Origin of the sequence: Pseudomonas yamanorum (genome assembly GCF_900105735.1) — a bacterium.
Lineage (GTDB): Bacteria > Pseudomonadota > Gammaproteobacteria > Pseudomonadales > Pseudomonadaceae > Aquipseudomonas > Aquipseudomonas yamanorum.
This window is the reverse complement of the sequence record NZ_LT629793.1, coordinates 6,202,020-6,259,690: the sequence shown is the minus strand read 5'-3', so window position 1 is coordinate 6,259,690 and position 57,671 is coordinate 6,202,020. Positions and strand designations below refer to the sequence as shown.

Annotated in this window: 41 protein-coding genes (2 of these 41 cut by a window edge); 17 read left to right on the top strand and 24 right to left on the bottom strand. The window is 63.2% G+C overall.

From position 1 onward, the window contains the following. The 6 genes from BLU46_RS29170 to BLU46_RS29130 form a co-directional block, all read right to left on the bottom strand. Nucleotides 1-474, bottom strand: the 5' portion of a protein-coding gene (locus BLU46_RS29170) for an energy transducer TonB family protein (RefSeq protein ID WP_063029169.1). It extends 234 nt beyond the left edge of the window; the window shows 474 of its 708 coding nt (coding positions 1-474); the start codon lies at nucleotides 472-474; the stop codon falls past the left edge of the window. A 3-nt stretch (nucleotides 475-477) separates the two neighbouring features. Continuing rightward, nucleotides 478-903 (bottom strand): ExbD/TolR family protein, encoded by a 426-nt coding sequence (locus tag BLU46_RS29165; protein WP_003211540.1) that lies wholly within the window; start codon nucleotides 901-903, stop codon nucleotides 478-480. A gap of 11 nt (nucleotides 904-914) precedes the next feature. Then, nucleotides 915-2,714, bottom strand: a complete 1,800-nt coding sequence (locus tag BLU46_RS29160; RefSeq protein ID WP_093208729.1) for a DUF2341 domain-containing protein — start codon at nucleotides 2,712-2,714, stop codon at nucleotides 915-917. Nucleotides 2,715-2,738: 24 nt separating this feature from the next. After that, nucleotides 2,739-4,322, bottom strand: coding sequence for a ShlB/FhaC/HecB family hemolysin secretion/activation protein (locus tag BLU46_RS29155; protein ID WP_093208724.1), 1,584 nt, complete (start codon nucleotides 4,320-4,322; stop codon nucleotides 2,739-2,741). A 59-nt stretch (nucleotides 4,323-4,381) separates the two neighbouring features. Next, nucleotides 4,382-4,975 (bottom strand): transposase, encoded by a 594-nt coding sequence (locus BLU46_RS29150; RefSeq protein WP_063029163.1) that lies wholly within the window; start codon nucleotides 4,973-4,975, stop codon nucleotides 4,382-4,384. Between the two features lie 986 nt (nucleotides 4,976-5,961). Further along, nucleotides 5,962-6,426, bottom strand: a complete 465-nt coding sequence (locus BLU46_RS29130; RefSeq protein WP_063033945.1) for an Lrp/AsnC family transcriptional regulator — start codon at nucleotides 6,424-6,426, stop codon at nucleotides 5,962-5,964. Nucleotides 6,427-6,585: 159 nt separating this feature from the next. Here BLU46_RS29130 and BLU46_RS29125 point away from each other — a divergent pair, with 159 nt between their 5' ends. From BLU46_RS29125 to BLU46_RS29115, 3 genes are all read left to right on the top strand, one after another. Further along, nucleotides 6,586-8,412, top strand: a complete 1,827-nt coding sequence (locus BLU46_RS29125) for a tyrosinase family protein (protein ID WP_093208712.1) — start codon at nucleotides 6,586-6,588, stop codon at nucleotides 8,410-8,412. After that, complete coding sequence (locus BLU46_RS29120) at nucleotides 8,409-10,145, top strand: hypothetical protein (protein ID WP_093208708.1); 1,737 nt, start codon at nucleotides 8,409-8,411, stop codon at nucleotides 10,143-10,145. The genes BLU46_RS29125 and BLU46_RS29120 overlap by 4 nt, the downstream gene beginning before the upstream one ends. 65 nt (nucleotides 10,146-10,210) lie before the next feature. Beyond that, nucleotides 10,211-11,818: a hypothetical protein gene (locus tag BLU46_RS29115; protein ID WP_093208705.1), complete on the top strand. Its 1,608-nt coding sequence runs from the start codon at nucleotides 10,211-10,213 to the stop codon at nucleotides 11,816-11,818. A 64-nt stretch (nucleotides 11,819-11,882) separates the two neighbouring features. On the opposite strand, the gene BLU46_RS29110 is transcribed toward BLU46_RS29115, so the two are convergent. The 9 genes from BLU46_RS29110 to gspG all read right to left on the bottom strand — a co-directional run bounded on the left by BLU46_RS29110 (nucleotide 11,883) and on the right by gspG (nucleotide 35,106). Continuing rightward, on the bottom strand, nucleotides 11,883-24,446 hold the full coding sequence (locus BLU46_RS29110; protein ID WP_093208701.1) for a filamentous hemagglutinin family protein: 12,564 nt from the start codon (nucleotides 24,444-24,446) through the stop codon (nucleotides 11,883-11,885). Between the two features lie 202 nt (nucleotides 24,447-24,648). Continuing rightward, complete coding sequence (locus tag BLU46_RS29105; RefSeq protein WP_093208698.1) at nucleotides 24,649-25,812, bottom strand: substrate-binding domain-containing protein; 1,164 nt, start codon at nucleotides 25,810-25,812, stop codon at nucleotides 24,649-24,651. 483 nt (nucleotides 25,813-26,295) lie between these two features. Further along, on the bottom strand, nucleotides 26,296-27,507 hold the full coding sequence (gene gspF, locus BLU46_RS29100; protein WP_093208694.1) for a type II secretion system inner membrane protein GspF: 1,212 nt from the start codon (nucleotides 27,505-27,507) through the stop codon (nucleotides 26,296-26,298). Then, nucleotides 27,507-28,925 carry a type II secretion system ATPase GspE gene (gspE, locus tag BLU46_RS29095; RefSeq protein ID WP_093208691.1) on the bottom strand — a complete coding sequence of 473 codons (1,419 nt, stop codon included), beginning with the start codon at nucleotides 28,923-28,925 and terminating at the stop codon, nucleotides 27,507-27,509. Before gspE ends, gspF begins: the two co-directional genes overlap by 1 nt. Before the next feature lie 855 nt (nucleotides 28,926-29,780). Next, nucleotides 29,781-32,090, bottom strand: a complete 2,310-nt coding sequence (gene gspD, locus BLU46_RS29085; protein ID WP_093208688.1) for a type II secretion system secretin GspD — start codon at nucleotides 32,088-32,090, stop codon at nucleotides 29,781-29,783. Beyond that, nucleotides 32,087-32,611, bottom strand: a complete 525-nt coding sequence (gspM, locus tag BLU46_RS29080; RefSeq protein ID WP_093208685.1) for a type II secretion system protein GspM — start codon at nucleotides 32,609-32,611, stop codon at nucleotides 32,087-32,089. The genes gspD and gspM overlap by 4 nt, the downstream gene beginning before the upstream one ends. Next, nucleotides 32,604-33,716 carry a type II secretion system protein GspL gene (gspL, locus tag BLU46_RS29075; RefSeq protein WP_093208682.1) on the bottom strand — a complete coding sequence of 371 codons (1,113 nt, stop codon included), beginning with the start codon at nucleotides 33,714-33,716 and terminating at the stop codon, nucleotides 32,604-32,606. Before gspL ends, gspM begins: the two co-directional genes overlap by 8 nt. Next, entirely contained in the window at nucleotides 33,713-34,660 is a 948-nt protein-coding gene (gene gspK / locus BLU46_RS29070; protein ID WP_157721319.1) for a type II secretion system minor pseudopilin GspK, read from the bottom strand. The genes gspL and gspK overlap by 4 nt, the downstream gene beginning before the upstream one ends. A gap of 8 nt (nucleotides 34,661-34,668) precedes the next feature. After that, nucleotides 34,669-35,106, bottom strand: a complete 438-nt coding sequence (gene gspG / locus BLU46_RS29065; RefSeq protein WP_017475328.1) for a type II secretion system major pseudopilin GspG — start codon at nucleotides 35,104-35,106, stop codon at nucleotides 34,669-34,671. Nucleotides 35,107-35,254: 148 nt separating this feature from the next. Here gspG and gspI point away from each other — a divergent pair, with 148 nt between their 5' ends. Then, on the top strand, nucleotides 35,255-35,653 hold the full coding sequence (gene gspI, locus BLU46_RS29060; RefSeq protein WP_063029140.1) for a type II secretion system minor pseudopilin GspI: 399 nt from the start codon (nucleotides 35,255-35,257) through the stop codon (nucleotides 35,651-35,653). On the opposite strand, the gene BLU46_RS29055 is transcribed toward gspI, so the two are convergent. Beyond that, complete coding sequence (locus BLU46_RS29055) at nucleotides 35,640-36,071, bottom strand: type II secretion system protein N (RefSeq protein ID WP_063029138.1); 432 nt, start codon at nucleotides 36,069-36,071, stop codon at nucleotides 35,640-35,642. The genes gspI and BLU46_RS29055 overlap by 14 nt on opposite strands. Nucleotides 36,072-36,156: 85 nt before the next feature. Here BLU46_RS29055 and BLU46_RS29050 point away from each other — a divergent pair, with 85 nt between their 5' ends. Both BLU46_RS29050 and BLU46_RS29045 read left to right on the top strand, forming a co-directional pair. After that, on the top strand, nucleotides 36,157-36,609 hold the full coding sequence (locus tag BLU46_RS29050) for a GspH/FimT family pseudopilin (RefSeq protein WP_093208680.1): 453 nt from the start codon (nucleotides 36,157-36,159) through the stop codon (nucleotides 36,607-36,609). Next, the gene (locus BLU46_RS29045; protein WP_093208677.1) at nucleotides 36,602-37,198 is read left to right on the top strand and encodes a type II secretion system protein GspJ; all 597 of its coding nucleotides are present in this window, start codon (nucleotides 36,602-36,604) and stop codon (nucleotides 37,196-37,198) included. The genes BLU46_RS29050 and BLU46_RS29045 overlap by 8 nt, the downstream gene beginning before the upstream one ends. A gap of 843 nt (nucleotides 37,199-38,041) precedes the next feature. On the opposite strand, the gene BLU46_RS29035 is transcribed toward BLU46_RS29045, so the two are convergent. The 4 genes from BLU46_RS29035 to BLU46_RS29020 form a co-directional block, all read right to left on the bottom strand. After that, nucleotides 38,042-39,349, bottom strand: coding sequence for an IS4 family transposase (locus BLU46_RS29035; protein ID WP_081253266.1), 1,308 nt, complete (start codon nucleotides 39,347-39,349; stop codon nucleotides 38,042-38,044). 170 nt (nucleotides 39,350-39,519) lie between these two features. Further along, nucleotides 39,520-40,446, bottom strand: coding sequence for a FecR family protein (locus tag BLU46_RS29030; protein ID WP_093208674.1), 927 nt, complete (start codon nucleotides 40,444-40,446; stop codon nucleotides 39,520-39,522). A gap of 38 nt (nucleotides 40,447-40,484) precedes the next feature. Then, entirely contained in the window at nucleotides 40,485-41,030 is a 546-nt protein-coding gene (locus BLU46_RS29025) for an RNA polymerase sigma factor (protein ID WP_017475334.1), read from the bottom strand. Then, a complete protein-coding gene (locus BLU46_RS29020) occupies nucleotides 41,027-41,701 on the bottom strand; it encodes a secretin and TonB N-terminal domain-containing protein (RefSeq protein ID WP_063029130.1) in 675 nt (224 codons plus the stop codon). Before BLU46_RS29020 ends, BLU46_RS29025 begins: the two co-directional genes overlap by 4 nt. Nucleotides 41,702-41,863: 162 nt before the next feature. On the opposite strand from BLU46_RS29020, the gene BLU46_RS29015 reads away from it, so the two are divergent. The 8 genes from BLU46_RS29015 (at nucleotide 41,864) to BLU46_RS28980 (ending at nucleotide 49,427) form a co-directional block, all read left to right on the top strand. Continuing rightward, nucleotides 41,864-42,175: a hypothetical protein gene (locus BLU46_RS29015; RefSeq protein ID WP_063029128.1), complete on the top strand. Its 312-nt coding sequence runs from the start codon at nucleotides 41,864-41,866 to the stop codon at nucleotides 42,173-42,175. Between the two features lie 137 nt (nucleotides 42,176-42,312). After that, complete coding sequence (locus tag BLU46_RS29010) at nucleotides 42,313-43,167, top strand: MurR/RpiR family transcriptional regulator (RefSeq protein WP_063033943.1); 855 nt, start codon at nucleotides 42,313-42,315, stop codon at nucleotides 43,165-43,167. A 21-nt stretch (nucleotides 43,168-43,188) separates the two neighbouring features. Next, on the top strand, nucleotides 43,189-43,731 hold the full coding sequence (gene ddpX, locus BLU46_RS29005; RefSeq protein ID WP_063029126.1) for a D-alanyl-D-alanine dipeptidase: 543 nt from the start codon (nucleotides 43,189-43,191) through the stop codon (nucleotides 43,729-43,731). Nucleotides 43,732-43,849: 118 nt separating this feature from the next. Further along, nucleotides 43,850-45,400 carry an ABC transporter substrate-binding protein gene (locus tag BLU46_RS29000; protein WP_093208671.1) on the top strand — a complete coding sequence of 517 codons (1,551 nt, stop codon included), beginning with the start codon at nucleotides 43,850-43,852 and terminating at the stop codon, nucleotides 45,398-45,400. Nucleotides 45,401-45,570: 170 nt separating this feature from the next. Beyond that, nucleotides 45,571-46,587 (top strand): ABC transporter permease, encoded by a 1,017-nt coding sequence (locus BLU46_RS28995; protein WP_017475340.1) that lies wholly within the window; start codon nucleotides 45,571-45,573, stop codon nucleotides 46,585-46,587. 19 nt (nucleotides 46,588-46,606) lie between these two features. Then, nucleotides 46,607-47,488, top strand: a complete 882-nt coding sequence (gene ddpC / locus BLU46_RS28990; RefSeq protein WP_032868129.1) for a D,D-dipeptide ABC transporter permease — start codon at nucleotides 46,607-46,609, stop codon at nucleotides 47,486-47,488. Beyond that, nucleotides 47,485-48,477, top strand: coding sequence for an ABC transporter ATP-binding protein (locus BLU46_RS28985; RefSeq protein ID WP_093208668.1), 993 nt, complete (start codon nucleotides 47,485-47,487; stop codon nucleotides 48,475-48,477). Before ddpC ends, BLU46_RS28985 begins: the two co-directional genes overlap by 4 nt. After that, nucleotides 48,477-49,427 (top strand): oligopeptide/dipeptide ABC transporter ATP-binding protein, encoded by a 951-nt coding sequence (locus tag BLU46_RS28980; protein WP_093208665.1) that lies wholly within the window; start codon nucleotides 48,477-48,479, stop codon nucleotides 49,425-49,427. The genes BLU46_RS28985 and BLU46_RS28980 overlap by 1 nt, the downstream gene beginning before the upstream one ends. A gap of 18 nt (nucleotides 49,428-49,445) precedes the next feature. On the opposite strand, the gene BLU46_RS28975 is transcribed toward BLU46_RS28980, so the two are convergent. The 3 genes from BLU46_RS28975 to BLU46_RS28965 are packed head-to-tail and all read right to left on the bottom strand — an operon-like array spanning nucleotide 49,446 to nucleotide 53,541. Beyond that, the gene (locus tag BLU46_RS28975) at nucleotides 49,446-50,786 is read right to left on the bottom strand and encodes an MFS transporter (RefSeq protein ID WP_093208662.1); all 1,341 of its coding nucleotides are present in this window, start codon (nucleotides 50,784-50,786) and stop codon (nucleotides 49,446-49,448) included. Between the two features lie 42 nt (nucleotides 50,787-50,828). After that, entirely contained in the window at nucleotides 50,829-52,361 is a 1,533-nt protein-coding gene (locus BLU46_RS28970) for a class I adenylate-forming enzyme family protein (protein WP_093208658.1), read from the bottom strand. Between the two features lies 1 nt (nucleotide 52,362). Continuing rightward, nucleotides 52,363-53,541, bottom strand: coding sequence for an acetyl-CoA acetyltransferase (locus BLU46_RS28965; RefSeq protein ID WP_093208655.1), 1,179 nt, complete (start codon nucleotides 53,539-53,541; stop codon nucleotides 52,363-52,365). 130 nt (nucleotides 53,542-53,671) lie between these two features. On the opposite strand from BLU46_RS28965, the gene BLU46_RS28960 reads away from it, so the two are divergent. Further along, on the top strand, nucleotides 53,672-54,244 hold the full coding sequence (locus BLU46_RS28960; protein ID WP_063029114.1) for a LuxR C-terminal-related transcriptional regulator: 573 nt from the start codon (nucleotides 53,672-53,674) through the stop codon (nucleotides 54,242-54,244). A 25-nt stretch (nucleotides 54,245-54,269) separates the two neighbouring features. On the opposite strand, the gene BLU46_RS28955 is transcribed toward BLU46_RS28960, so the two are convergent. Next, entirely contained in the window at nucleotides 54,270-55,184 is a 915-nt protein-coding gene (locus BLU46_RS28955) for a LysR substrate-binding domain-containing protein (RefSeq protein WP_017475348.1), read from the bottom strand. Between the two features lie 159 nt (nucleotides 55,185-55,343). On the opposite strand from BLU46_RS28955, the gene BLU46_RS28950 reads away from it, so the two are divergent. Both BLU46_RS28950 and BLU46_RS28945 read left to right on the top strand, forming a co-directional pair. Further along, the gene (locus BLU46_RS28950; protein ID WP_093208652.1) at nucleotides 55,344-56,645 is read left to right on the top strand and encodes an MFS transporter; all 1,302 of its coding nucleotides are present in this window, start codon (nucleotides 55,344-55,346) and stop codon (nucleotides 56,643-56,645) included. An 18-nt stretch (nucleotides 56,646-56,663) separates the two neighbouring features. Then, nucleotides 56,664-57,671 carry the 5' portion of a CaiB/BaiF CoA transferase family protein gene (locus BLU46_RS28945; RefSeq protein WP_093208649.1) on the top strand. 216 nt of this gene lie beyond the right edge of the window, so 1,008 of the gene's 1,224 nt are visible here — the first part of the coding sequence; the start codon lies at nucleotides 56,664-56,666; its stop codon lies off the right edge, out of view.

The following is a 57,671-nucleotide window of genomic DNA, read 5'->3' as shown; positions in this document are numbered from 1 at the left end:
GCGCTGGAACACCCCAGCCAGGTACTGCTTGAACGTCCCGGTCCCCAGGCCGCCACCGCCAGAACCGGCCATGCCGCCGCCCTTGCCGGCACCGATGTTGAAACCGTCATTGCCGGACTGCGCGTCGCCGTCGATCTGCATCGGGTTGGCCAGGTCGTCCGCCGGTGAAGGCGGTGCTTCTTCCTCGGGCTTGACCTCATCCGGGGTTGGCGTGGGCTCCGGCTCGGGGACTTTCTCCTGCACCTCGGGCTCCGGTTCCTTGGGTTTTTCCGGCGGCGGTGGTGGCGGTGGCGGCAGCGGAATAATCGTCGGCACCTTGGGCGCTTCACGGCGCACGCCACTCATGTCATTGGCCCATTGCCAGAGAAACCAGGCAGCCACGGCCCCCAGCAGCAGGCCAATGCCCCACTTCAGCGGGCGTAACGGCGGCTTGTTCTTCAGCGGCGTCGGCGTGATCGGCATCTGTGCGGTCATGGCTCAGCCCTGGCTCGGTTTGCCGGTGACCAGCCCGACCTGGGACAGCTCCAGGCGACGCAGCAAGTCGAGCACTTCGATGACCTTCTGGTACTGCACCATGGCGTCGCCGCGCACGATTACCGGGAAGTCCGGGTTCAGCGCTTTCTCGATGCGCAGGCGTTCCTCCAGCTCCGGCAAGGTCACCGGGTAAGCGTCGAGAAACACCTGGCCGCCATCGTTCACCGAGATCGCCTTGGTCTTGGCCTCGGACAGCGACACCGAAGCACTGGCCTTGGGCAGGTGGATCTGGATCCCCGAGACCTGGGCGGTGGCAGTGAGGATAAACATCACCAACACCACCATCAGCACGTCCACCAGGGGCGTGATGTTGATGCTGTCGACGGGTGCGTCATCGTCATCGTCGTGGGAGGCATTCACGGAAGCCATGCTGATTCTCCTCAGGCCGGGACGTGGGCGTGGTGGTCGCGACGGTGCGCCGCTTCACTGTGCTGGCTCTCGCCGTGCATCTCCGCCAGGCGGGTGATGAACTCGTCGACGAACACACGCATGTCGGCGCTGACTTCCTTGTTGCGGGTAATCAGGCGGTTGTAGCCAAACAGCGCCGGGATCGCGACAAACAGGCCCATGGCCGTGGCCAGCAGGGCCGCCGCCATGCCCGGAGCGATGGCGTTAATGTTCACGTCACCGGCCATCGCCGTGCCGAGGAACACCACCATGATCCCCAGCACGGTGCCGAGCAGGCCGATATACGGGCCACCGGCGATGGCGTTGGACAGGGTCGACAACTTGGCGCCGAGTTGCTGGTTTTCCCGGGTGCGCACGCCGTCCATGGAGCAGCGGATGGCTTCGATGGTGGCTGCCGAGACCGACGAGGTGTCGGCGCCCTGGGCCCGGCGGGTGCGAATTTCCTTGACCGCGACCCGGTACAGGCGCCACAGCGAGGAATGGGTCAGGCGCTCAGCCAGCAACGCGTCGTCGTAGTACATCTCCAGGCGCGTACCGATCTGCGCGAACTCCTCGCGGAAGAGATCGTTGGCGGCACTCACGCGGCTGACCTGGCGGTTCTTGCGAATCATGATGAACCACGACTGGAACATCATCCCCACCAGCACCAGGATGATCACCCAGGCGTCCACCGGCACCGCCTTGAGCAGGAAACCCAGGCTGCCGAAACCGAAGCCCGACTGTTCTTCATCCACGCCATAAGTCACCAGTTTCGACTCGGCGCCCTGGGCGGTGGCATCGGCCAGCAACAGCGCTGCCGGGCGCGCGACCTTGGACAGGCGCAGCTCGTCCATGGCTCCGGTAAACGGCAGGTGACCGCCGGTGGCTTCCGGCAAATCGGCACCGATCACCAGTTGCGAATTGAACGCCGGCATCGCCACTGCGAGGGTCGCCGTCTCACGGCCGTTGACGTACAGCGAGACCTTGTCGCCCTCGGCGGTGAACGCCAGGTGCTGCCATTGGCCCGGGTTCAGCGGCTGGGTCGAGACGGCGCGCTGGCCGTCGATTTCAATAAACGGCATGCCCTGGTTCAAGCCCAGCAACAGGCTGTGAGCGCCCTCGCGACGGGCCATGATCAGTTGCTCGCCGCCGGCCTGGTCCAGGCGCAGCCAGGCACTGAAGGTAAACGCACCGCCCGCGACGTGTTGCAGCGACGGGCTGGCCGGCAACAGCAACGGCTGGCCACTGAACTGCAACGCACGACCGATCACCCCGTCGATGCTCGCACCGGTGGCGTTCACGGCGGTGTTGCCATAGGCCGTGGTGTCCCGGGGCGGCGTGCCGTTGGCGCCGTCGAAGTGATAGAGCGCGGTGTAATTCGGGTCGAAAGTCAGTTGGCCGTTGGCAGTGGCCGAAGCCTTCTGGTTGCCGTAGTACATCCACAGGTCCTGGCGCTGGCCGCCTTCGACCTTGGGCACATCGACCCAGATCAGCGCCATGCCCATCAGCGGGTCGAAACTTTCGATCTGGTGGTTGAACACGGTCTTGTCATCGGCGCTGACAAAGCGCAGGTCGGCGCCGTCGTCCTTGACCCCGTCAAAGGTGAAGTTGCCGGTGTGCAGGCGCACCAGCAACGCGGTACGGCCCAGGGCCTGGCTGATGGCTGCGCCCTGGGAGGTGGTGTCCACTGTGATCTGTTTACGGTAGTGCCAATCGTCCTGCCACCAGGCGTGGGCGGTGGCCGGGAGCGCGAAGCCCAGGCAGATCAACAGGCTCAGAAATAGGCGTTGCATGTCAGGAGTCTCCGAAAAAAGGGGTCAGAAAGTCGCCTGCACACTGAAGTGCAGTCGCGAGTCCTGTTTCTGGGTGTTTGGGCCGTCGAGCAGCGGGTAGCCCCAATCCAGGCTGCCGGACAACCACTTGCTCAAACTGGCGCGGGTGCCGAGGCCGACACTGGCCAGGCTGTATTCGTCTTCCTGCTCGGGCAGCGGGTCATGCAGGCGCAGGCGCGCGCCTTCGGCAAACGCGTAGAAGCGCCACTCCTGCACGTAACTGCCGAGGAACTTGGCCAGCGAAGGCGTACGCAGCTCCTGGGAGAGCAGGTAGCCTTCATCGCCGGTGCGCTCGGCGGCGAGATAACCGCGTACCGACGTGGCGCCACCGGCGGAATATTGCTCGTTGGACACCAGCGGCCCCGAGGCCAGCTGGAAGCCGGCCTTGGACGCCGATTGCCAGTCGTTGCCGAAGGTGTAGGTGTAATTCAGGTCGCCCTTGAGCACCGCAAAACTCGGGCTGGCCTTGTCGCGCTTGTACTGGAACTCCTCGGCGTCGCTGCCGTAGCCGAAGAACGCGCGTGTACCCACCACCAGGCTCAAGCCCAGCCCCAATTGCGACTGCTCGGTGTAGCGGTAGCCGTTGTAGCCGAAGGTCAGCGGTGCGTACTTCAGCGGGATATCGTCCGTGCTGCCGCCAAACTTCATCTGCTCCTTGAAGTCCTTGAAGTCGACCCCGACGGAGAACGAATTGGCCCAATTGCCACTGGCCGGCAGGCTGTAGATCGCCGACACGCCGTAGGAATGGCCCTTGCCCAACACGTTGCTGCCGCCGATGGTGGCGATGTTGCTGTCGGACTGATAACCGGAGAACTGCAGGCTCCAGCGATCAGTCAGCGGCGCGGTGTAGGCGCCCGACCAGACCTTGGCGTTGTCGCTGTCCTGGGGCGCGGTGAAGTAAGTCAGGGAAATGCTGTGGCCCAGTTGCCAGAGGTTGTCGTAACCCAGGGTGGCAACGCTGCGCAGTTCCTTGGTGTCGGCGCTGTAGTCGTTGTTCAGACCGAGGCTGGCGTGCCAGGGGTTCTGGTCTTCCACCTGCAGGTCGACGTCCATGGTGCCGGGGCGCTGGCCTTCGCGGACCAGCGGCGTGACCTGGCGCCCGGCGCTGCGATTGAGGCCGGCCAGTTGGGTTTGCACGCGGGTGAAATCCGGGACGGCGCCCTCCTTCAGGCCCGGCACTTCGTCGCGGATTTCTACCGGCGAATAGTGCTTGGCGCCGACCACGCGGACGCGGCCGACCTTGGTTTCGCTGACTTGCAGGTAGACGATACCGTCATCGACCTTCTGCTCCGGCAGTTCGACGAACACCGACTGGTAGCCGCGTTCCTGATAGATCTTCTGCAAGGCGTCCCGGGCGCCTTCGATGTCGGCGAGGGTTTTTTGCGGGCCGAGGAACGGGTACACCGCCTCTTCGATGGCGCGGGCATCGAGCACGGTGTTGCCGCGCACGAAGTACTCGTTGACGTCCACCAGCCGTGCCGGAGGCTCGCCTTCGGCCTGCGCCGGTTGCGCCAGTGCACCCAGCGTCAGCCAGCACAGCGCCAGCGTTGATTTGAACAGATGCTCCACACCGCCCCCTGGTCTACTAAGAATGATTGCCGTCGCCGTTTGCCCGGCGTTTGGCCTGTTCAATTGCTGGATATCGAGGTGTTGCCGTGCCGGGCGAGCCAGGTGTGCAGCAGGGCGAAGTTCAGGGAGAACTCCGGCATGTGCAGCAAGGCGCCACAGAACACTTCACCGATGATTTTCTGGATCAACTGCACCGCCTGCGGGTTATTCAGGAACGTGGCGATGTCGCGTTGCAGGAGGTTGATGCTCCAGACTTTCTGATTGAGGTCGAGGCCGACGAACCAGCGGAACAGCAGGTTGTAGTTGAGTTGTTCATGCAGTTGCTGTTCGTTGGGGACCGCGTACAGGAGTTGCAGCAGCAGGATCTGCAAGATGGTTTGCGGGGCGATCTGGGTGCCGGGTTCGGGCTGGAGCAGGTCGCGGTGGTGGTCGAGGATTTCGTCGATCTGCGGGCGTAGCAGGACCAGTGAATGGCCTGCGGGGATGTAGCTGGAGACTTCCTTGAGGGCGCCTTGCCAGTCGTCCTGGGAGACGATCCATACCCACGGTGCGCCATAGCGGTAGACCGAGACCGGTTTTTTGCGCGCGGCTTCGACGATCTTTGACAGGCGCTGGTCGAGCTCCTGCATGCCGACTTTCGAGTAACGTTCCATAGTTCCCATTCGCCCCACTCCTGGCATCCTGCTTGCGCTTCTGGCATCGCCTGTTTGGCGGTGTCGAGCGCGTTACATAGCCAAGACTGGGGGCACCGGGGGCTACCGAACTTTTGTCATAAAAGCTTCTTTTTTTGGCGGGGGTGGGGTGTGTATATCCATTATTTAGGTAACGGCTGATATGGGTTCCGCTCTTACAGCGGCTCACTTTTGAACAGCGCAAAAGTAAGCAAAACGCTCTTGCCCCACCACTCGGCACCTCGCCTAGGCTCGGTGTGCCCTCACTCCGGCTTTGGACCGTGGGCCGCCGCGATGGGCCATCCTTGGCCCAGCGCGGCTAACCCGGCGTCCTGCCGGGTTACCCACGCTCCAAAGCCTGCGTTCGGCCAGCGTGGTTTAACGGGGCGCCTAAGATCAAGATCAAAAGCAGATCAAGGGCACAGCGGCCTACCGGCCGGCTTGAGTGTTGAAGAGCAAAAGCAAAAGCCAAATCAAAAGCGGGCACGGTCAAATGTGGGAGCTGGCTTGCCTGCGATGGCATCACCTCGGTGTATCTGATGTACCGAGTTGCCTGCATCGCAGGCAAGCCAGCTCCCACAGAAAAGCAGAGCTGCATCAGCTTCAGATTTGGCTTTCGCTCTGGATCTTGCCTCTGCTTTTAACACTCAAGCCGGCCGGTAGGCCGCTGTGCCCTTGCTTTTGATCTGGCTTTTGATTTTGATCTGCGGGCCCCGTTAACCACGATGGCCGCAAGTAGGCACGGTGGAGCGGGTAAACCGGCAGGACGCCGGTTTAGCCGCGCTGGGCCAGGGATGGCCCATCGCGGCGACCCGCGGAGCCGGGCCGGAGTGCGGGCATGCCGAGCCTGGGCGAGGCACCGAGTGGTGGGGCAAAGACCTTTTGGTTACTTTTGGGGCGTTTGCCAAAAGTGACCCGCTGTAAGAGCGGAACCATAAGCGGCCGTTACCGAAGAAACGGATATGTACTCAAACCAAAGACCCCGGCAACGGCAACTCATAAGACTTCTTAACCGTCCTGACCACCAAAGTAGACGAATAAGTACGAATCGGAATATCCCGATAAATGTCTAAAAACCGATAGATATAATCAGTGTACTCAGTGGCATCCCGAAACTTCGCCACCATCACAAAATCAAACTCCCCGGTCAGCAAATAACAGTCCTGGATCTCCGGATGACTCGCCAGGATATGCTGCATCTTGCGGTCGATATCATTACTGTCCCTATCAAGCTTAATCAGGAAGAACGCCGTGACCTGAATCCCAAGCTTGCGCTCATCCAGCACCGCCACCTTCGCCTTGATAATCCCGACACTCTCCAATCGCCTGATACGCCGGTAACAACTGGTCGAAGACAGCCCGACACTGTCACTCAACAACTCCAGACTCTGACTGCAATCCCTTTGCAACTTCCCCAGAATCTTCAAATCCATGGCATCTGTCATTTTTTCCATATCTTCCTTGAAAAAACTGCAATGAATCCACCGTAAACACCCACCAATTTGCAGAAATCCTGCGCGGTGGCGCACTAACATCAATCCAGCTTAGCAGCCCAGCCAAATCAGGCACTGGGGCGGCATGAGAGGGATCTTATGATAGTCGCGAAACCGACATGGGCCACCGACATCCACGGCCTCTTCAGCGCCCCCTACTGGATACCGCCCGCCCAACGCGCCGCCGTCGCCGCCTCCTGGGTGGGCTGCATGAACGCCTACTTCGTGTTCCTCGAAGACCCCGCCTCGGTCAAGACCTGGTCCGAAACCATCTACCAGCACCTGGCCTCCCGCAGCATGCCGCTGACCCTCGACCAGCAACAATTCTGGCCCATCGATGCCCTGGAAACCTTCAGGCTGTGGGTCAACCAGGGCTGGCGCCTGACCCCCAGTTCACCGTTCGACATCGCCGAGCGCATTCCCCCGCCCGACCTGCCCCACCCGGTCAAACGGGTGCGTCAGGACATTCGCGCCCTGACACAGGAACAACTGAACCTGTACCGCTCACGTCTGGATGACGTGATGCAGGTAAGCGACCCCGACAGCGGTTCGCCCTGGCAGCGCTACGCGTATATCCATACCAACTGGTGCCTGCATTACCAGGAAGCGTTTGCCCTGTGGCACCGGGCCTATCTGCTGTACCTCGAAGCACTGATCGACTGCCCGATTCCCTATTGGGACTGGATGGCCGCAGACGCCAGTGTCGACGGCAGCCCCCAGGCCGGTTTGCCCCAGGCGTTTCTCGATGAAACCTACGTGCACCCGCACACCGGTGAGGTCCGGCCGAACCCGCTGCGCTATGCGGCGGCCAAGGACGGTAGCTCGAAGGTGTGTGCCAGGGGTGATGTCAACGGCGTGGACTGCCGCTTCGTGCAACGCAACCCGCTGTTTTATACCCACGGCGAGCCGTTCCGGCGGGAACGCACCGAGTTGTATGCCATGAGCCGGATTTTCCAGCAGCAGGTGGTCGATGCACTGAAGTTCACCTCGTTCAGCCAACCCCAAGGCGTACCGGGTTATCCATGGGCGAATATTCCGGTATTTGACCCGCCGCAAAAAGATGACCTGTACCCCAATCGTGCCCTGAATTTCGACGGGCTCTACGAGCAACCCCACGACAACTATCACGGCTGGATCGGCGGTGACATGGCCGACAACGCCTACACCGCATTCGACCCGGTGTTCAGCTCCTACCACGCCAATATCGACCGGATGCTGGAGGTCTGGATCCGTGCCAACCCGGCGGCGCAGTACACCACCCAATGCCTGCTCCAGCCGTTCGCCGGGAGTGAGGCCAGCACCGTGACCTTCACCAGCGCCGATGCCTGGCGCTACACCACCCTCGGTGACATGGCCCAGGACAGCCGCCATATCGGCTACGACTACGGCACGCCCGTCGCCCCACAGTTTGGCGCGACCAAAGCGGCTGCAAAGGCGTGCTGCCAACACAGTTCGGCACCCGCCTCGGCCACCGGCAACGCGGCCGGGCTCGGGCCGTGGGTGGTGTTCGACCATGTGCGCTGCACCCACGACACCTACCTGATCGACGTATTCCTCAACCAGCCCGACGCCACGCCGCAGCAGGTGAGTGCCGACAATCCGCACTATGTCGGGCGTTTCAGTCGCATCGGCATGGGCCTGGTGGATGACAAGGGCCGCTGCATCACCCACGGCGTGTCCCGCGCGCTGAACGCCGCGCGTAATGCCAGCGCGCTGAACCTTCGCCCCACTGACGCCACGCAGTTATCCGTGGTGGTGACCCATCTCGATAGTGCCCGGGTGTTGACGCCGCAAGAGTACGCGCCGCTGCCAGGCTTTATCGCCCAACTGGTGTGGGACGACCCGCGCCAGGCCATCACCGGTCCTGCCCCCAGTGCCGGTTGCTGCTCTGCTTCCACCCACACGACACCTGGAGAATCGCCATGAGCACACCCTTCAAACAATTCACCTCCCCCGCCGGGCAAGCCCCCAAGGACTACAACAAGCTGGGCCTGGAAAACCAGCTGCCGCAGTTTGAAACCGACTGGAACAATGACCTCACCGGCTGGACCCAGTCCGCGATCATCGGCAACCCGTGGTCGGGCCTCAATGACGCGCCGCGCTCGGGCTATTACAACCCGCTGGTGGAAGGCTACGGCCCCACCACGCCGCCGGCGATTACCTGGGCGCCCTTCCCCAATCGGCTGTGGACGTTCTTCTACAACAACGGCACGGCGGTGATTCCGCAATTGGGCGGCAAGGCCATGTCCATGCAACAGGTGATGGAGCTGACCGACAACGGCCAGATTACGATCAACAACACCCTGTACATGCTCTACGACCCGAACAAGCAAGGCACCCTGCTGCAACTGCCCGTCACCCGCTGCCCGACCATCGACTGGCAAGGCAAGTACAAGGATTTCTCGCCCTCGGGGCCCCGTGGCTGGCTTGACGAATACTGCGAGTGGTCCATCGTGCGCGATGCCGACGGCAACATGCGCAAGATCACCTTCACCTGCGAAAACCCGGCGTATTTCCTGGCCATGTGGCGCATTGATCCAAATGCAGTGCTGGGCCTGTACCGCGACTACATCGACCCGCAGGTGCAGCTCGAAGACCTGTACTTGCGCTACACCGCCGACTGTCCGACCGGCAAAGCGGGCGATCCGGTCATCGACCCTACCACCGGCCAACCGGCCTACGACACGGTCAACAAATGGAACGCCGGCACCGCCTGCGTACCCGGCCAATACGGCGGGGCGATGCACCTGACCTCCGGCCCCAACACCCTGAGCGCCGAGGTGTACCTGGCCGCCGCGGCGACCATCCTGCGTCCACTGGCCAGCAGCCAGAATTCCCAGGCATTGATCTGCTGCGCGCAATACGGGCAGAACTACCGCAACTCCGACCCGCATATCGGTTTCTCGGCCAACAGCGTGGCGGTGAATAACCGGCTGTCCCTGACCAATCCCATCGGCCTTTACCTGCAACAACCCACCGACTTCTCGGCGTGGAAAGGCCCTCAAGGCCAGGACGTCAGCCAGTACTGGAAAATCACCCGTGGCACCGCCAAGTCCGCCGCCAACGGCTCCGACCAGATCCTGCAAGCGGTGTTTGAAGTGCCGGTCAGCGCCGGGTTTTCGATCAACGACATCACCATCAGTGGCCAGCCGATCGACTATGTGTGGGTGATTGCCCAGCAGTTGCTGGTGGGCCTGAGTGTGACAACCACGCCCATCAGCCCGACGCCGGACTCCTGCCCCTGCGTGAAGGATCGGGTCAACGGCGTACAACCCTGGCCGGTGCAACTGCTGCCCCTGGATCTGTTCTACGGGCAGTCGCCTACCGACCTGCCGGCCTGGCTGGCACCCGGCACCAGCGGGCAGTTCGCCCTGGTGGTGCAAGGCGCCGATCTCAAGACCACCGCCGAGACGGCGCGGGTGCAATTTTCCAATCCCGGCGTGACGGCGCAGGTCACCCAGTTCCTGCCGGATGCCTCCGCCATCCCCGGGCAAACCAACTCCGGCGGCACCCAGGGCTACTTGCTGACCATCACCGTAAGCCCCACTGCCGCTCCGGGGCTGGTGACGGTGCGCGCGCTCAACCCGGGCGAAGCCGATAACCCCAGCGCGACGGAACACCCATGGGAATCCGGATTGGCGCTGGTGCCTGGCGCCTGACTGATACGGCCCATCAGCCGCATCCACCCAGGGTGCGGCTTTACCTGCTTGCAAGGAGCGCGATGATGTCCAGGTTACGCTTAAGTGTTTTATCGCTGCTGACCAGTGTGGTGCTGAGCCTGTTCGCCATGCAGGCCGCCTACGCATCCCCCACGTCCGACGCCGACGCTTGCGTGCAGCAACAGTTGGTGTTCAATCCGAAAAGCGGCGGTTTCCTGCCGATTAACAACTTCAACGCCACCGGCCAGAGCTTTATGAATTGCTTTGGCTGGCAGTTGTTCATTGCCCTGAACTGGCCGGTGAATCCCGGTTGGCCAGCCACGCCCGCCCTCGCGGGTGAGCCGGACATGAACAGTACATTGGCGCAATTCGGTGTACCGACTGCCTCCGGGCAGCCGATGAGCGTGGCGCCCGTGTGGGCCAGCTACAAGGATGCCAACGATATCTTCCTGCCCGGCGCGCCCGCGCCCACCGGCTGGGGCGTGCAAACCCTGGTGCCGTCCAATTGCAGCACCCAGGGTAGCCTCAGGGCGATGTCGGTGGGGGCGCGCAAGTTCATGACCGCCACCTCCGAAAGCGCGATCAACGCGCGGCATGGGTTTCACCTGTCCAGCGGCACCCTCGCCTCGATTCCAGACCCGATCATGGAAGCCTCCGGCGGCTGGCTGACGGACCAGTCGCAGAACCTGGTGTTTTTTGAACGCAAGGTGGGCAAGGCCGAGTTCGACTACATCGTCAGCAAAGGGCTGTACGACGCAGCCAACCAGCTGACAGTCGCGCAGAACCTCGACAACCAGAACCCGGGCGGGCTGTCTCTGCCCATCGGTGAACCCATGCGCTCGCTGCCGCCCAACCCGGTGCCGCAGGAGCAACTGGGAGCCCTGGAGGTCAAGGCGGCGTGGCGGATCCTTACCGGCAAACCCGAACTCTACGGGCGTTACCTGACCACCGTCGCCTGGCTCAAAAACCCGGCCACCTTGCAGTGCACCCAACAAGTGGTGGGCCTGGTGGGCCTGCATATCATCAACAAGACCCAAGCCTCGCCCAACTTCATCTGGACCACCTTCGAGCAGGTGGACAACGTGCCGGAACCCAACCAGGTGCCGCCACAACAGACGCCGCCCGACAGCTTTGCCTTCAACAACCCGAACTGCGGCACCGGCCCCGAATGCACGCCGAACGTGGCGCGTATCCAGTGCAAACAGCACCATCCCGACCGCGACTGCACCGAGCCGTTTCCACGGGACCAACCCGTGCAGACCACCCGGGAACATCCGCTGCCCACTGAACTGCAGGCGCTTAACGGCGCGGTGCAGGCCAACTTCGCCCAGCAGAGCCAGGGCAAGTCGGTGTTCCAGTACTACAAATTGATCAACGTACTCTGGACCCTCACCCCCAACCCGCCCACCCAGCCGGAACCGGGTGTCAGTGCGCAAGTGCCACTGTCCTACGGGCCGTTTATCAGCCAGGGCAACGTACCGGTGGCCAACACCACCCTGGAGACCTACGTCCAGGGCGATAACTGCAATGCCTGTCATCAGTACGCAACCATCGCCGGCAGCTCCACCCTGGCTTCGGACTTTTCGTTTCTGTTCAACAGCGCCGACTCGGCCAGCAAGAAAAGCCTGGTCAAGCGCGTGAAAGCCTTCCAGACCCTCAAGGATCAACCGTGATCCAGACGAAAAAAAGGGGCGATCAATGATCGCCCCAAATACAACGAGAGGTCCTTTTCTAACACTACAAACTGATCTGCTGACGCTCCTCATCCGTCAACCGCGCCCGTGCCTGGTCACTCAACGGCCCGGCGCCGAGCACCTGCACCGGGCTGTTGGGGTTGTAGCCCGAGGTCTTCTGGCCGTCCTCCGATTTGCGCTGCACCGGCTCGCTGCCAAAGCTCAACACCTCCACCGTGACAATCGACGCCCGGCCCTGTTTGGCCGCCGCCTGCTGGCTGCGGGCGGCATCTTCCGCCGCCTGGGACGCCGCCGCACCGGCCGCGCTCGCCGAGGTCATGGCCCCGGTGTTCACCGCTGCCGACACCGGCACCCCGGACGACTTGCCCTGGGTCTGGATGTTCGCCGCGTTCACCACCCGCAACGCGGCGATGTTGATGTTGCCGGAGACCCGAATCCCCGCCTCGCCCGCGTCGATGGTACCCAGCGGGGCGATCAGGTCGATGTCGCCGGCCGGCACTTCAGGAATCGGATTCAACGTCGCAATCCCCGCCCCGGTGCTCGGCACCGCCGGCGACAGCGTGACGTTGCCCCAGTTGTCATAGACACGCTTGGGCGGCGTGTACACCACGGTGGTCTTGGAACCGCGACCGGCGTTGATGTCGCCCTCGCCGGACCAGCCCATGATCGAGCCGCCGAAGGTGGTCATGATGCGGCTTTGGCCCAGCAGGATGCTGCCCATGGAATACAACTGGATATCGCCGGCGCCCTGGGTGATCACACCTGCCGTGAACGGCGGTGCCGCGCCTTCGATGCCGAAGGTCTGCCCGCCGCCCGGGGTCAGCATCTGGATCGAGCCGCCGAAATTGGTGTGCACGCCGGAGCCGCCGAACAGCGTGATATCGCCCTTGTAGGTGATCGGGTTGCCGGCCACGTCCTTGTCCGGGAACAGCGCGGCAATCGCCGCCCGCCCCCGTACATAACTGCCCTGGCGCACACCGCCCACCGCGTTGTACTCACGGCCGGCAGCCTTGAGTTCGGCGAAGTACACATCACGGGCGAACACCCGTTGCTGCTCGGCGGGCAGTGCTGCGTAAACCGCACGGGCCTGCTCGCTGCTGCCGACAAAACCGAAGCGCTCGGCGAGCCAGGTGACCAGTTCGTTTTCGTAGGTCTTGGCAACCTTGCCACCCTGGATCGACAGGGGTTCGCCTGGCTGGACGAGATTGACCGGGTCCAGGTAGGCCTCGACAAAGCGCCGGTAATCCGGGCCGTTGGGGCCGACGCCAGCTTGCATGACGATGCCTGCGCCAGGGCGGTTGTCGCCCGCGACCACCGGGCCAAGGCTGGTGATGCTGACTTCGCCACCCTTCGCCGGATCACGCCCGGACATCAGGATATTGCCGCCCGCCGTCACTTCCAGCAGGCCGGGACCGGCAACCTGGAAGTTGCTGTACAGAATGTCGCGCCCGGCGGAGACGATGGAGATGTCAGCGGGGTTGTTGTGGATAAACAGGTTGCCGGTCGACTGCTCGCTGACCGCACCAGGGGCCGTATTAAAACGGCTGCCACTGCTGACAATGTCTCGCCCCGCCATCATCCAAACCGGCCCGTTACCCTCGTACCAGGTCTGCCCCGAATGCAAAAACGAGGGGGAAGAATTAAACGTCAGAGTCCGGCCGCTGCTGACCCCCACCAGATCGCCGGTCAAGGCATAGAACCGCGCCGGTTCCGTTGGCGCGTAAGCGGCTGCCGACGCCGTGGCGGAGCCAAAGGCAAACAGAGGCCGCGGAATGGAACCCGGCGAACTACCGTTTTCCGACAGATTGTTGCCATCGACAACCACCTGGCCATCAACGGTCCCGACAAACGCCGGCCGCCAAGGTGTGGCCATGATGCTGGGGTCGGCCCCGGAAGGCGTGATAAACATACCGCCCGCATAAATCGAGTCATGGGCCAGGAATTGCAACTGGCTGCTGGCACCTGGGGCGAGCACCAAGGCATTTATCGGACTCGTATCGGCTTGGGACCCCAGGACGGCGTTTCCGTAATAAATACTGCCGCCAGCCGCCGTCGCTCGAACGATCGATGGGTAGACAGTTGCCAGGTCGGACGCTGCGGCGGAGACAGCTGGCGTCAAATTGCCCCCCGCCGAAAACAGGTCGATTGCCGTGTGCCCGGTCCACAATGAGAACCAACTTTCGCCGGTCCCACTCGTCCCGCCACGGGTAAACGATGAGTTGTTCAGCAGGACGACACGGCCCGGGTCAATCACTTGCTGCAGCACCAGGTCACCCAATGTGGTCAGGTTGAATGTGGCATCACCCGGTACCAGGGTGATGCCCCCCACTGCCCGGCCACGGGTCGCCTGGAACGGATCGAATGCGCGGGTTTCGCCCGGGCTCTGCTCAGAGCTGTTGCTGCCGTAGGTCAGGTCGATCCGGCCCGTGGTTGCACTTTGCAGTTGGGCATTGCCCCGGATATTCACCAACTGGCCGTTCTGATCGTTTACGTCAACCACGCTGCCAGGGTTCAGGGCGCCACCGATACGCACCCGTAAATCACCACCGCCCGTCAACTGCAGGCTGCCATCACCGGCAACCCGCCCGGTACTGCCAACCGCCAGCACCAGCCCTTGGCTGCGCGGGTTGGCAGAGGCCGACATTTGCTTGCCGTCCATGCGCCGAAGCACACCGGCATCACCGCCTACCTGTACGTCCACGTCACCGCCGCCGAGGGTGCCGAAACCGGTAAACCCGACAAACGCATCAGCCTTGGAGGCATTGGCGGTATAGCTACCGAAATTGATCCACCAGGCCGTCGGCTGCGCCTGCCCACCGGTGTTCACCGTGCCGCTGCCCTGGCGCCACAACCAGTTGGCCACATCGGCGGAGTCGATGCCGTTATCCAAGGGGTTGGGCCGACTTGGGTTGAAGACGCTTCCCAGGATATTCCCCGTCAGGTTGCCCCCCACGTTCACGCTCAGGTTCCCCCCCGCCTCCGGGTACCAGGCACGGTACAGGCTGTCAGATGAACCATTGACGAACTGTTCAAAATAACTGTTGGTATCGTTGAGCACCGTCTTGCCGCTGTTCAGGGCCTTGGGCTGGTTGTAGGGGTCACCGGCACCGGTTGCGGTGGACGATGTACCGGCGGTGTAGACCCCGTACAGGGAGTCCATGCTCAAGTTGCCGGCACTCAGCAGTTCGAGGTCGCCCGTACCGGTGCGAATCACACTGAAACGGCTGCTGGACGGGGTCGCCGCATACTCTTTGCCGCTCTGGGCCAGGCAGTAGGCGGGCGAACTTGCACAGAACTCATCGATGGAAGGGATACCGAACTGGTCCAGGATGCTTTGCTCGATCGGCGTTCCGACGGTGACGATAATCCCGTTGTCCGCCAGGTCCTTGGCGCCGAATTCGGTCCAGACATAGCCCACTTTCACTGCGCAGTACGCCGGATTGCCCGCACAGAAATCATCAATCGAACCCAGCCCGAAATCATCGAGGGTCTTTTGGTCGATCGGATCGCCTTCCTTGACCACCACCCCGTTGGCCGCAAAGTCCTCCACCGCAAAGGCGGTCCAGGTCAGCTTGCCCTTGGCGGGCATTTCCTTGGCAAACATGCCGTAGTGGCTGTCGGCCAAACGCAGGTCGCCGCTGCGCGGATGGGCTTGCAGGATACGGCTGTCGGCCGCCTCGGTGTCGGCACCCGCTACTAACCGCAGAGACCAGGATTGCGAACCTTCGGCCAGCATCGGCGAGAGAGCCCACAGCTTGCCCTGGCGCCCCGCCACTTCCGGGCGCAACGCCACCGACTCAGCCCCGCCCGGCAACTTGACGTTGGTGCCGGAAGGAATCAACGCGCCGCGCGACAGCGGCATGTCGCCATTGAGCGTCACGACGTTGAACGATGGGTTGATCGCCTGAGAATTCGTCGGCAACGGCACACCTTTGGGCCAGATCAGCGCCCCGAGCTGGGTGTTTTGGGTCAGCAGGCTGCCGGCGTCCAGCTGTGAACCGGCCGCCAGGGTGTGTGCCTGGCTCAATAACGTGCCGGCTGCAAACAGCACATTGCCGGCGCTGTCGAACACTGCTGCGGCCAGCACCGTACCGGCAGGCAGCGTCAGGTCCTGGTTCAGCGTCGCTCGGGTCGGCAAGCGCGTACCGGCGGCCACGCCCACGGCCTTGATCGGCAGGTCGTAGTTGAGCACGGTGCCAGCCGGGAAAGTCGTGCCGTCCGCCAGGGTGATGCCGTTACCCGGCACGATGATCGTGCCGCCGGTAAAGTCGATGCCCGGCAACAACACCCAGCCCTTGTCATCGACGGTCTGCGGCGGCGGCGCAAAACCATCGTTGATGCTGCCGTAGATGTTCAGGTCGCCACCGGCGCGCAGGGTCAGGCTGCCCGACTCACCGGAGCCATACACCGAGGTTTTCTGGCTGTTGGGGTTGAGGCTGGCGTAGCGATAGCCGGACAGGTCCAGATCGCCCTGCACCACCAGGTCACCGTCCGGGGTCTTGCTGACGATTTCCACCCCGGGCCGCAGGTGGAAGGCATCGGCATAGGTTGAGTTGTTAAGCCCGGCAAGTTTGTTTTGCAGCAGGTTCTGGTTGAGCAATGCACCGTTGATAAAAGCCGTGCTCAGCACATGCTTGCCATCCAGGTAGGCCTGGTCGATCTGCTGGTAAGGCCGCCCGCTGGCCGTCGGGTCGGTAACGAGTGGCGCATCGTCGTAGCTGATCATGCCGTTGAGGGCGATCGAGCGCGCGCCCTGGATCGTCAGGCGGCCATGGGCATCAATGTTGATGTCGTTGCTGGTGCCATCGGCGTTGATCAGCCGTGGTGCATTCAGTTCCAGGGTGCCGCGGTTGCGCCCGTCATTGCCCTGGACCACCTCGGTGCCGTGACGCAGGTCGATGCGTGCACCATCGGCCAGGGTCAACTGGCCGGTGCCGGAGCCGAGCACCACCATGGCCCGGTTGGGCGAGTCGATGATCTTGCCGTAGCTGTCCACCCGCAGCTGGCTGCCATGGGCGTCGAGTACCGCGCCGCCGTCCAGGGTCAGGCCGTGCTTGCCGGCCAGGTTGATGCTGCCGACGCGCTCGCCACTGGCGTCCACCAGGCCGGTGACCCGCAGGCTGCCATTGTCCACGGAGACGTTGAGGGTGCCGGCCTTGAGGCCATTGCCGATGGTCAAGTCGCCCTGCTTGAGCTGGAAGCTGCGTGTGCCGAACACCTGGCCTTGATTCAGGCGCTGGTTGAGGTCGGCGAACTGCTGGTCCAGGGAGCCGCTGCTGCCCAGGCGCTGGGCCTGGATTTCCACGGTGCCGGCCTCATAAGGCATCCTGGTCCCGCCCGCATCGTAATAGCCACTGCTGCCGGCGAGGATCGTGCCTTGCAGGTCGACAATACCGCCCGCCGCGTCCACCGCAACCGCCCGCAGTTTGCCGGCCTGGTTGTTTTTGGCGGAGAGGTCGATGATCGAGCCGGCGGCCTGCAGGATATTGCCGCTGCCGCTGTCCAGCAGCACAGTGCCGCCCGCGCCGTACTGGGTCACATCGTTGAACACGATGGCGCGACCGGCCACGTCGACCATGGCCGCGTCGGTCAACACCACATCGCCCCGGGCCCCCAGGCTGACTTTGCCGCTGGGCAGCACTACCGCCGTGGCCAGGCGAATGCTGTCGCCTTGCAGGGACAGTTCGGCGCCCTGGCCGTTGGCCTTGCCCCGTGCGCCCGTGGACGCTGCAAGATCAATCGCCCCACCTGCGGTGATGCGGTTCACCGAACCGGCTTCGCCGGTCATCAGGGGCGTGATGATATTCAGGTCGCCACCGCTGTACTGGAAGCCCTTCACCGGGTCATAGGCGCCCTGGCTCTGATACACCGAGAGGCTGCCCTTGTGGTTGGCGGTAATGCGCTCGCTGGCATTGAGGTTCACGCTGGCAAAGCCCAAAGCCAGGCGGTCGAAACTGCTCACGGTATTGGTCTGGGCAAAGGCGCCGTAGCCGAACTCAATACGTTCGGCGTTGATATCCAGGCGCCCGCTGCCAGTGCCCGCCCCGCCGCCTATCACGCTACCCGGTGGTGTGGTCGCGCCCTGCCAGATCAGGTTGGCGGTATGAATACTGGCCACGTCGCCAGCGCCACCGGCACCGTAGATTGCCGGGGTGGAAAGCATCAGGTTGCTCAGACGCGATTTACCCGTCAGTGGGTCATAGGTGTCCAGGGAGGTACTGCCGTAGAAGTTGAAACTGTCCCGCGCCGAGAGCTGCAGGGTTTCCAGGGCCGGCGCACCGAACTGGGTATCACCCTTGAGCAGGCGATCAAGAAGCGCCTGGGTGAGTGTCAGGCCGGCGGGCAACTGATTGGCCGCAGCGGCAGCAGCCAGGGCGTCCACGCTGCCCAGGTTAATGGTGTTGACCCCCAGGTTGAGGTGGCGGGTGCCGTAGCGCACCTGGTCGCCGAGCTGGAAGGTATTGTTGGTCAGCGCCACGATACTGCCTTCGGAGTACAGTCCGGTTTGCCCGCTGCACACGACCGTGTCACACACCCCGACCCTGATCCCGCCGCTGGGAAACGCCGAACCGGATGAAATGACATTAAGCAAGCCGTTGGACACCGCCAGCATATTGGTGACCTTGTAGATAAACCCATCGCGGGCATCGTAGCTGGCCTGGCCACGGCCGATGGTGTTGATGGATGCCCCTTGCTCCAGAACGATCGCTTTCGTGTCGCTCAACAGAAAAACTTCCGGCGCGGCGAGCGTCACGCCCTCCCGTAGCGTGATTGCGCTGTCGGCCTGATTGGTACCGCCTGCCAGAACGATGTAGTTGCCGGACTGGCCATACTGCACCGCCGTCATGCCCCCCACCATCAGGCGCGAGGCCCCGAGGGCGTTGAGGCTGTCGTCGCTGAAGGTAATACCGCTGAAGCCGGCGGTTGCGGAGCTGCCCGCCGCGACGACTTCAATACCGCGTTTGCTTGGATCAATCACCGCCACGGCGCCACCGTAGCCACCCGCCGCCGCCTCAAAACGGCCTATGCCCTGGAACGAAAACCCATCAGCGCCGCCCCCGGGCCGCAAGGCCAGTTTCAGGGTCTTGGCGTCGACGGCGAGCATCGGGCGTGGCACCCCCTGTTTCGCGGCGTCGGCGATTGCGAACTGTGCGTAGCTGGTTTCGTTGTATTGGGAATAGCGGCGCAAGGTATCGGCCGAGGTCAAAATCAACTGGCTGGCGACGCTGTTGCTGATCCCGGTGTTGGCGATGGACAAGCGCCCGGCGGTGGACCAGGAGCCATTGCGCATCCGTTGGGTGGCGGCATCACTGCCGAGCCCGGCCAGGCCGTTGATCTCGACGCGGAAAGCACCGGGCAACAAGGCGTAGGTGGACGGCATCAGGGTATAAGTGCCCGCCGGCAGCCCCGGCACTCCGGCGCCGATGGTGACCTGCTGGCCCACCAACGGATCGACCGCCCCCTTCTCCGGCGCCACCGGCGCCGCGCCGGGCTGCACGCCGGGCACGATGGCGTAAATCGGGTTGGTGCCCAGGCCTGGCAACACAAAACCGCCATTGGCGCCGAACTGCACCAACGGGCTGTAGCGCGCATCCGTAGAGCCGCCACGCCCGGAGACGAACCCGGCCCCCAGCAACTCGCCACCGCCGGACAGGTCCAGGGTAGCCTCAGGCTGCACCTGCACCGACTGGCCGCCGAGCATCACCCCGACGCTGAGTTCCGCGTTCTGATTGACCAGCCCGCCTTGACCGACAAACGTCACGGTCTTGCCGTTGTACGTGTAGACCTGCCCATCCAGGGTGCCGCCATACGGCAGCACAAGGCCTTTGCCACTCACCGACGTCACGCTGCCCGGCAACAATTGCACCTGGCTGCTGCCCATGGTGCCGATATCGATCAACCCCAGGGGCGCCCGTACCACGCCGCCCTGCCGCACCGTCGCGGCGCCCAGTTGCAGGCGCCCGAATGCCGAGTAAGGCACCGCGGCATCCGTGCTGCCGGTACGGCCAATGGTGAGGGTACGCAGCGGGTCGAACGTGATGTTGAGGCTGTTGAATTCGCTCAAGTAGCCCGCAATGACCCGCGCACCGACCTCCGTCGCCGGATACAACTGCGCCGCGCGCAAGGTCATATCGCCCTGGGTCAATAACTGGGTGCTGACCTTCAAGGCCACGCCGTCCGGGTTGGCGCCCGCCAGGAAGCGCAGATCGCCCTGGCTGGTCAGGTTGACCTGATCAAAGCCGCGACGCTCAAGGCCCACCAGGCTGTCGTCGGCCTGGCGCAGTTTGCCCTTGCTGCCAAACAACACGCTGCCGCGCACATCGATCAAGCTGCCACTGGCATTGAACTGCGCCTCGGTGGCGCGCAGCGATGGTAACGGCAACACCGACACCGGGTTCACGTAGAACTCCCGGGCCGGCGAATCCATGCCGGACAGCAGCAGATAGGGTGCCGACAGATTCACCCGAGCATTGGCCGCCGCGCCCTCACTGAGGTTGAAGGCACCGCTGTACAGGCGCAGGCCCTGGCCCATGGCCAAGGACACATCGCCGTCGAAACTCAACAGGCCGTTGCTCATCAACGCCAGGTTGTCGAAACCGCCCGCACTGACCTGGTCTACGCCCAGGCGAGCATGGCCGTATTCCAGGCTGTCGGCTGCGTCGGCGGCGGAGCCGGCGAGCGGGTGGGCCTGATGGGTCTGGCCGAGCACCAGTTCGCGCACTTTGAGTACCCGGTCCGTGACGCTGCTCTTGGTGTAATACGGGCTGTCCAGCGCCACGTTCAGGCTGCCGCCCGCTGCGCCGGCACCGCCGGCCCGGGCTACCAGACTGCCGTCCAGGTACAAGCCATTGTTGGACGCCAGGCTGATGCTGCCACCATTGCTGGCCACCCGGGTTGCGCCCTGCCCCGGTACATCCAACACGGCTTGCGTGCCCGACGCGTTCAGCCGGGCGCCCTCGCGTACCACCACAAACAGGTCACTGGCCGTGACCGTCCCGGTGCTCAGGTTGACCTCGCCACCGATGCTGATCTTGCCACCGTCGCGGACCAGCCCGTATTGGCTTCCGCGATTATCCACGGCGGTCGCGGCCCGGGCGGCGACATCGATCAGTGCGTTTTCACCCAGCCAGATGGAGCGGCCATGCCCGATCGCGTTGGCTTGCTCGAACGCCCGCGTGGTCAGGCCGTTCAGGTTGACACTGCCACCCCAGGCATTGAGCGTGCCGTCGACCGTCAGTTGGCCGATGCTGCGCAGATTGATTGCCTGGCCCGGGTCGACGCTGATCACCGCACCCTTGCCCACCACCAGTGCCGTTGTCGGCAATTGCGCCGCAGGCGACTCCAGGTGGCCGGCGGAAAGGGTCAGGCTGGCGCCCCGCCGTTGAGTGAGTACGTCCTTGCTGGCGTCTTCCTGGTAAAGCGGCGGGGTCCAACGTTCCATAACGCTGGCCGCATCGCCGCCGCCCGGCGTCGTGGCGGCCTGCTCCGAGAGCCGGTAGGCCGGCACGCTCACATCAACCTGAGTGCCATCGGTGACCAGCAACCCTTCGTTGCCGGTAATGTCATAGGCCGAAAAACCCTTGTTGAAAAAATCCCCGGCCAACTGCAAGGTCTTGGCGTCCTGCGCCTGCGGGCTCTCGCCGATCTGCACCTGGTTGGCCTGCAAGGTCAAGGTACCGCCTGCGCTGACGCCATAGCCGCGAATCTCAGCGCCCAGGTCCAAAGCCCCCAGTGCGCCCACGGTCACGTCGCCGCCCTTGCCGCCCCGGACTTTGCCATCCAGGCCGATGGTTGCCCCGGACGACGTGTCCACCCGGCTGCTCGCTGCGAGGTTCACGTCCCCGGAGCTGCGCAACGACACTTTGCCACCGTTGATATACGCCACCCCGTCAGTGGCCGATGGGTCCAGCGCCAGATTATTCCAGCGCCCGGAACTGTCCAGCCTGACCCCGGCGGCCACATCGAGCCGCCCGGTGCCCGGCAGAATCACGTCGCCGACGACATTGGAGCGATTGAGGTCGACCTGATTCAACAGGTTGCCCGCGTTGATGCTGCCACCGTGGGCCGTGAGGTTGGCATTGACTGAAACCACAGGGCCGAATAGGGTGATGTCGCCGCCGTCCGCCACCTTGAGTGCGCCATGGACGTCAATCTGCTGCTTGGCGCCGACCTTGATCGCACCCAACCGGTAACCATTGAGCAGGTCACTGTCGAGCACCAGTTTGCCCTGACGCTCGGTCGGCAGCGCGGTGGCCAGGTCCAGGCCGTCGGCGATTTTTTGCGTGGTGCTCTCGATCAGCACTTGGTCGATGGTCGGGGTCAAGGCGTAGCGCAAGGTGCCGGTGGCCTTGTTGTAGACCGGCGTGTACTGGCCAATGATCAACTGCGCCCGCTGGGCCATGGCCTGCTGTGACTGTTGATAACCATCAAGGTTGATATTGGGGGCCTGGGTCTGGCGATCGCCCTGGAATACATCGCTGATCAACTGGCCTTCCAGCACCGCGTTGGTGGTGCCCACCACCAGCTTGCCGGCGTCGCGGCCCACGGTGTAGCCCGCCTCGTAGCGGCTTTGCTGGGCCACCAGCGGGTTGTAGTAGAAATCACTGCGGCCCCAGCGGGCGCTGGTGTCTTCAAAGCCTTTGTAGATCCCCGCGTAGAGAATGTCCGCGGGGGCTTTCGACAGTTCATAGAGCTGGCCGTCAGGCCCCTTGAGCCAGGTCTGGCGGATGTAGCCGGCCTGAACATCGACGGTACCGCCCGACAGATTGACCTGGGCCCCCTGCTGGGTCACCACGTCCTTGCCGGTGAACGTCACGGTGCCACCCTGGGCCATCCACTCGCCGATCGAATGGCCCTGGGTGCCCAGGTAACCGCCGACTTCCAGCAGCCCGCCAGCGGTGTACCAGCGGTCCGTCGCATAGCCGTTGGTGCCGGCCGGGACGAACACCAGGTCCCGCAGGTCGACCCATACGTCGTTGTTGATCAATTGCCCGCCGTCACGGTTGACCGGCGCATCGCGCTGCTCGTTGCCCTGCACGTTGATCTTGATGTTGTTGGCTTCCATCGCCACCTTGACGCCAATCGCGCCAGACACATCAATCATCGCGCCATCGCGCACCAGGCTGCGTTGGCTGGCGCTGACGGCCACTTGGCCGCCGGTGGCCAGGGTGATTGAGCCTTTCTGGACGTCCACAGTGCCGCCGCTGACGATCTCGATCCGCGATTGGTCGGTGCGGTCGGCTACCGCGCTGAGGTTGTTGAACGGGCCGGTGATCAGGTTGGCGGGCAGGCCGTCGAGCTTGCTCAGGCCATTGTCCTTCTGGCTGTTGAGGGCGGTGCTGCCGCTGGCGTCCAGCAGGATCGCCGTGGTGCTGCCCTCGCCCAGGGTCACGCTGCCGGTGGCATCGCTGGCAGCGTTGAGCAAGTGAATCGTGCCGCGGGTATCCACCGAGGTGCTGGCCAGGGCCACGCCGTTCTGCTGCACCTGGTGCCCCGTGAGGGTGATGTCGCCGGTCGACGCCATGATCAGGCCGCTGTTGCTGACCTTGCCCGACGTGCTGTCGGCCTTGAGGCGGGTGGCCACTTCATTGCCACGGGTGGTGGAGCGGTCGTTGCCGGTGGTGCCGACGCCCTTGCGGATATAAAAACTGTCGCCGGCGGCCAGGGTGGCCTGGCCCTTGGCGGTGATGATGCTGCCGGCGTTCTCGACTTCCGAGCCCAGCAGCAAGGCATAGCCACCGGCGTCGGTGGAGGTGGCCGGGTTGTGAGTCTGGATCAACGCGCCGCGCTGCACCTCGACCTTGCCCGCCGCGTCGGTGAAGGTCGGCTGGGTGCCGTTGGCATCCACATAAATCCCGCGCTGGGTGAATTGGTCATCGCTGATGGTGGCAGCCGCCGCCACCAGGTTGCGCACATTGACCTGGCTGCTGCCGCTGAAGATCACCCCGTTACGGTTCATGATCATCACGGTGCCGGGGGCGTTGATCTGGCCCTGGATTTCGCTGGGGCGCGCGTTGGGATCATTGACGCGGTTGAGCACCGCCCAATTCGACTGCTGCTGGAAATCGACCGTGGTGTTGCGCCCGACGTTGAAGGTTTCCCAGTTGAGGATCGCCTTGTCGGCGGTCTGCTCGATGCTGACGGTGGTCTTGCCACCGGACTGGCTTTGGGTCGGGCCCTTGGCGTTGGTCCAGCCCTGGGTCAGGCTGTTGTCCACCTGCAAGCCGCCCTTGCCGAGGCCGTCGGGAATCGTCGAGACCTGGCCGAGCGCCGCTTGCCGGCCTGCCGCTTGTGCCGCCTGCTGGGCCGCAATCGCCGCAACACTGTTGTTGAGCGTGCTGATGGAACGTGACAGCTGCTGGTTCGCCCGCGCCTGCTGATTCAACGACGGAATTCCCGGCACCTGCGCCCCGTTGAGGCGGGCCGCAGTCGCCGCCTGGGCGGCACCCTTGTCGGCAAACCAGCCGGAGCTGAACGCTGTCGCCGCGTTGGCGCTGCCTGCCACCATGAACAAGGCAATCGCTTGGGCCAGTGGCTTGAGGCGCAGGATCGTCTGGCCGCCAGGGCCTTGGGCATTCAGGTTGACCGGTGGTTTGCAGCGGACCATCAGGAAGCTTCCTTCTTTGTTATTGCCCATGGGGAACTGGCGATGTGCGTCATGTATGGGAGTTAGGCGGTTGGCGAGGGGCGGGACTGAACTTCTGTCATGGAAAGTTCATGTAAGACTGCTAGCCCGGCCGCCAACGCAAAAAATCAGCAACGGCACAGGCCGTTGCTGATCGGGTGTTGCCGGTCGGTAAAAGCGTGGTTTACAGCGGACGACCGATGGCGTTGCAGACATCAGACTTGCCGATGCTCAGCGCGCTGGTTGCGGTGACGAAGTTGCTGGTGATCGCGGCTTTCCAGGCAGTTGGCAGCGGCACAAAGCGGTTGGCCTTGATGGCATTGTCGTTGGTGTTGAGGGCGCTGGCACCGTAGTGACGGGTGAAGAACGCACGCACTTGCGAGGTTTGGGTGGCGTCGGCGTAGCACTGGCTGAAGATCAGGTTGGTGAAGCCCAGGATTGGATAGCCGGTGCTTGGGTAAGGCACGACGCTTGGGTCATTGGCGTCGGCAGCAGCAGCAAATACTGGTACCCAGGCGTTCTGCAGGGCGACGTTGGCAGCCGCCGGTACTGGCACAGCAGCAATGGCAGCGGAAACGTTGTCAGGGGCTGGAGAAACACCGGCGACCTTGGCCACTTTGGTGGCGTCATCCAGGCCAGCCAAGGTAGGAGCGGCATAGTCCGGGCTCATGTAAGTGATGCGACCATCACCGGCGTTCAGCGCGTCCATCACGCCTTGGCTGGTGACGGCAGGCACGGCACCTACCGGCACGCCGAAGCTGTCTGCAAAGTTGGTGGTGACCACAAACTTCTTGGACTCATTGACGCACTTGGCTGCCAGGAAACGGGTGAACAGCTCGGTGGTGCCACTGGCTTCGTTACGGTAAACCACCACGATGTTACCGGTGCGACCGGTAGCCGGGAGTTGGTCCCAGGTGGTGATGCGGCCCGAGAACACGCCGCACAGTTGATCAACGCTCAGGTCAACCGCGTTGGTACCGGCCTTGTTGAATGGAATGGCAACCGAAGTGGCTACCGAAGGCACTTGAATCAGCTTGCCCCAGGCCGCTTGTTTGGTGGAGGCGTAGGTGGACAGTTCAGTCGAGGTCAGCTTGGAGTCGCTGCCCGCCCAGTGCACGTTCTTGGTGCCGGTGCCGAACTGGCTGTAGTCGTTGTTCAGGAACGCCAGTTTGCCTTTGCCGCTGCCCACACCGATGTACGGGGCGAAACCGGCAGTCAATACGCCGGAGGTCTGGTACAGCGGTTGTGGCAGGGTGGCGCCGCCGCCGTTGATGTCTGCCATGGCAGCCTGGGCCGAGCACAGTGCAGCGAGGGTCATGGATACCGCGAGAACGTTGCGCTTAAACATGAAGAAGCTCCTTTCGTCGTGTTTGTACGTTGGGGGTAGATGACGCTATGGCTTCGGTCCCGGGCTGTGGTTCGGGGGTAGCAAGGGGTGAGGCCATGGGTATGAAATCTCGCAGCATCCGATGACAGCTAAAGGAAAAAACCTCGGGAGGAACGGCTTGATTTTTAAAAAGATTCTCGGGTGTTTTGGTCATGCTTTTGGACGGTTTGGAGGTGAGATGACAGCGGGGTTTCAGCGCGGATTTCGAGTGCCGGGCTGGAGGCGGCACAGGCCGTGTTGCAGGGTTGGGCAGATGACAGAATGAGGAACCCGAGTTTGGGACCCGCGTGTCAGGCGCGCGAAAATAGTCTTGAAGAAACGCAGTTCAAATGTGGGAGCTGACTTGCCTGCGATGGCGGCGGGTCAGCTTGCATCCTGGGCGACTGACACACCGCCATCGCAGGCAAGCCAGCTCCCACATTTTTGACCGCGTTTCGCCAGCGACTAGGTCACCAGTTGGTTGATTTCGATGATCGGCAGCAGTACCGCCATGACGATGACCAACACAACGGCGCCCATCACCACGATCATCAAGGGTTCAAGCAACGCCGTCATGCCCATCGCCCGACGTTCGATATCCCGGGACAGGGTTTGCGCCGCACGCTCGAGCATCGGCGGCAGGGAGCCGGTTTTTTCGCCGCTGGCGATCAGGTGGATCAGCACCGGCGGAAAGACCTTTTCCACCGCCAGCGCCGGCGCCAGGTTGACGCCCTCGCGCACCTTGGCGGTGGCGTCGCTGACGCACTGGCTCAGGCGGTCGTTGGACAGGGTCTGGCGCGCGGCTTCCAGCGCCCGCAGCAACGGCACACCTGCTCCGCCGAGAATCGCCAGGGTCGAGGCAAAACGCGCGGTGTTGAGCCCCAGCACAAAGCGCCCGATCAGCGGCAGGCGCAGCACCCGGCTGTGCCAGTTCAACCGTGCCACCGGGTTGCGCAGGTACAGGCGCCAGCTCCAGAAACCACCCACGATCCCGGCAAAACACAGCCAGCCCCAGGCGCGGATAAAATCACTGGCGTTGAGCATCGCCAACGTCAGCCCCGGCAGATCCTGGCGGGCCTGGGAAAACGCACTGACCACCTGCGGCACCACGTAGCTGAGCAGGAAAATCACGATGCCGATGGACACCAGCCCCACCACGCCCGGGTAAATAAACGCCGTGAGGATCTTGCCCCGCAGGTTATTGCGTTCCTCGATGTAGTCGGCGAGGCGCTCCATGACCTGGGCCAGGTCGCCGGACTCCTCCCCCGCCGCGATCAACGCCCGATAGATCGACGGAAAGTCCCGGGGCCGCGCGGCCAACGCATCAGCCAGGCGCATGCCGCTGCGCACATCGGCGCGAACCGCGCTCAAGGTCTGGGCGATGTGTTTTTTCTCGGCTTGCTCCACCGTGGCGCTCAACGCGGCCTCCAGCGGCAGGCTCGCACCGAGCAGGCTCGCCAGCTGGCGCGTGGCCCAGGCCAGGTCATTGTCCGAGAGCTTGGCACCGAACCGGCTGCTGCCGCCGGCTTGCGGGTTGTTGTTCTCGATCTGCACCTGCAAGGCCGTCAGGCCCCGGCTGCGCAGGTTGGCAAAGGCGCCGCTCTGGCTGTCTGCCTCAAGGTGCCCGGACTCCAGCTTGCCGGTGGCGTCGGCGGCTTCGTAGCGGTATCGGTTCATCAGGCGTCCCGTGTTACGCGCAGGATTTCTTCGGGGGCAGTGGCGCCGCTGCGCACCCAGCGTTCGCCGTCTTCGCGCATGCTGAACATGCCGGCGCGGCGGGCTGCCGCTCTCAGGTCTTGTTCGCCAGCGCCCTGGTGAATCAGCCCGCGCAGCTCATCATCGATGCAGAACAATTCATGAATACCGGTACGCCCGCTGTAGCCGATCTGGTTGCACTGCACACACCCGACCGGCCGCCAGGTGCCGGGCGCCGCCGGGTCTTCCTGCTTGCAGTGGGGGCACAGGCGGCGCACCAGGCGCTGGGCCAATACACCGAGCAGGGATGAGGCCAGCAGGAACGGTTCGACGCCCATGTCGATCAGGCGGTTGACCGCTGAAACGGCATCGTTGGTGTGCAAGGTGGCGAGTACCAGGTGGCCGGTGAGGGAAGCCTGGACAGCGATTTGCGCGGTCTCCAGGTCGCGGATTTCGCCGATCATGATGATGTCCGGGTCCTGGCGCAGGATCGCCCGCAGGGCCAGGGCGAAGGTCATGTCGATCTTGGCGTTGACCTGGATCTGGCTGATGCCCGGCAGGTCGTATTCCACCGGGTCTTCGACGGTCAGGATATTGCTGGTGCTTGCATCCAGCCGGGCCAGGGCGGCGTAGAGGCTGGTGGTCTTGCCGCTGCCGGTGGGGCCGGTGACCAGCACGATGCCGTGGGGTTGGCGGATCAGGCTGTCGAGTTTGCCCAGGACGGCGGGGTCCATGCCGAGGGTTTCCAGTTGCAGGCGGCCGGCTTGTTTGTCCAGCAGGCGCATCACCACGCGCTCGCCGTGGCCGGTGGGCACGGTGGAGACGCGGATGTCGATGGGACGACCGGCGACGCGCAGGGCGATGCGGCCGTCCTGGGGCAGGCGTTTTTCCGCGATATCGAGTTGGGCCATGATCTTGATGCGTGAGACCAGGGCGCCGTGCAGGGCTTTGCGCGGGGACACGACATCGCGCAGGGTGCCGTCGACACGGTAGCGCACCACAGAGTGGGTTTCGTAGGGTTCGATGTGGATGTCGCTGGCTTCGTCGCGGGCGGCTTGGGTGAGCAAGGCGTTGATCATGCGGATCACCGGGGCGCCGTCCTGGGTGTCGAGCAGGTCGGTGATTTCGGGGATGTCTTGCATGAGGCGGTCGAGGTCGACTTCGTTTTCGGCGGCGCCCACCACGGCGGCGGCGCTGCCGGTGTCGGCGTAGGCGCTGGCCAAGAGGCCGTCGAGTTCGTCGTCGCGTACCTGGATGAGGTGGGTCTGGCCGAACTGGCGGTGGACTTCGCTGATGGACCAGCCGGGGGTTGAGGGGCAAATGGTCAGCGTCGGGCCCTGGGGTCCCGGGTGAAGGAGGATGCGTTGGGATTTGGCCCAGGCGTAAGGTAGGAGGCTCATGCTTTTGGGCTTCGTTTGGCTGTGTACATATCCATTCCTTCGGTAACGGCCGCTTATGGTTCCGCTCTTACAGCGGCTCACTTTTGAACAGCGCAAAAGTAAGCAAAACGCTCTTGCCCCACCACTCGGCACCTCGCCTAGGCTCGGTGTGCCCTCACTCCGGCTTTGGACCGTGGGCCGCCGTCATGGGCCATCCCTGGCCCAGGACGGCTAACCCGGCGTCCTGCCGGGTTACCCACGCTCCAAAGCCTGCGTTCGGCCAGCGTGGTTTAACGGGGCGCCTAAGATCAAAATCAAGATCAACAGCAAGAGCACAGCGGCCTACCGGCCGGCTTGAGTGTTGAAGAGCAAAATCAAAATCTAAAGCGGGCACGGTCCAAATGTGGGAGCTGGCTTGCCTGCGATGGCATCGCCTCGGTGTATCTGAAAAACCGAGTTGTCTGTATCGCAGGCAAGCCAGCTCCCACAGAAAAGCAGCTCTGTTTTCGCTCCGGTTTTTGCTTTTGCTTTTAACACTCAAGCCGGCCGGTAGGCCGCTGTGCTCTTGCTGTTGATCTGGCTTTTGATCTTGATCTGCGGGCCCCGTTAACCACGATGGCCGCAAGCAGGCACGGTGGAGCGGGTAAATCGGCAAGGATGCCGATTTAGCCGCGCCGGGCCATGGATGGCCCGTCGCGGCGGCCCGCGGAGGCGTGCCGGAGTGCGGGCATGCCGAGCCTAGGCGAGGCACCGAGTGGTGGGGCAAAGACCTTTTGGTTACTTTTGGGGCGTTTGCCAAAAGTGACCCGCTGTAAGAGCGGAACCATAGGTGGCCGTTACCGCAGCAACGGATATGCCCCCAATCCAAAACCCAAATCACCGCGGCACCGCCCGAATCACCGCCCTAACACCCTGCGCCTCGGGAATCGCCTTATCCACCGAAGGCAACTGCGGCGCCTGCACATCCGGCATCGCCCAACTGCGCTCCGGCTGCAACCCACCCTGGGCCCTGCGCATAAACTCATAGCGATTGAGCGTAATACTGCGCCCCGCCCCACTGTCGCGAATAATGTAAGGCCGCAAAAACACCATCAAATTGGTCTTCGTCACACTGCGCTTTTCATTCCTGAACAACGCCCCCAACCCGGGAATATCCGACAACCAAGGCACCGCGTCATTACCCTGGCTGTACCCATCCTGCAACAGCCCCCCGAGCACCATGATCTGCCCGTCATCCAGCAAAATACTCGTATCAATCGCCCGCTTGTTCGTCACCGTCCCGGCGTCCACCGAACCCCGCGTGTCGACACTGCTGACCTCCTGGTAAATATCCAGCTTCACCGTCCCACCCTCGGAAATCTGCGGCCGCACGTTCAGCTTCAGCCCCACCTCCTCCCGCTGCACCGTCTGGAACGGGTTATTACTGGTGCCGCCACCACCGGTCACATAACTGCCGGTGACAAACGGAATCGTCTGCCCCACAAAAATACTCGCCGCCTCGTTATCCAGGGTCAGCAGGTTCGGCGTCGACAACACATTGGTCCCGCCCTTGCTCTTCAACGCCCGGGCCAGCACCTTGAGGTCGAGCACCTTGCCGATCCCGGGAATATCCACCGTGCCGTTCACCAGCCCGATGTTCAAACCCTTGGGCAGCACATCAATACTGGTCTTGCTGGTGGGGGTTCCATTCAAGCCGCTGCCCCCCAGGTTCACCCCGCCAAAGCCACCCTTCCCGCCCAGGTTCCCCGCCTGCCACTGCACCCCGAACTCGCTGGCATCGTCCTCGCTGACTTCGACAATCAAACTTTCGATCACCACCTGGGCGCGACGCTGGTCGAGCATGTCGATCACTTCCCGCAGGTTGCGGTACAGCGGGTCCGGCGCGGAGATCAATAAGGTGTTGGTGGTGGCGTCCGCCTGGATGGTCACGCCACCGGCGCTGAACGCGGTGTTCTGGTCGCTGGGGGAAGAGGCGCCGGTGGTACTGGGGTCTTGCCCGTAACCGCTGGGCTGGGCAGTGCCGCTGCCGGTGGGGATGCCACTGCTGTTCTGGGTGCTGCCCTGGCCGGTCTGGGTGTTGCCGCCCATGCTGCTCAGTTTGCCGCGGGCATTGTCACTGGTACCGGTGTCGCTCTCACCAGTGAGCAAGCCCCGCAGCGACTGCGCCAACTTCCCGGCCTGGGCGTTGCGCAGGTACACCACGTGCATATTGCTCGGGTTGCTCTGGGCGTTGTCGAGCTTGTAGATCAGGTTGCGCGCCAGTTCCGTGCGCTCCGGGCTGCCGGCGCGAATGATGATGGAGTTGGAGCGCGGGTCACCGATCACGTTGATCTTCTGGGTCTGGTCGGCGCCCTGGGTTTCCAGTAACTCCGAGACCATGGCGGCGATGTCCACGGCGATGCCGTTCTGTACTTTCACCACGTCGGTGTCGATGGCGCTCGGGGTGTCGATGCCGTCGATGATCTGTGCCACCCGTGCAAGGTTTTCTGCGTAGTCGGTGATGACGATGCTGTTGTTACCAGGGTAGGCGTTGATCGGGTTGTTCGGCGACACGATGGGGCGCAATACCGGGATCAGGTTTACCGCGTTTTCGTATTGCAGGCGGAAAGTACGGGTCTGCATGCCCTGCCCGCCCGGGTTGGCGCCGCTGTAGATCGGCCCGCCCAGCAACTTGGCATCCGCCTCCGGCACCACCTGGGCCACGCCGCCCACGTCGACCACGCTGAAGCCTTGCATGCGCAGCGCCGCCAGCAGCATGTCGTAGGCTTGGTGCGCCGGTACCTGGCCTTCGCTGACCAGGGTCAGGTTGCCTTTCACCCGTGGGTCCACCAGGAACTGCTGGCCGGTGGCGCGGGACAAGGCGCGCACTACGGCCTGAATATCAGCGTCGACGAAGTTCAGTTGCACCGGCTGATCGCCCAACGGGTTGCGCGCCTTGGCCGGGGCGGTGGCGTGGCTGCGGGCACTGTTGGTCACCGGGTGTTGCACTCGGGCTGGCGGCAGCGGTTCGCGCTGGCGGTCCAGCGGTGTGTCGCCACTGCGTCGGGTGTCGGCCAGGGGTTGGCCGAGTTCGCTGTCCACCAGCAGCGGTGTGGGCGATTGGGGATTGCTGCACGCTCCCAGCGCCAGCAACAGCAAAGGAGCGACCTTGCGATAAGGCGCAGCGTTGGGCAATGACCACTTCATGAAGCTTCCTTAGCGCCAGGCGCCTGATCCATGCGAACGGTCCCGGACAAGGTGCCGGCCGAGTTTGAAGGGGTGGCAGCGCCTGCGCGTTGCAGGCGGGCCTCGGAGACTTCCAGGGAGAATGGCCGAGGGTTGGCCAGCAGCCAGTCGACCACGGCATCCGCCGGGGCTTGCTCGAAGGTCAGGCGCCAGCTACCGGCGTCCTGCGCCTGCAAGTGATAGCGACCCTGTAGCCCGGCGTTGTCGAGGGACTGGTGCAAGGCGGTTTCCAGGTCATTGCTGCGCGGGGTTGCCGCGACGCCTTGCAGCAGCACCTGCAAGGCCTCGGCCTGGCTGCGCAGTTTCGGGGTTTCGGCTTGCCAGTAATCGATCTTCTTCAGCGGTGGCTGGATCAACAGCAACCAGGTCAGCAGCCCCGCCAGCACCAGGCCGGCACCCACCAGCAGACGTTTTTCACGCACGGCCAGGCCATTCCAGAACACCTGAGCCCGGCTGCGCATAAGCTGCCAACGCTTATTCATCTTCGGCCTCATCGTCTGCATCGACTTCAACGCGCTCGGCGAGCGGGCCGAGGGTCCAGCCCTGGTCGTCGCGGGTGGCGGCGAACCCGGCCTGGGCCAGCAGCGCCTGCGCGTCCGCCGCCAGCGCCGGACTGCGGGTGTCGGGCAGCAGGCTCACCTGCAAACGGCCTTGCTCGTAGCTCAGGCTCTCGACGCTGCCCGCCATGGACGGCAGGCTGCTACCCGCCAGCGCCAGCAAGCCGGTAAAACGCTGGCCCGGCTCAGCCGCCGCGCCACTCTGGCGTGCGGCCAATTGCTGACGGGCTTGTTGCAGCGGGTTGAGAATCACCGGCAGCTCGGGAAAGGCCTGGCGCACTTGCTGGCTCATCTGCGCCTTGAGGCGCTGGCCTTCCTCGACCTGGCGGGCGGCGTAGAGGTTCAGGCCCAGGGTCCAGATGGCGACCGCCAGCGCCGTGCACGCCGCCGCCCTGCCCCAGCCACCGGTGGCCGCCTGCTGAAGCCGCCCGTGCAAACCCCAGCCCGGCAATGGCCCAGCCCAACGGGCATCGCCGGTCACTTGATGCACATCGACGCCGGTGGCGAGCAGATCATCCAGCGCGGGCTGTCCCAACGGATGCACCGCACCCTGCTGGACACTGAGGCGCAGCAGCAAATGCCCGTCGCTGAATGCCGCGCTGGGTGGCTCGCTGACTGGCAACGCATACGGTGCCGGGTATAGGCCGCGCACTTTGATTTTCAATTGGGTCGTTATCCGGCCCAGGTGTTCAAGGCTGCTTTTGGGCAACCAGCCCACCTGCACCCGTCCGCTGCTTTCCCGTGGACCGTGGGCCACATGCATCAACTCCAACGAGCCAAGGATCAATGCCTGGGCCGCGCACGTCACTGCGTCGTCGACCTTGGCGGAGGGCAATTGCGGCAGCTCCAGGCTGGTCAGCAGGCTGTCCCGCGGGTGCAGAAAAAACGCCGCCGGGTTATTCGCCAGTTGCGCCAGGCTGCCCTGGCCTAGCTGGCTGACCTGCCCGGCGCGGTCCAACCAGGCGAACTGCACCTGGCTCTCGGTGGTGAGTTCATCCAGTGGCGGCAAGCCGATTCGCAAACGCTTCATACGCCCACCCGCGACCAGATCACCTGGGGCTGACGGTCTTCGGGGCGATACAGCAACGCCTCCAACGTCACCCGACGCTGCTCGCGACGGACCTGGCCCTGCACGCGAAACCACTCACTGGTGATCCCCACCTGCACCGTGTCCACCGCGACCTGTGGCATGCGCAACCGGTTGACGAAATCTCCGCGATTGATAAACCAGCGCCCGCCGTCGCGCTCGGCCACCAGGGCCTGGGCCTGCGACAGGCTAAGCCCCGGCACCACGCTACTGAGCACCTCGGCGCTGGCGGTATTGCCGTTGACCCAGGTATTGCCGGGCAGCACGCTGACGTAGCTCGCCATGCGCCGCAGTTGACGCGGGTCGAGGCCTTCGATACCGCTGAGGTCAGTGAGACTGCGCAGCATGGGGTACTTGGCTGGAATCAATGGCGCAGCTGTTCCGGGCGAGGTATCGCGGCTGCTGTTGAAACCACCGGTGAGTGAGGCGGTGACCTCGCGCTGGTCGTATGAGTCGATCACCCGCCGGCTGATGCGGCGGCTCACGGCCGGGTCGATGCCGATCAATTGGCACAGGCGCTCGAAGCTCTGCAATTGCACGGCGTCCGGGTGTTGTTGGGTCACCAGATTGCGCAGGTTGAACTTGCCCTGCTCATCCTCAATCCGCCCCTCGAAAGCACCGCCGAGGGGGCGTGCCCACGGTTGATCGAGCCGGGTCAAGACGTCCTGGCGGCGCGCATCCCACAGGAGTTGGCGACTGGTTTCCAGGCCGCCATTCAATAACCATTGCCCCTGGATACGCAGCTGTTCGGCTTCCAGGCTGCGGGTGAACACGGTCTGCCGGGTGAGCATGGCACCGGCAATCACCGCAACCACGGCCGCGATCAGCAAGGCGCTGATAATCGCCATGCCGCGCTGCTTCGCCGCTGGGGGCGAATGGCTGTTCATCGCCGGCCTTACAGCTGCCAGGAGCCGATATCGGCATTCACGCCGTCACCATCGGGTTTCCCGTCGGCGCCGAGGGAGAACACATCCACTTCGCCGTTGGCCCCTGGGTTGAGGTAGTGATAAGGGTTGCCCCACGGGTCGTTGGGCAGGCGCTCGAGGTAGGCACGCCAGTTGCTGTTTTTCGCGTCGGCCGGGCGCTCCACCAGCACCTTCAAGCCCTGGTTCATAGTGGGATAAGAACCGTGGTCAAGGCGGTAGAGTTTCAGGGCCTGCATCAGCCCGCCAATGTCCTGCTTGGCGGCTGTGGCCCGCGCCTGGTCCGGGCGGTCGAGCACCTTGGGCACCACCAGCGCCGCCAGAATCCCCAGGATCACCACGACCACCATGATCTCGATCAGGGTGAAACCACGCTGCCTGCGTGGGGAGGTGAAGTGTGCGATATCCATCTCGACATTCCTTGGCTTGAGTGCATTTCGTGGCGCAGTGTTGCAAGAACACATGTCAGTCATGTTGAAAATCCTCGGGAGCTTTGGTCGCCAATCGGTCAACTCCGGGGACTAGTCTGCGGGCCTGATTCCCGGTTTTGAGTACGCCATGGGCGGCCCCCGCAACGAGCAAGGTTTCACCCTGATTGAAGTGTTGGTGGCACTGGCGATCATCGCCGTGGCCATGGCCGCAGCCGTGCGCGTGGCCGGGCTGATGACCACCAGCAACGGGCTGCTGCGGGACAAGTCGATGGCGCTGCTGGCGGCCCAGAGTCGCCTGGCGGAACTGCGCCTGGAAGGTCGGGTGAGTCCCGGGCGCAAGACCTTCGACTGCGACCAGGGTCGGCTGAAATTGCGCTGCGAACAGACCATCAGCAACGGGCCGGATGGGCGGCTGTTCCAAGTCAGCGTTCGGGTGCTGGACGCGACCCGTGAAGCGCCACCCCTGGCGCGCCTGGAAACCTTGATGGGGCGCCCGCCGGTGAAGCGCGCGGTTACTGCCGAGTGAGGCTTGGCAAGGCCGGGCCGTCGGGCAACTTGTCGAGGGGCACGCGGATTTTTTCAGTACCACGTTCGATCTCCACGCTATCGCCTTCAATGGCCGTCAAGCGCACGCCGGGGCTTAGCCGCTCACCCAACAAAAAACTGCGGGGCGGCCCGTCGTTGAGGCTGAGGATGGCCACCGCACCACGGGCACCGGCAAGCACCCCGGAGACCTTGATCTGCATCACCGCCGGGGTATTGGAAAACCACTGCACGGCAGGGTTGTCACTGCGGGAGACCAATGCCTGGGGCGCGGCCTGCGGGGTGTGGGACTCGGCCGACGTGAGCAGCAACGGCGTCCAGGTCGCCACCCCTGCCAGCGCTGCCAGCAACGCCAAGGCCTGGACGCCATGGGCGGGTGAAAAACGATGGGTGAATGCCATGGGCGGGACCTCCTGGTTGTCCGTTGCCTCAGGCTACAGGGCAATTCACACCTTTTTATTTCAGCGGTTGATCAGGGAGCAAAAAATGAAACAGCAGGGCTTCACGTTGATCGAGCTGATGGTGGTGTTGGTGATCATCGGCATCGCCAGTGCGGCCATCAGCCTGAGCATCAAGCCTGATCCGCTGCACCTGCTGCGCAAGGACGCGGAACGCCTGAGCCAGTTGCTGCAGGTGGCCCAGGCCGAGGCTCGCGCGGATGGCCGGGCGATTACCTGGAAGGCGGATGCCAAGGGGTTTCGCTTTAGCCGCACGACGGATGACGGGTTGGGGTTGGAGGACTTCAGTGGCGATCAGCAACTGCGCCCGCGGGCTTGGGACAGCACGCCGATGCAGGTGCGCATCGAGCCCGGGAAGCACCTGGTGCTGGATGCTGAATGGGTGAACCCGCCGATGCGGGTGGTGCTGTCGGATGGGCTACACAGCCTGAGTCTGCAGCGGGATGCGGCGGGGTTGTTGCGGGTGGTGAGTCATGAGTAACCAGAAGGGTTTTACGCTGATTGAGGTAATGGTGGCGATCATGTTGATGGCGGTGGTCAGTGTGATTGCCTGGCGCGGGCTGGACAGTGTGACCCGTGCTGATCAGCACTTGCAGGCCAGCAGTGAGGAGACTGAGACCTTGTTGCGGGCGCTGAACCAGATGCAGCTGGATCTGAGTTTGCGTGCGGGGGTTGAGTTGGGGCCGCCGATTGGGGATGAGGCGCCGAAGCCTGGGGGGTTGGCGGCGGTGTCGGTGAGGAGTTCGGATAGCAAGGGGTTTCGGTTGGAGGTGATCCGGAGTGCGCCGGTTCCTGGGGATGGGTTGCAGCGGGTGCGGTGGTGGCTCAAGGGGGACACGCTGTATCGGGCGGCGGCACCGGCGCGGGATCGGTATCCGCTGCCAGCGCCCAGGGGTGCGGTGGCGGTGCTTGGGCAGGTCAGGGATTTGCAGGTGCGGGTTTGGGATAAGGGGTGGCGGCAGTTGAGTGGGAATCGGCAGGAGGAGCCGCTGGGGGTTGAGGTGGTTCTGGTGCGGGAGGCGGGTCAGGGGGTGGAGCGGTATCGGCAGGTTTTTGGGCCCCTGCGGTAGGGCTTTTTGGGGGGGCGTGTACATATCCGTTATTTGGGTGATGGCTGATATGGGTTCCGCTCTTACAGCGGCTCACTTTTGAACAGCGCAAAAGTAAGCAAAACGCTCTTGCCCCACCACTCGGCACCTCGCCCAGGCTCGGTGTGCCCTCACTCCGGCTTTGGACCGTGGGCCGCCGCGATGGGCCATCCTTGGCCCAGCGCGGCTAACCCGGCGTCCTGCCGGGTTACCCACGCTCCAAAGCCTGCGTTCGGCCAGCGTGGTTTAACGGGGCGCCTAAGATCAAGATCAAAAGCAGATCAAGAGCACAGCGGCCTACCGGCCGGCTTGAGTGTGGTGAAGCAACAGCCAAATCAAAAGCTAAAGCGGGCACGGTCCAAATGTGGGAGCTGGCTTGCCTGCGATGGCATCAACTGGGTGTACCTGATGTACCGAGTTGTCTGCATCGCAGGCAAGCCAGCTCCCACAGAAAAGCAGAGCTGCATCAGCTTCAGATTTGGCTTTCGCTCTGGATCTTGCCTTTGCTTTCAACACTCAAGCCGGCCGGTAGGCCGCTGTGCTCTTGCTTTTGATTTTGATCTGACTGCCCCAATAAGCCCGAGGCCGAACGCAGGCAGTGCGGAGCGGGTAAACCGGCAGGACGCCGGTTTAGCCGCGCCGGGCCATGGATGGCCCGTCGCGGCGGCCCGCGGAGCAATGCCGGAGTGAGGGAACGCCGAGCCCCAGCGAGGCGCCGACAGGCGGGGCAGAGCCCTTTGCTTACTTTGGGGCTTTTCCAAAGTGAGTCGCTGTAAGAGCCATCCCTTTCAAGGTCTGCGTTTAAAAGTCCGTTTAAGGCCATGTTTAAGTACGTTTATCCGACTTGGCCGCCTTAAGCACCCTAGCTGTTGAGACATGCGCCCGTGCTGCCTTACCTTCCAGCCACTCCTTGGGCTTGGCTACTTTGGGGCCACGAGGGCTTTTTGCTACGGACTTAGGTTTGATCATCCTTGCCAGGGCCAGCAATCGCTCTGCCAGCCCTTGCGGAGTCTTTTCAAGAGGGAAATTTTCCGCAGGCAATGCGATCTGCAAGCCTTGATAATCACTGCGAACATGCACCGCCAAATGGAAAATCGAAACCTGCCAACCCTCTGGCTGCGTTTCGCGGTGCGCCTGCTCAACGCTACGCTTGAGAACCGACAAAACGTTGTAAGCCAGGACCGCCGAGGCAAAGCCCAATAGCGCGGCTTTCGGGCTGCCAAGGCCTGTAATTTCACTGTCCAGTACCGACTCAAGGCGCTGAAACATTCCCTCGATACTCCAGCGATGACGGTATAAATCGGCTATCTGCCGGGCACCGATGGTGTCGGGCAAATTGCTCCAGAACCACATCACCAAATCACCTGAGTCATTCGCCGTTTGCAGGCTCAACTCAACACGTCGCCAGCGGCGGCCACCCTTCACTTCGATGATTTGTTCGCGAACGGTTCCGCTATCGACCGTCCCTGAGTCTTGCCACTCACTTTCCTGGACCAGGCGTGGATGCTTACTGGGTTGGCGAACGATGAACGAAGCCCCCGTGTCCTCGCAGGCTTGCAGGATGGGCAGCGTGCAATAGAGCCGGTCAGCCATCCACAACTGGCCCGCGCATGCGCGGGCCAGCAGCGGTAAAACACTGACTCGCTCACTGGCGTAGGCATCTTCCCACGGCTGAAGATCAACGACTAAATCCAGATCCGGATCGTAGGCAACTACTGAAAATCCTGGGCGCGCTGCGCCGCGCTCATTGCGCAGAGCGCCTAGACGTTTTTCAGTGGCCGGCAAGTGGTTGCCATCCACAATACGCAACTGCCAGCCGGGCAGGATCGATGAATGGCCGAGCGTTTCGACGGTTGGTATCAAACGCTCGGCACTGCCCGAAATGAGGGCGCGAAGCAGCTCGGGTTCGGTTCGCTTGATCTTGTCATAGAGTGCCGAAACACTGACCGAAAGGCCCTCCATCTTGCGCGCCGCCGCGTGCAACGACGGCCTCAAGCCCAATGAAACAAGGGACATCAGCTCAACAACGGTTGAAAACAAAAGCTCACGTGAGTACTGCCGTTGGCGGTGATCATCGAACACCTTGTCAACCCAAGCGGCATCTACTGCCTGCTCTAATATCAACTTGGTCATGACGCTGGCCGGAGCCTGTTTTTCAAACCGTTCTAAAACCTTTTCCCACATAGTTTCGTCGTCCTGACTGGATTGGTTAGGGGATTTTAAACCAAGACCTTGAAAGGGATGGCTGTAAGAGCGAAACCATAAGCAGCCGTTACCTAAATAACGGATATTCACACCACCGCTTAACTCAACAAAACCACCCCCCCCGGCAACTCCGTACACTTGGCCCCATACGCATCGCGAATCAAAAGCGCCACCCCCGCCAACTGATGCAAACTAAACCGCGCCTGCACCCGCCGCTTGCCCAACTCCGCATTCATCAGCAGCAACATCCCCGGCCGATAGCGATTAATCTCATCCACCACCGTCGCCAAGGTCGCGTTATCAAACACCAACACCTGCTCCCGCCAGGCCACCACCGCCTGCACATCCACCGCCACCGGCTCACCCACACCGCCAGCGTCATAAGTCAGTTGCCGCCCACCCTCAAGCCGAACCGTACGCCCACCCACAGCCACCAACAGCGCCCCATCAATGCACGTCACACACACACTGTGATCCGTATTGCGCACATTGAACCGCGCCCGAGCCGCACTCAACCACCCTCCACCAGCCTGAACCTGGAGCGGCATCGCCGCATTGGCAACCACCTCAACCTCCCCCTCCACCAACTCAATCCCCCCCTCACGCCGACTGATCCGCGTCTGGGTATTGAGCTCCAGCCGAACCCCCTCACCCAACTCCACCCGCCGCTGCTCCCCAACCTCGGTGCGATAATCCGCCGTCAACCCCGCAAACCCACCCGGCACGGTAAACCGCACCATAAACACCGCCGCCGACGCCGCAATCGCCCCACCCAAAAACGCCCGCCGCCCAAAATGCCGTGGACGGGAAACCTGCTCGGCGGCCGGAGCCAATTGCTGCCACAACACCTTGGCCTGCTCGAACGCCCGGGCATGTTCCGGACTCTGGGCGCACCACTGGCGCAACGCTTTGGCATCCGCAACGGTGGCCCGGCCCGAAGTCAGCAGCACCAGCCAGTCACGCGCTTCATCGTGCAGGGGGCTGTCTGGGGTATTCCGGGCAGCGGAGAAGTTAAAAATGTTCAAGCGCGCAGGTACTCAACGGATTATCAGGGACTCAATCACTAAGACGGTTTTCCGGCCCCGGGACCGAACCGCTGGATCACTTTTCTTTCAAGGCGCTGCGCGCAGTGGCCCAGCCCGGCCTTGATTTCCTTTTCGACCATGCGCGTGGAAATCCCGAAACGCTTGGAGATTTCCAGGTGCGGCGCCTCTTCCAGGCGCGCAGCGATGAGGATCTGGCGCCGCCGCGCCGGCAGTTCGTAGAGGGCCTTGAGCAAGGACTGGATTTCCCGCTGGCCACCCACCACCCGCGAGGGGTCCTGGGCTTCATCGGCTGTCTGCAGCAGCTCTTCGACTTCACTGCCGGTCAGCAGCCGCGCATCCGCCTGGCGTCGGTCGGCGGCGATGTTCAGGGCCATGCGGTACAGGTAAGCATTGGGTTGCGCCAGGTTCGGCGGCACGTCCATGCGGTCGACCCGCAGGTAGGTTTCGTGCAGCACGTCGTTGGCCAGGTCCTCGGACCCGAGGCGCTTGCGCAGGCGTACCTTGAAGTCCTCGTAGGACGCCAGGAACAGGCTGACCATCGTGCTGTGGCCGGTGTCTTTCATGCCCCGGAAACTCCTTCCCCTGCTGTGCATTCCATGCGTGTTCCTGTTGAATCGGGCATCAAAAGTAAGGTCACCGGCAAGCGCAGTGAACTGGGCGCCGGGCGTTCGACACGGGTGGCGCCCAAGCCGCGTACCAGCGCTTCGTCACGCTGCAGGTCACCGGTGGAGCTGACCAGGCGGCTGTGTTCGATCACCCCGTCACCGCTGACCCACACCTGCACCAGCGCGCGGTAACTGCCGGGGCGGGTCAGGGGCGAACGGCACAAACTGCGCTCGATCGCCTGCTGCAAGGCCGTGGCGTAGCTGTTGTTGATCCGTGCTGCATGGCCGGCCTTCAGTCCCCGCGTCGTTGCCGGCTGGCTGACCTCGGGGACTTGCAGGGTGAACGCATCGCTGCGGGCATAACGCGCCATCAAGCCACTCCCTGTCAGCAGCAGGCCCAGGGCTTGCTGCGCGCTGTAGCGGCCATGTACACCGATGGAACGCCGGCCCCGGGTCAATTCGCGATCCACCAGCACCGCCATGCCGGTGGCACGGCTGAACGCTTGGAGGGCGTTGTCCAGGTTCTGGGCAGGCAGGTCCAGGATCACTTCGGCGCGCACGCTTTGCGCCAGCCCCAACAGCAGAGCCAGGCAGCAGCCCGCGCGCCTCCAAGCCCCCCTGCTCAGCATCGCAACACGTCCGACATAGCCTACAAAACCGTCATCCTGAGGCCCGTTTATGAACCTGATGTTACGGTGCCAGCAAAAAAAACATCACGGTGACGGGCAGCCCGCTGCACTACACTTTCGCCCCATACCCGCCCATTTCCCAAGGCGCGCCAGGAGGCACCGATGAACCTGTTCCCGACCCTCGCCAGCCTGTTGCTGTGTGCAACCCTGCCGCTGATGGCCCACGCCGAAGGCACACCCGGTGGCTGCGCCGAGGTCAATGTGGATGGCTATAAGGCGCCGGACTATGGCTGCCTGAGCCAGCAGATGGGCAACAACCCGGACGCCGCCAAGGCCACGCAAAAGAACCAGGAAGCGCAACAGGTGCCCATCGAAAAACGCAAGCCGAACCAGATCGGGCTCTCTACCCCGGCGGCGACCAGCGTGCGCATGGGCAATACCTTTGGTACTTCGGTGAAACCCCAGCGGCCTTGATCGCCGCTTGTCCCCCTCCTGCGTACCCGCTCGAAAAAAAGCCATTGTGTTATCGCGATTGCCGATGTTATGTTTCTAACAGACATCAAAATCATGAAATCTGAGTAACATCAATGACCGGTCTCCACGAAAACGTCATGGATAAAAACAGCTTCCAGCGCACGCTGGAACAGCAGTTCCCGACGCTGACGCCCACCGGCAAACGCATCGCGACCTACCTGCTGGGCAACCTGCAACAGCTGCCGTTCGAAACCGCCGACAGCATCGCCCAGCAAGCCGGCACCACCGGGATTTCAGTGGGGCGTTTTTTGCGCGCCTTGGGTTATCGCAACCTCGATGACGTCAAGCAAGGCCTGCGTGGCGACCCGCAAGCGTCCTGGCTGATCACCGACCGCCTGGGTGCCTTTCGCCAGGAGAACGATCAGGAAGACGCCCTCGACCGCTCCCTCAACCGCGAGATCGAAGCCATCCAGCACGTCTATGGCCTGGCCCGCAGCCAGGGTTTCGCCGACATCGTGCAGCACATCGTGGACGCCGACGCCGTGTTCATCCTCGGCATCCAGTCCACCCGCGGCATCCTCAACGCGTTCCACAGTCACCTGGAATACATTCGCCCCAAGGTCTATTACGTCGACGGCCTGTCGGGGATCTACGCCGAGACCCTGAACTCCGGTTTTGAAAAGCCCTACGCCATCACAGCGGACTTCCGCGCGTATTCGAGCATCACGCCCACGTTCTGCGAGACCGCCAATGCCCAGGGTCTACCCTTGGCGCTGATCACCGATTTGCAATGCCCCTGGGCCCGGGACTACGACCTGGACCTGCTGCAACTGAAAACCGATGTCGGCCAGTTCTGGGACTCCATGGCCCCCCTGACGTGCCTGTTCAACCTGATGGTGTCTGCCGTCGCTGACCGCTACGGCGAGCGACTGGATGCACGCCTGGCAAAAAACCGCGCCCTGCAACAGGCCTTCGGCCAGTTCGAATCCTGACCCTGGAAAGGAAATCTTTGAGTGAATACCAGCCCATTGGTAGAAATCGCCCCACCGGAATACCCGGTACAGGTCGACCTGATCTACGCCAGTGCCGACAACCTGGCAGGCACCGTGATCTACCGCAACGCCCGCTGCCTGCTGCACACCGAAGCGGCGGCCTGCCTGCGCAAGGCGAGCCTGTTGGCACGCCAGGCCGGCATGACCCTGCTGATCTACGACGCCTATCGGCCGGCCTACGCCCAGCAACTGCTGTGGCAAGCCCTGCCCAACCCGGACTACGTGCGCGACCCGCGCCTGGGCTCGCATCACACCCGTGGCGTGGCGGTCGACCTGACACTGATTGATGAACACGGCACCCCCCTGGACATGGGCACGGCGTTTGATGCCATGGAGCCCAAGTCCCACCAGTTCTACCCCGACCTGCCGCCGCAGGTGCAGCGCAACCGCCTGCTGTTGCTGGGCATCATGCTCGGCGCCGGCTTCAAGGCGATTGCCACCGAGTGGTGGCATTACGAATTGCCGGATGCCGAGCTTTTCCCATTAATTGAGGAGTCACACTGATCACAAGGACCGTACCATCACAATAATTAGCAGCACCCTTTAGCTCCAACTGCCCGGTTATAGATTTCATAAAAATAAACCAACCCGCTTTTTCCTCTAAATAATCAAGGAAACCGGCATGACCCCAAGCAACCGCAAGACCCTCGCACTCTCCCTGCTGTGCGCCGCCCTGAGCCTGGGCGCGTGGCAATCGGCAAGTGCCGCCGCCCCCAAAGACACCCTGATGATCGGCAAGGCCGCCGACCCGCAAACCCTCGACCCGGCCGTGACCATCGACAATAACGATTGGGCGGTGACGTACCCGGCGTACCAGAAACTGGTGGCCTACAAAGTCGAAAACGGCAAGGGCAGCACCGACGTCAAGGGCGACCTGGCCGACAGCTGGACCACCTCGACCGACGGCCTGGTGTGGGACTTCAAACTCAAGCCCGGCAACAAGTTCGATGACGGCGCCGAGGTCGACGCCAATGCGGTGAAGTTCTCCTTCGACCGCGTGATGCAGCTCAAGCAAGGCCCGTCGGGCGCGTTCCCGGATGACATGAAAGTCACCGTGGTCGACCCGCTGACCGTGCGCTTCACCCTGACCAAACCCTACGCGCCCTTCCTCTACACCCTCGCCCACAACGGCGCCGGCATCATCAACCCGGACGTGGTGAAACAGGGCGACGTCAACGCCTACCTCTCCACCCACACGGCCGGTTCCGGCGCATTCCGCCTGACCAACTGGCAGAAAGGCCAGAGCCTGACCCTGGAACCCAACACCTACTACGCCGGCGCCAAGCCCGCGCTGAACAAGGTGGTGATCAAGATCATCAGCGAAGCCTCGGTACGCCGCCTGCAACTGGAACGCGGCGACCTGGACATTGCCGAAGACATGCCCCAGGACCAGCTCACCAACCTGGCCAAAAAGAAAGACGTGGTGATCAAGGAGTTCCCGTCGCTGCGGGTGACCTACCTGTACCTGAACAACCAGAAAGCCCCGCTGAACAACCAGAACGCCCGCCAGGCGATCGTTGATGCGGTGGACTACAAAGGCATTGTCGACGGCATCCTCAAGGGCCAGGCCAAGTTGATGAACGGGCCGATTCCCGCCGGCATGTGGGCCAATGATCCGAGCCTGCCAATGATGAAACAGGACCTGGACAGCGCCGGCGCCAACCTGAAGAAGCTCCCGACAAAAATCACCACCCTGAACTACATGTACTCCGACAAGGACCCTGACTGGGAATCCATCGGCCTGACCCTGCAAGCCAGCCTGGCGCCGCTGGGGATCAACCTGAAGATGGAAAAACTGGCCAACGCCACCATGCGCGAGCGCCTGGGCAAGGGTGACTTCGACGTGTCCATCGGCTCATGGGCGCCGGACTTCTCCGATCCCTACATGTACATGAACTTCTGGTTCGACTCGTCCCTGCAAGGGCTGCCGGGCAACCGCTCGTTCTACAGCAACCCGGTGGTGGACAAGCTGATTCGCGACGCGGCGGCCAACAACGACACGGCCAAACGCACCGAGCTGTACCAGGAAGCCCAGAAGATCGTGCTCAAGGACAGCGTGTACGCCTACCTGTATCAGAAGAACTACACCCTGCCGATGCGTGATTCGGTGAAGGGGTATGTGTTCCATCCGATGCTGGAGCAGGTGTTCAACGTGGCTGAGATCAGCAAGTAACACGCGATCAAATGTGGGAGCGGGCTTGTGTGGGAGCTGGCTTGCCTGCGATAGCATCACCTCAGCCTGCCTGACAGACCGAGGTGCCTGCATCGCGGGCGAGCCCGGCTCCCACACAAGCCAGCGCGCCTGGATGAATGCCGTCTGTCCTGTGTTACCGAGGAGCCCTCATGGCCTTCCTGAATATGTTGCGCAAACGCCTGTTCGGCCTGATTTTGGTCGTCGTCGGCGTTTCGCTGATTACCTTTTGCATCTCTCACCTGATCCCGGGTGACCCGGCACGCCTGATTGCCGGCGACCGGGCCAGCGACGCTATCGTCGAGAACATCCGTCATCAACTGGGCCTCGACCTGCCGCTGTACCAGCAATACGGCCGCTACATGAGCGACCTGCTGCACGGCGATCTCGGCACATCGATCCGCACCAGCCGTCCGGTGCTGGAAGACCTGAAAGCCTTCTTCCCCGCGACCCTGGAACTGGCGGTTGCCGCCCTGTTGCTCTCGGTGCTGGTGGGCGTGCCGCTTGGCGTGCTGTCAGCGGTGTATCACAACCGCGCCATCGACCAGATCGCCCGAACGCTGGCGGTCACCGGTATTTCCACGCCGGCCTTCTGGCTCGGCCTGGGCCTGATCGTATTGTTTTACGGCCAACTCGGCTGGCTGCCCGGCAGCGGTCGGCTGGATGAAGGCCTCGAACCGCCCCGCACCATTACCGGGTTCTACCTGATCGACTCGCTGCTGGCCGGCGATATCCCGCTGTTCCTGAATGCCCTGGAACACCTGATCCTGCCCGCCGTGACCCTGGGTTTCGTCAACCTCGGCGTGGTCGCCCGGCAGATCCGTTCGGCGATGCTCGACCAGTTGGGCGAGGACTACATCCGTACCGCCCGTGCCTACGGCCTGTCGCGCTGGGCGGTGATCCTGCGCCACGCCCTGCCCAATGCGCTGATCCCATCGATCACCGTGCTCGGCCTGACCCTCGGTGACCTGCTGTACGGCGCCGTGCTCACCGAAACCGTGTTCGCCTGGCCAGGCATGGGCGCCTATGTGGTGAAGTCGATCCAGTCCCTGGATTTCCCGGCGGTGATGGGCTTCGCGATCATGGTGTCGTTTATTTATGTGCTGCTGAACATGCTGATCGACCTGCTCTACCGGGTGGTCGACCCACGCATCGGCGAGGTGAACTGAGATGACCGCACCCGTGACCATGCCCGTACCGGTGCCCCTCGAGCAACGCCCCACCTGGCGTGCGCGAATGGAGTACCTGGGCTATCAAATACGCCGCAGCCCGCTGACCATCGCCGGCCTGACCATCACCTTGATCGTGCTGATCTGCATGGCCTTCGCTCCGTGGCTGGCCAGCCATGATCCCAACGCGTTGAACCTGGCCCAACGCCTGGCCGAGCCCTCCGCCGAACATTGGTTCGGCACTGATGAAGTCGGCCGCGACCTGTTCAGCCGGGTGCTGTACGGCAGCCGCCAGTCGGTGGGCGTCGGCTTGTTCGTGGCGTTTTCCTCGTGCCTGGTGGGCGGGCTGCTGGGCTGCCTGTCGGGGATCATCGGCGGGCGTTTCGACAGCCTGATCATGCGCCTGATGGACATCATGCTGTCGGTGCCGTCCCTGGTGCTGATCATGGCGCTGGCCGCCGCCCTGGGCCCGAGCCTGTTCAACGCGATGCTGGCGATCACCGTGGTGCGCATTCCGTTCTACGTGCGCCTGGCCCGCGGGCAAGCCCTGAGCATTCGCCAGATGGGCTACGTCAAGGCGTCCCAGACCTTCGGCGCCGGGCGCTGGCACATCGTGTCGTGGCACGTGGGCCGCAACGCCATGCCGCCGTTGCTGGTGCAACTGAGCCTGGACATCGGCAGCGCGATCCTGATGGCCTCGGCCCTGGGCTTCATCGGCCTGGGCGCGCAACAGCCCACCGCCGAATGGGGCGCGATGGTTGCCACCGGGCGCAATTTCATTCTCGACAACTGGTGGTACTCGACCTTTCCGGGGCTGGCGATCCTGGTCACCGCGACCGGTTTCAACCTGCTGGGTGACGGTGTTCGTGACCTGCTCGACCCACGGCAACAGGGGAAATGACCATGTCCAGTCCGGCAGTCCTTGCCATCGATAACCTGAGCCTGGAATTCCCGGCTTACCGTAACAACGTCCAGGCACTCAACGGCGTGTCGTTGCACGTCAACCCCGGCGAAGTCGTCGGCGTGGTGGGAGAGTCCGGCTCCGGTAAATCCGTGACCGCCATGCTCAGCCTGCGCCTGCTGCCGGAGCGCAGTTACCGGATCACCGCCGGCAGCTTGCAGATGCTTGGCCGCGACATGCTCGGCGCCAGCGAAAAAGAGCTGTTGCAGATTCGCGGGCGTGACGCGGCGATGATCTTCCAGGAGCCGATGACCGCGCTGAACCCGACCCGGCGCATTGGCCGGCAGATGCTCGACGTGATCATCCATCACCAGCGCCTGAGCAAGGCTGCCGCCCGCGCCAAGGCCATCGCCCTGCTGCGGGACATGCACATCGCCGACCCCGAGCAAGTGCTCGACAGTTACCCTTTCGAACTGTCCGGCGGCATGCGCCAGCGGGTGATGATCGCCCTGGCGTTTTCCTGCGACCCGCAGTTGCTGATCGCCGACGAACCCACCACCGCCCTCGACGTCACCGTGCAACGCCAGGTGCTGTTGCTGCTGCGGGAAAAAGCCCGGGAGCGCGGCACCGCGATCTTGCTGATCACCCACGACATGGCCGTGGTCTCGCAGTTCTGCGACCGGGTCTACGTGATGTACACCGGCGCGGTGGTAGAAGAAGGCCCGACCGCCCAGGTGATGAGCGATCCGCGCCATCCCTACACCCAAGGCCTGCTCAGCGGCTTGCCGGAACAGGTAAAGCCCGGCGACGACCTGCTGACCATCCCCGGCCAGGTGCCCAACCTCGCCGCCCTGCCCTCAGGCTGCACCTTCCGCGAACGCTGCCCCCAGGCAATGAGCCAGTGCATCGAGCGCCCGCGCCTGAACCTGATCAACCCTGTCGGCACCCGCAAAAGCGCGTGCTGGCTGACTGCCGGGGAGTCGGTGTAATGACAGTGCCTCAAGATTCACTGCTGGCCCTGCGGGATGTACGGGTCAAGTTCCCGGTGAAAACCGACTGGCTGGGCCGCCCGCGCGGTTATGCCCACGCCCTCAACGGCATCGACTTGCAGGTGCGCCGAGGGGAAACCCTGGGGATCGTCGGCGAATCCGGCTGCGGTAAAAGCACCCTCGCCCAATTGCTGATGGGCCTGGTCAAGCCCAGCGACGGCGAAGTGAACTGGGTCTACGAAAGCGCCCGGGAACGTCACCGTCATGTACAGATCGTGTTCCAGGACCCGCAATCGTCCCTCGACCCGCGCCTGCCCATCTGGAAAATCATCACCGAGCCGCTGTTCGCACTCGGCGACACGCCCAAGGGTGAAATGCGCACCATCGCCGCCAAGGTCGCCGCCCAAGTGGGCATCCGCGCCGAATACCTGGACCGCTACCCGCACCAGTTTTCCGGTGGCCAGCGACAACGCATCGCCATCGCCCGCGCGCTCGCCTCCAACCCGAGCATCCTGGTGCTGGACGAACCGACCTCGGCCCTGGATATCTCGGTCCAGGCACAAATCCTCAACCTGCTGGCCGAGCTGCAACGCCGGCTGGGGCTGACCTACATCCTGATCTCCCACAACGTGTCCGTGGTGCGGCATATGGCCGACCGGGTGGCGGTGATGTACCTGGGGCAGATTGTGGAACTGGGGTGTGCCGAGCAAGTGCTGGAGCAGCCGAAGCATCCCTACACCCAACTGCTGCTGGAGGCCGTCCCCAAGCTGGGGGTGGCACTGGATGATGCCTACGTCAGTGCGCCCACCGAGTTGCCGGGGAACCGGGTATTGCCGGGCGGGTGCTTTTTCCTGGATCGCTGCCCGCGCCGCACCCAAGGGTGCGAACGGCCGCAGCGATTGACCGGCGGGATGAGTCAGCAAGTGCGGTGTCATCTGGAGCATCCATGAACCGCTCCTGCCGAGGCCTCAGGGTGTAGGTGCCATCCCCAGTGTTGCCGACGCGACACTGGGGACTGCGACTGGACTGCCGCTGGCGACAAAATCCTCTTTGCGCAGCACCACCAATGCAATCAACGACACCGCCCCAGTCGCCACATAAAAGTACCAGGGTGACGTGATGTCGCCGGTGACCTTGATCAGCCAGGTGGAGATCAGCGGCGCACTGCCGCCGAACACCGCCACCGGGATGTTGTACGCCACCGCGATCCCGGTGGAGCGAATGCGCGTGGGCAACAGCTCGCTCATCAACGCGTACGTCGACGAGGCATACAGCCCGAACAGAATCGCCACCGCCATCAGCGGCCAGAAGAACGAGGCCGGCGTGGCCGTGGGCGCCGATTTGAACATCCAGAACATGGCCAGGGTGGCCAGCGTGCCGATCACCAGCAAGAACGGTTTGCGCCCGTATTTGTCGGTGAAGGCACCACCAAACGGCATCACGAATGCCGCCGAGAAGCTGGCGACGAAGACGTAGAGCAAAGTGGTGCCGCTGTCGAACTTGAGGATTTTCGACATGTAGGTCGAGGCGAAGGTCAGCACGAGGTAAAAGATCGAGCTGTGCAGGGTGATGATGAAGAATACCAGGGCGATCGCCCGCTTCCACTGCCAGACTTCACGCAGGGGCGCCTTGGAGGTTTCACCGGCGCGTTGCAGGGCCAGGAACTCGGGGCTGTCTTCCAGCTTCAAGCGGATATACATGGAGATCATGCCCAGTGGCGCGGCGATCAGAAAGGGAATGCGCCATGCCCATTCCTGCATCAAATCAGCGCCCAGGATCCAGGTCATGCCATTGGCGACCGCACCGCCGAGCAACAGGCCGAGCACCGCCGTGACCATCAGCCAGCAAGTGGCAAACCCGCGGCGGCCGGGACCGGCGTATTCAGAGATAAAGCTGGTGACAGTGCCAATCTCGCCGCCGGCCGAGAAGCCCTGCACGCAACGCACCAGGATCAGCAACACCGGCGCGGCGATGCCCAGGGTCGCGTAAGTCGGCAACAGCCCCAGCAGGCAGGTCGAGCCGGTCATCATCACCAGGGCCATGATCAGGGTTTTGCGTCGACCGATCTTGTCCGCCAGCGGTCCGAAAAACAGCCCGCCCAGAGGCCGGATGAAGAAGCTCAGGGCAAATGCCGCAAAGCTCGCCAGCAGGCTGGTGGTGGGGTCGTCGGAGACAAAAAACGCCTGGCCGATGTAGACCGCCAGAAAGCCGTAGACGCCGTAGTCGTACCACTCGATCAAGTGACCGGAAGTGGCACCGAGAAACGCACGGCGCCGCTTGCGGGCCGTGTCTTGCTGTTGAATGCCCATCGATGGGACTCCTTGTCTGATGTCTATCCATGAAAAGTGGGGTCAGTGAGCGGCGGTGATGCTCTGCTGTTTCAGCCACGCCCGCAAGTCGGTCTTGAGGATCTTGCCGTAACTGTTCTTGGGAAGCTCGTCGCGAAACACGTATTTCCTGGGCTTTTTGAACGAAGCCATGCGCTCGATAAACCAGGCACCCAGTAGCTTTTCATCGAGGGTTTGCGCGCCGCGGGTCACCACAAAAGCAACCACCGACTCGCCCCACTGCGCATCGGGCTCGCCAACCACGCACACTTCAAACACATCGGGATGCTGGGCCAAAACCTCTTCCACTTCACGGGGGTAGACGTTGCTGCCACCGGTAATGATGACGTCCTTGGAGCGATCCGTGAGGGTCAGGTAGCCGGCCGAATCGAGAAAACCGATGTCGCCGGTCAAGAGCCAGCCATCCACCAGGGCCTGGCGGGAGGCCGCTTCGTTGCGCCAGTAACCCTGCATGACGGTCGCGCCACGCACGGCAATTTCACCGCGCTGCCCCGCCGGCAGGGGCTGGTGATCGGCGTCCAGGATGCGGATTTCCATACAGGACTGCGCCTGGCCAACGGAGGCCGCCAGGGTCGCCCAGTCCGGGCGCTGCCGGTCGGCGATCAGTGCGCGGGACAGCACGCTGATGGTCATCGGGGTTTCGCCCTGGCCGTAGATCTGCACCAGGCGCGGGCCGAAGGTGTCGACGGCCTCTTGCAGGTCCGCCAGGTACATCGGGCCACCACCGTAGACGATGGTCTTGATCCCTTCCCCGCCATAGCCCTCGCGCCGCGCCTGTTCCACCATCCGCTTGACCATGGTGGGCGCGGCAAACAGCGAGACATTGCCCAGTCCGGCAGCCAGCCCGAACAACTCGCCAGCGTCGAAACCACGGGACTCAGGGACCACGTGCCGTGCACCGCAGCGCACATGGATAAAGTTGTAGAGCCCGGCGCCATGGGACATCGGCGCGGCGTACACCACCGCGTCATCGCCGCTGACCGGGTCAACATCCGTGGGGTAACACAGCGACATGGCAATCAGATTGCCGTGACACAGCATCACCCCCTTGGAACGCCCGGTGGTGCCGGAGGTGTAGAACAGCCACGCCAGGTCCTGATCCGCGCGGCGGCAAGGCTGATCCAGCGCCGGGCCGGCGAACGCGGTCGGCAAGACACGCCCATCCCACTCGATACAGCCTTCAGGCAAAGCCCCGTGCGCAAACACCTGGCCGCCGTCGGTAAAGATCAATCGCGCCTGGGCGTTATCGGTAATCCAGGCCGCTTCCGCCGGGTGCAATTTGCTGTTGATCGGCACTGCTACACCGCCGATCCACCAGATGGCGTAGAGCAGTTCCAGGTACTCGCAGCAATTCTTCATCAGCAGCGCCACATGATCGCCGGGCACCAGGCCGTGCTGGTCGACCAAGGCGGCAGCGCGTTGCCGCACCCGTGCCGTAAAGGTCTCGTAGTCCGCCACCTGGCGAGTCCCTTCGAACAACGCAGGTCGTTGCGGATCACGGCGTTGGGTGTCGTGCAGCCAGTTGGCAATATTCATCTCAGTACCGCCGTGCTTGCAGCACCGAGGCGTAGTTGGCCACGGCCATGCCGCCCATGTTGAACACCAGGCCGAACTCGGGATTGGGCACCGCCAGGCCGATTGCCTCCCCCGTCAGTTGCCGAAATGCCAGGGCATGCATCGACACGCCCGTGGCGCCTACCGGATGCCCCTTGGCCTTGAGCCCGCCGGACAGGTTCACCGGCAAACGCCCTCCCGCCCGCACGGAGCCGTTATCCAGGGCACGATGCCCTTCGCCCTTGGGCGCAAGGCCCATGGCTTCGTAGATCAGCAACTCGGCGATGGTAAAGCAGTCATGCACCTCGGCAAAACTCAGGTCTGCCAGGGTTACATTGGCCCCACGCAACGCCGAGTGGATCGCCCGCTGCGGGCCCTCAAACGCCAGGATGTCGCGCTGGGCGATCGGCAGAAAGTCGTTCACCTGGGTCATTGCCCTGATCTGCACATCACGACGAAACGCCCGGGCCCGCTGGGGCGAGGCCAGGATAATGGCCGCGGCGCCGTCGCTGATCAGCGAGCAGTCCGTCAGGCGCAACGACGGCGCCACCAGCGGATTGCCCTGGGAGACGTTGTTGCAGTATTCGAAATCCATCACCCGGTGCATCTGCGCCAAGGGGTTGGCCATGGCATTGGAGTGGTTCTTGGTGGCGATGGCCGCCATGGATGACAGCGGGCAATGGTAGCGCTCGGCGTATTGGCGGGCCCCCATGCCGAACAGTTGCGGGAAACTCAGGCCCGCCTCGGCCGGGTCATTCTGATAGCCGGCACCGGCCAGCGCGTGGGTCACCTGCGCGGTGGTGTTGTGGGTCATCTTTTCGGCCCCCACCACCAGCACCAGTTCGGCGCTGCCGGACAGGATGGCATTGACCCCCGCCTGAATCGCTGCCGAACCGGATGCGCAGGCATTTTCACAACGGCTGGCAGGCGTGAAACGAAATCCCGGGTCGGCTTGCAGCAGCAACGAGGCGGCGAAACCGTCGGGCACCATCCCCGCGTTGAAATGCCCGAGAAACAACGCGTCGATTTCCGACGCATCAAGGGCGGCATCCGCCAGGGCTTCGCGGGTGACCTGAACGATCAAGTCTTCCAGGGTAGAGCCTTCCAGGCGGCCAAACCGTGAGTGGCCAGCAGCAACAATCGAAACGCAATCAACGGGCATGTGTATTTTCTTCTGTGCTTGGTGCGGACATTCCTTAGAATGACCCACCGAACAGCCCCCTTGCCAGTTCGTGCAACTACTTACATGGATAAGTAGCGTGGGCCGGATACCCCCTGAGGCAGGATGCCCGATGAGCGTTTTCGCACACCAACTCCAAGACATCGAACGCCTGGCGTTCAGAGTGTCCCCGGCCCCACAGCTGATCACCAGCCACCGGGTGATACTCGATTGCAACGAAGCCTTCCTGCAGCTGTTCGGCTACCCGCGTGAAGCACTGCTCAACCAATTGACCCTGTTGATCTACCCCTCCCAGGCCGACTATCACGCCATCGGCAAGCGCAGCCATGACTGGTTGCTCGACAGCAAGAACGGCTCCTACTCCGATGAGCGCTTCATGCAGCACCACAGCGGCGAAGTGTTTTGGGCCAGGTCCCACGGCTACACTTTGACCCCGCACGACCCTTTCAAGCTGATGGTCTGGCACTTCGAGCGCCTCAACCGTACCCACCAGGGCACGGACGACCTGACGCCCCGGGAGCGGGAAATCGCCATGCACATCGTCAACGGGCTCAAGTCCAAGGAAATCGCCCAGCGCCTGGGCATCTCCCACCGCACCGTGGAGGTTCACCGGGCACGCCTGATGAAAAAGTTGCAGGCGAAGACCATTGTCGAGCTGGTATCGAAAATTATCCGGGTGGGCTGAAGCACCTGGCTTGAACCACAGAGGATTACCCCGCCGCCCACACCGGCTGGCGTTCAAACTCCTCGAACAACTCCAGGATCGTCTCCCTGACTTTCTGCACCGCGTTGCTCTGCACCGCCGTGTCCGGCCAGCACAGGGACAGTTCACGGGTGAACAACCGGTGATCGATCCGCGCCAGCTTGAGTTGCTGCTGCTCCAGCTCAACATGGGCCGCCGCCCACGGCAAAATCGTCACCCCCAACCGCGCCTGCACCGCCGAGAACAACAGGTTGGTGGAGTTGGCTTCGAACTCCACCTCAAACGGCAACCCGGCTTCCTGCATGGCGGCCTCGACGCGGCTGCGAATGGTGTTGGGCGCACACGGCAGCACCAGCGGCATATTCGCCAGCGCCTCGATGCTGACGGGCATGTCCGCCAGGGCAAACTCCGGCCACGCCACCAGGTACAGGGTTTCGGTGAGCAAGCGTCGGGACGCCACGCTCCGGGTCGGCACCCCGTCGACAATCACCGCCATCGCCACCCGCCCCACGGTAATCAGCCCACCCAGGTCGGCGCTGGGAGCGTCGATCAGTTCCAGCTTGATCCCCGGATAGCGGCTGCGGATGGTGCGTGCCAGGGGAATCGCGAGCATCCGTGCGGTACTCGATGGCATGCCGACCGAGACCTTGCCCTGGGGATATTCGGCGTCCTGGCGCAGCAGTTCGCGGGTGCCGTCGGCCTGGCGCAACAACTCGATGGCATGCCGGTACAACGTCTGGCCCGCGGCGGTGGGCACCACGCCCTGCACGCTGCGCTCGAGCAGTTGCATGTCCATGTCCCGCTCCAGGTTACGCATCTGCTGGCTGATGGCGGGCTGGGCAATGTGCAGCGCCTCGCTGGCGCGGGTGATGTTGGCGCACTCGACCACTTTGACGAAGTAGCGCAACTGGCGCAGGTCCATGGGAGCCTCCCAAAAAAATCGACTCTATATAAAAATCCGATGGGACCAAAGGAATTTCATATTTGTTGCTTATGTAGGACCGGCATAGATTGATTTCACAATAAACGAAGCGCCTCGCCGCGCTTCTATAGGCCCGATCAGGGTCAATGGGAGGTCGTCATGTCCAAAGCGTTAACCGCATCGGCAACGAGGGTAAAACCCCACAAAACACCGCTGTCCCGCGAGCAGATTCGTGGCTTCTGGGCGGTGTACCTGGGCTGGGTCCTGGATGGTGTGGATTCGGTGATCTTCGCCCTGGTGCTGATTCCCGCCCTGACCGAGTTGCTGCCCAATTCCGGGCTCGCCCCCACGGCGGCGAACATCGCCATGTATGGCTCGATCATGTTCGGCCTGTTCCTGGTGGGCTGGGGCCTGTCGTTTATCTGGGGCCCGCTGGCCGACCGCTTCGGACGGGTCAAGGTGCTGGCCGCGAGCATCCTGGTGTACTCGATTTTTACCGGTGCGGCGGCCTTCTCCGACAACATCTGGCAACTGGCGATTTTCCGCTTGATCGCCGGGATTGGAGTCGGCGGTGAGTGGGCGCTGGCAGGCACTTACGTGGCCGAGAGCTGGCCCGAGGACCGGCGCAAGATGGGCGCCGGGTATCTGCAAACCGGTTACTACCTGGGCTTTTTCATCGCCGCGCTGCTCAATTACACCGTCGGCGCCACTTACGGCTGGCGCGTGATGTTCTTGTGCGGGCTGTTTCCGGCGGTCGTGGCGATCTACACCGCGCTGAAGGTCAAGGAGCCGCAAGCCGTGCGCAGCACACCCAAGGCAGGTGCATCTGCGCCCTGGTGGGAAATTTTCGCCCCGGCCTTTCACCGTCGCACCTTGACCAGCTCGGCCTTGGTCGGGGTGGCAATTGTCGGTCTATGGGCCGGTTCCGTGTATGAAGCCACCGCCGTGGTCACCCTGGCGACCCGCGCCGGTATCGACCACGTGGGCGCCGTGCACCTGGCGTCGATTGGCGCGGCGGTGCTGTCCCTGAGCACCATTCTCGGTTGCCTGGTGGCGCCCTGGTTGGCCGAACAACTCGGTCGGCGAATGGCCCTGGGGATTTATTTCAGCGGCATGGCGGCGTCGATCATCTTTGCTTTTGGCTGGGTGTTTTACCTGGACGATGGCCTGCACCTGTTCATGGTGTCGCTGGTCTTCCTCGGCTTTTTCGGCGGCAATTTCGCGATCTTTTCCCTGTGGTTGCCGGAACAATATCCCACCCGGATCCGCGCCACCGCATTTGCCTTCAACGCGTCGGTGGGGCGTTTCATCGGCGCCGGCGTCAACTTCCTGCTGGCCGCCGCCATTCATTGGTATGGCTCCATCGGCGCGCCGATTGCCTGGACCGCCGCAACCTTTGTACTGGGCGTGCTGATCCTGCCGTTTGCCGTCGAAACCCATCATCAGACATTGCCGCAATAATCCCGACTGGAGAAGCCCATGCAAGCGTTGCAAGGCATCAAGATCATCGACCTCAGTCGCGCCCTCTCGGGACCGTTCTGCACCATGGTGCTGGCGGATTTGGGCGCCGACGTGATCAAGGTAGAGCCCGGGCCGGCCGGCGACATGAGCCGGACCTGGGGCCCGTTCGACCGAGGTACCAGCACCTACTACCTCTCGTGCAACCGCAACAAGCGCGGCCTGTGCGTGGACTTTCGCAACCCCAAGGGCCTGGACACGATCCAGCAGTTGATCGACGACGCCGACGTGGTTATCGAGAACTTCAAGCCCGGCACCCTGGAGAGCATGGGCCTGGGTTATGAGGTGCTCAGCACGCGAAATCCACGATTGATCCTGGGCAGCATCAATGCGTTTGGCAGCGACGGGCCGATGAGCAGTTGGCCGGGGTTCGACCAGATTGCCCAAGGCTATTCCGGGCTGATGAGCCTGACGGGTTTCAACGAGGGCGATCCGACCCGTACCGGCACCGCCATCGGTGACCTGACTTCGGGCATGTGGCTGGTGAGTGCGGTGCTGGCGGCACTGCTGGAACGCGAGCGCACCGGGCGCGGCCAGCACGTCAACACGTCGCTGCTGGCCAGCCTGGTGGGCCTGCTGAGTGTGCACGGCCAGCGTTACCTGAGCCTGGGCGATGTGCCTCGGCGCACCGGTAATGCCCATGCGGTGATTGCACCCTACGGCGTGTTCCAGACCCTGGATGGCCCGTTGAACCTGGCGCCGATCACCTCGGCGATGTGGGGCCGGTTGTGCGTGTTGCTGGACCTGCCCGAGCTGCCGGACGACCCGCGCTTCGCCGGCAACGAAGCCCGGGTGGAACGCCGGGATGAGTTGAAAGCGATCCTGGAAACCCGCCTGAAAACCCGCGGCAAACGTGACTGGACCGAACGCTTTATTGCCGCCGGATTGCCTGCCGGCCCGATCAACACCCTCGACGAAGTGTTCGCCGACCCGCAGGTGCTGCACAGCCAGTTGACCCGCACCCTGAAC

Bases quoted from the DNA above. Each gene is read 5' to 3' on its own strand.
- BLU46_RS29025 (WP_017475334.1), bottom strand. From the start codon at position 41,030: ATGAAAGACACCGGCCACAGCACGATGGTCAGCCTGTTCCTGGCGTCC.
- BLU46_RS28985 (WP_093208668.1), top strand. From the start codon at position 47,485: ATGACCATGTCCAGTCCGGCAGTCCTTGCCATCGATAACCTGAGCCTG.
- BLU46_RS28965 (WP_093208655.1), bottom strand. From the start codon at position 53,541: ATGCCCGTTGATTGCGTTTCGATTGTTGCTGCTGGCCACTCACGGTTT.
- BLU46_RS29020 (WP_063029130.1), bottom strand. From the start codon at position 41,701: ATGCTGAGCAGGGGGGCTTGGAGGCGCGCGGGCTGCTGCCTGGCTCTG.
- BLU46_RS29110 (WP_093208701.1), bottom strand. From the start codon at position 24,446: ATGGTCCGCTGCAAACCACCGGTCAACCTGAATGCCCAAGGCCCTGGC.
- BLU46_RS29045 (WP_093208677.1), top strand. From the start codon at position 36,602: ATGAGTAACCAGAAGGGTTTTACGCTGATTGAGGTAATGGTGGCGATC.
- BLU46_RS29115 (WP_093208705.1), top strand. From the start codon at position 10,211: ATGTCCAGGTTACGCTTAAGTGTTTTATCGCTGCTGACCAGTGTGGTG.
- BLU46_RS29120 (WP_093208708.1), top strand. From the start codon at position 8,409: ATGAGCACACCCTTCAAACAATTCACCTCCCCCGCCGGGCAAGCCCCC.
- BLU46_RS28950 (WP_093208652.1), top strand. From the start codon at position 55,344: ATGTCCAAAGCGTTAACCGCATCGGCAACGAGGGTAAAACCCCACAAA.
- BLU46_RS28960 (WP_063029114.1), top strand. From the start codon at position 53,672: ATGAGCGTTTTCGCACACCAACTCCAAGACATCGAACGCCTGGCGTTC.
- BLU46_RS29125 (WP_093208712.1), top strand. From the start codon at position 6,586: ATGATAGTCGCGAAACCGACATGGGCCACCGACATCCACGGCCTCTTC.
- BLU46_RS28970 (WP_093208658.1), bottom strand. From the start codon at position 52,361: ATGAATATTGCCAACTGGCTGCACGACACCCAACGCCGTGATCCGCAA.
- BLU46_RS28980 (WP_093208665.1), top strand. From the start codon at position 48,477: ATGACAGTGCCTCAAGATTCACTGCTGGCCCTGCGGGATGTACGGGTC.
- gspL (WP_093208682.1), bottom strand. From the start codon at position 33,716: ATGAAGCGTTTGCGAATCGGCTTGCCGCCACTGGATGAACTCACCACC.
- ddpC (WP_032868129.1), top strand. From the start codon at position 46,607: ATGCCCGTACCGGTGCCCCTCGAGCAACGCCCCACCTGGCGTGCGCGA.
- BLU46_RS29050 (WP_093208680.1), top strand. From the start codon at position 36,157: ATGAAACAGCAGGGCTTCACGTTGATCGAGCTGATGGTGGTGTTGGTG.
- BLU46_RS29015 (WP_063029128.1), top strand. From the start codon at position 41,864: ATGAACCTGTTCCCGACCCTCGCCAGCCTGTTGCTGTGTGCAACCCTG.
- BLU46_RS29150 (WP_063029163.1), bottom strand. From the start codon at position 4,975: ATGGAACGTTACTCGAAAGTCGGCATGCAGGAGCTCGACCAGCGCCTG.
- BLU46_RS29035 (WP_081253266.1), bottom strand. From the start codon at position 39,349: ATGACCAAGTTGATATTAGAGCAGGCAGTAGATGCCGCTTGGGTTGAC.
- BLU46_RS29010 (WP_063033943.1), top strand. From the start codon at position 42,313: ATGGATAAAAACAGCTTCCAGCGCACGCTGGAACAGCAGTTCCCGACG.
- BLU46_RS29000 (WP_093208671.1), top strand. From the start codon at position 43,850: ATGACCCCAAGCAACCGCAAGACCCTCGCACTCTCCCTGCTGTGCGCC.
- gspG (WP_017475328.1), bottom strand. From the start codon at position 35,106: ATGGATATCGCACACTTCACCTCCCCACGCAGGCAGCGTGGTTTCACC.
- gspM (WP_093208685.1), bottom strand. From the start codon at position 32,611: ATGAATAAGCGTTGGCAGCTTATGCGCAGCCGGGCTCAGGTGTTCTGG.
- gspF (WP_093208694.1), bottom strand. From the start codon at position 27,507: ATGAACCGATACCGCTACGAAGCCGCCGACGCCACCGGCAAGCTGGAG.
- BLU46_RS29130 (WP_063033945.1), bottom strand. From the start codon at position 6,426: ATGGATTTGAAGATTCTGGGGAAGTTGCAAAGGGATTGCAGTCAGAGT.
- BLU46_RS28995 (WP_017475340.1), top strand. From the start codon at position 45,571: ATGGCCTTCCTGAATATGTTGCGCAAACGCCTGTTCGGCCTGATTTTG.
- gspK (WP_157721319.1), bottom strand. From the start codon at position 34,660: ATGAACAGCCATTCGCCCCCAGCGGCGAAGCAGCGCGGCATGGCGATT.
- BLU46_RS29055 (WP_063029138.1), bottom strand. From the start codon at position 36,071: ATGGCATTCACCCATCGTTTTTCACCCGCCCATGGCGTCCAGGCCTTG.
- gspD (WP_093208688.1), bottom strand. From the start codon at position 32,090: ATGAAGTGGTCATTGCCCAACGCTGCGCCTTATCGCAAGGTCGCTCCT.
- gspI (WP_063029140.1), top strand. From the start codon at position 35,255: ATGGGCGGCCCCCGCAACGAGCAAGGTTTCACCCTGATTGAAGTGTTG.
- gspE (WP_093208691.1), bottom strand. From the start codon at position 28,925: ATGAGCCTCCTACCTTACGCCTGGGCCAAATCCCAACGCATCCTCCTT.
- BLU46_RS29160 (WP_093208729.1), bottom strand. From the start codon at position 2,714: ATGCAACGCCTATTTCTGAGCCTGTTGATCTGCCTGGGCTTCGCGCTC.
- BLU46_RS29165 (WP_003211540.1), bottom strand. From the start codon at position 903: ATGGCTTCCGTGAATGCCTCCCACGACGATGACGATGACGCACCCGTC.
- BLU46_RS29105 (WP_093208698.1), bottom strand. From the start codon at position 25,812: ATGTTTAAGCGCAACGTTCTCGCGGTATCCATGACCCTCGCTGCACTG.
- BLU46_RS28955 (WP_017475348.1), bottom strand. From the start codon at position 55,184: ATGGACCTGCGCCAGTTGCGCTACTTCGTCAAAGTGGTCGAGTGCGCC.
- BLU46_RS28975 (WP_093208662.1), bottom strand. From the start codon at position 50,786: ATGGGCATTCAACAGCAAGACACGGCCCGCAAGCGGCGCCGTGCGTTT.